51 protein-coding genes (1 of these 51 running past the window's edge) are annotated in these 57671 nt (G+C 42.0%); 14 read left to right on the top strand and 37 right to left on the bottom strand.

Features of this window, described 5'->3' with window-relative positions; all coding sequences use genetic code 11:
- Window positions 1-68: the 3' portion of a TIGR00645 family protein gene (locus PROVALCAL_RS18265; protein WP_006660833.1), read on the top strand. 430 nt of this gene lie to the left of the window's left edge; only the last 68 of its 498 coding nucleotides appear in the window; its start codon lies beyond the left edge, outside the window; its stop codon occupies window positions 66-68.
- Window positions 69-141: 73 nt separating this feature from the next.
- On the opposite strand, the gene PROVALCAL_RS18260 is transcribed toward PROVALCAL_RS18265, so the two are convergent.
- The gene (locus PROVALCAL_RS18260) at window positions 142-1119 is read right to left on the bottom strand and encodes an alpha/beta fold hydrolase (RefSeq protein ID WP_039862433.1); all 978 of its coding nucleotides are present in this window, start codon (window positions 1117-1119) and stop codon (window positions 142-144) included.
- 187 nt (window positions 1120-1306) lie between these two features.
- Here PROVALCAL_RS18260 and PROVALCAL_RS18255 point away from each other — a divergent pair, with 187 nt between their 5' ends.
- The 3 genes from PROVALCAL_RS18255 to PROVALCAL_RS18245 all read left to right on the top strand — a co-directional run bounded on the left by PROVALCAL_RS18255 (window position 1307) and on the right by PROVALCAL_RS18245 (window position 3808).
- Window positions 1307-1912 carry a TetR/AcrR family transcriptional regulator gene (locus tag PROVALCAL_RS18255; RefSeq protein WP_036961329.1) on the top strand — a complete coding sequence of 202 codons (606 nt, stop codon included), beginning with the start codon at window positions 1307-1309 and terminating at the stop codon, window positions 1910-1912.
- 30 nt (window positions 1913-1942) lie between these two features.
- Window positions 1943-3124 (top strand): SGNH/GDSL hydrolase family protein, encoded by a 1182-nt coding sequence (locus PROVALCAL_RS18250; RefSeq protein WP_039862409.1) that lies wholly within the window; start codon window positions 1943-1945, stop codon window positions 3122-3124.
- A 132-nt stretch (window positions 3125-3256) separates the two neighbouring features.
- Window positions 3257-3808, top strand: coding sequence for a class IV adenylate cyclase (locus tag PROVALCAL_RS18245; protein WP_006660829.1), 552 nt, complete (start codon window positions 3257-3259; stop codon window positions 3806-3808).
- A 39-nt stretch (window positions 3809-3847) separates the two neighbouring features.
- Here the strand turns inward: PROVALCAL_RS18245 and lolE are convergent, their stop codons facing one another.
- From lolE to lolC, 3 genes are read right to left on the bottom strand one after another with little or no spacing between them, the layout of a single operon-like run.
- Window positions 3848-5095, bottom strand: a complete 1248-nt coding sequence (gene lolE / locus PROVALCAL_RS18240) for a lipoprotein-releasing ABC transporter permease subunit LolE (RefSeq protein WP_006660828.1) — start codon at window positions 5093-5095, stop codon at window positions 3848-3850.
- Window positions 5095-5796 carry a lipoprotein-releasing ABC transporter ATP-binding protein LolD gene (gene lolD / locus PROVALCAL_RS18235; RefSeq protein ID WP_006660827.1) on the bottom strand — a complete coding sequence of 234 codons (702 nt, stop codon included), beginning with the start codon at window positions 5794-5796 and terminating at the stop codon, window positions 5095-5097. Before lolD ends, lolE begins: the two co-directional genes overlap by 1 nt.
- Window positions 5789-6991 (bottom strand): lipoprotein-releasing ABC transporter permease subunit LolC, encoded by a 1203-nt coding sequence (lolC, locus tag PROVALCAL_RS18230; protein ID WP_036975479.1) that lies wholly within the window; start codon window positions 6989-6991, stop codon window positions 5789-5791. The genes lolD and lolC overlap by 8 nt, the downstream gene beginning before the upstream one ends.
- A gap of 227 nt (window positions 6992-7218) precedes the next feature.
- Between lolC and mfd the strand changes: the two genes are divergently transcribed.
- The gene (mfd, locus tag PROVALCAL_RS18225; protein WP_006660825.1) at window positions 7219-10665 is read left to right on the top strand and encodes a transcription-repair coupling factor; all 3447 of its coding nucleotides are present in this window, start codon (window positions 7219-7221) and stop codon (window positions 10663-10665) included.
- A gap of 88 nt (window positions 10666-10753) precedes the next feature.
- On the opposite strand, the gene PROVALCAL_RS18220 is transcribed toward mfd, so the two are convergent.
- The 23 genes from PROVALCAL_RS18220 to yceD form a co-directional block, all read right to left on the bottom strand.
- Window positions 10754-11119 carry a tetratricopeptide repeat protein gene (locus tag PROVALCAL_RS18220; protein WP_006660824.1) on the bottom strand — a complete coding sequence of 122 codons (366 nt, stop codon included), beginning with the start codon at window positions 11117-11119 and terminating at the stop codon, window positions 10754-10756.
- 4 nt (window positions 11120-11123) lie between these two features.
- The gene (gene umoD, locus PROVALCAL_RS18215) at window positions 11124-11726 is read right to left on the bottom strand and encodes a UmoD family flagellar biogenesis regulator (protein WP_006660823.1); all 603 of its coding nucleotides are present in this window, start codon (window positions 11724-11726) and stop codon (window positions 11124-11126) included.
- A gap of 518 nt (window positions 11727-12244) precedes the next feature.
- Window positions 12245-13549 (bottom strand): NAD(P)/FAD-dependent oxidoreductase, encoded by a 1305-nt coding sequence (locus PROVALCAL_RS18210; protein ID WP_006660822.1) that lies wholly within the window; start codon window positions 13547-13549, stop codon window positions 12245-12247.
- Between the two features lie 296 nt (window positions 13550-13845).
- Window positions 13846-15465 (bottom strand): bifunctional metallophosphatase/5'-nucleotidase, encoded by a 1620-nt coding sequence (locus PROVALCAL_RS18205; RefSeq protein WP_006660820.1) that lies wholly within the window; start codon window positions 15463-15465, stop codon window positions 13846-13848.
- A gap of 17 nt (window positions 15466-15482) precedes the next feature.
- On the bottom strand, window positions 15483-16832 hold the full coding sequence (locus PROVALCAL_RS18200; protein ID WP_006660819.1) for an OprD family outer membrane porin: 1350 nt from the start codon (window positions 16830-16832) through the stop codon (window positions 15483-15485).
- 928 nt (window positions 16833-17760) lie between these two features.
- Complete coding sequence (gene nagZ, locus PROVALCAL_RS18195; RefSeq protein WP_392397801.1) at window positions 17761-18798, bottom strand: beta-N-acetylhexosaminidase; 1038 nt, start codon at window positions 18796-18798, stop codon at window positions 17761-17763.
- A 54-nt stretch (window positions 18799-18852) separates the two neighbouring features.
- Window positions 18853-19737 carry a protein kinase family protein gene (locus tag PROVALCAL_RS18190; protein WP_006660817.1) on the bottom strand — a complete coding sequence of 295 codons (885 nt, stop codon included), beginning with the start codon at window positions 19735-19737 and terminating at the stop codon, window positions 18853-18855.
- Window positions 19730-20323 (bottom strand): penicillin-binding protein activator LpoB, encoded by a 594-nt coding sequence (gene lpoB, locus PROVALCAL_RS18185; RefSeq protein ID WP_006660816.1) that lies wholly within the window; start codon window positions 20321-20323, stop codon window positions 19730-19732. The genes PROVALCAL_RS18190 and lpoB overlap by 8 nt, the downstream gene beginning before the upstream one ends.
- On the bottom strand, window positions 20320-20739 hold the full coding sequence (locus PROVALCAL_RS18180) for a YcfL family putative periplasmic lipoprotein (RefSeq protein ID WP_006660815.1): 420 nt from the start codon (window positions 20737-20739) through the stop codon (window positions 20320-20322). The genes lpoB and PROVALCAL_RS18180 overlap by 4 nt, the downstream gene beginning before the upstream one ends.
- A gap of 6 nt (window positions 20740-20745) precedes the next feature.
- The gene (gene hinT, locus PROVALCAL_RS18175; RefSeq protein WP_006660814.1) at window positions 20746-21096 is read right to left on the bottom strand and encodes a purine nucleoside phosphoramidase; all 351 of its coding nucleotides are present in this window, start codon (window positions 21094-21096) and stop codon (window positions 20746-20748) included.
- A 33-nt stretch (window positions 21097-21129) separates the two neighbouring features.
- On the bottom strand, window positions 21130-21912 hold the full coding sequence (locus PROVALCAL_RS18170; protein ID WP_006660813.1) for a metal-dependent hydrolase: 783 nt from the start codon (window positions 21910-21912) through the stop codon (window positions 21130-21132).
- Window positions 21913-21924: 12 nt separating this feature from the next.
- Window positions 21925-22917: a DNA polymerase III subunit delta' gene (gene holB, locus PROVALCAL_RS18165; protein ID WP_006660812.1), complete on the bottom strand. Its 993-nt coding sequence runs from the start codon at window positions 22915-22917 to the stop codon at window positions 21925-21927.
- Between the two features lie 10 nt (window positions 22918-22927).
- A complete protein-coding gene (tmk, locus tag PROVALCAL_RS18160) occupies window positions 22928-23554 on the bottom strand; it encodes a dTMP kinase (RefSeq protein WP_006660811.1) in 627 nt (208 codons plus the stop codon).
- A gap of 8 nt (window positions 23555-23562) precedes the next feature.
- A complete protein-coding gene (gene mltG / locus PROVALCAL_RS18155) occupies window positions 23563-24585 on the bottom strand; it encodes an endolytic transglycosylase MltG (protein WP_006660810.1) in 1023 nt (340 codons plus the stop codon).
- Between the two features lie 60 nt (window positions 24586-24645).
- Window positions 24646-25473: an aminodeoxychorismate lyase gene (pabC, locus tag PROVALCAL_RS18150; protein WP_006660809.1), complete on the bottom strand. Its 828-nt coding sequence runs from the start codon at window positions 25471-25473 to the stop codon at window positions 24646-24648.
- 147 nt (window positions 25474-25620) lie between these two features.
- Window positions 25621-26871 carry a beta-ketoacyl-ACP synthase II gene (gene fabF / locus PROVALCAL_RS18145; RefSeq protein WP_006661431.1) on the bottom strand — a complete coding sequence of 417 codons (1251 nt, stop codon included), beginning with the start codon at window positions 26869-26871 and terminating at the stop codon, window positions 25621-25623.
- Between the two features lie 78 nt (window positions 26872-26949).
- Window positions 26950-27183: an acyl carrier protein gene (gene acpP, locus PROVALCAL_RS18140; RefSeq protein WP_006660807.1), complete on the bottom strand. Its 234-nt coding sequence runs from the start codon at window positions 27181-27183 to the stop codon at window positions 26950-26952.
- Window positions 27184-27339: 156 nt separating this feature from the next.
- The gene (gene fabG / locus PROVALCAL_RS18135) at window positions 27340-28074 is read right to left on the bottom strand and encodes a 3-oxoacyl-ACP reductase FabG (protein WP_006660806.1); all 735 of its coding nucleotides are present in this window, start codon (window positions 28072-28074) and stop codon (window positions 27340-27342) included.
- An 8-nt stretch (window positions 28075-28082) separates the two neighbouring features.
- Window positions 28083-29015: an ACP S-malonyltransferase gene (fabD, locus tag PROVALCAL_RS18130; RefSeq protein WP_006660805.1), complete on the bottom strand. Its 933-nt coding sequence runs from the start codon at window positions 29013-29015 to the stop codon at window positions 28083-28085.
- A gap of 18 nt (window positions 29016-29033) precedes the next feature.
- Window positions 29034-29984: a beta-ketoacyl-ACP synthase III gene (locus PROVALCAL_RS18125; protein WP_006660804.1), complete on the bottom strand. Its 951-nt coding sequence runs from the start codon at window positions 29982-29984 to the stop codon at window positions 29034-29036.
- 3 nt (window positions 29985-29987) lie between these two features.
- Window positions 29988-31028 carry a phosphate acyltransferase PlsX gene (gene plsX / locus PROVALCAL_RS18120; RefSeq protein ID WP_006661428.1) on the bottom strand — a complete coding sequence of 347 codons (1041 nt, stop codon included), beginning with the start codon at window positions 31026-31028 and terminating at the stop codon, window positions 29988-29990.
- Window positions 31029-31039: 11 nt separating this feature from the next.
- Window positions 31040-31210, bottom strand: coding sequence for a 50S ribosomal protein L32 (rpmF, locus tag PROVALCAL_RS18115; RefSeq protein ID WP_006660802.1), 171 nt, complete (start codon window positions 31208-31210; stop codon window positions 31040-31042).
- A gap of 12 nt (window positions 31211-31222) precedes the next feature.
- Window positions 31223-31747, bottom strand: coding sequence for a 23S rRNA accumulation protein YceD (yceD, locus tag PROVALCAL_RS18110; protein WP_006660801.1), 525 nt, complete (start codon window positions 31745-31747; stop codon window positions 31223-31225).
- A 142-nt stretch (window positions 31748-31889) separates the two neighbouring features.
- Here yceD and PROVALCAL_RS18105 point away from each other — a divergent pair, with 142 nt between their 5' ends.
- Window positions 31890-32474, top strand: coding sequence for a Maf family protein (locus PROVALCAL_RS18105; protein WP_006660800.1), 585 nt, complete (start codon window positions 31890-31892; stop codon window positions 32472-32474).
- Between the two features lie 48 nt (window positions 32475-32522).
- On the opposite strand, the gene rluC is transcribed toward PROVALCAL_RS18105, so the two are convergent.
- Entirely contained in the window at window positions 32523-33479 is a 957-nt protein-coding gene (gene rluC / locus PROVALCAL_RS18100) for a 23S rRNA pseudouridine(955/2504/2580) synthase RluC (protein ID WP_006660799.1), read from the bottom strand.
- A gap of 617 nt (window positions 33480-34096) precedes the next feature.
- Here rluC and rne point away from each other — a divergent pair.
- Window positions 34097-37288 carry a ribonuclease E gene (gene rne / locus PROVALCAL_RS18095; RefSeq protein ID WP_006660798.1) on the top strand — a complete coding sequence of 1064 codons (3192 nt, stop codon included), beginning with the start codon at window positions 34097-34099 and terminating at the stop codon, window positions 37286-37288.
- A 148-nt stretch (window positions 37289-37436) separates the two neighbouring features.
- On the opposite strand, the gene tmaR is transcribed toward rne, so the two are convergent.
- The gene (gene tmaR / locus PROVALCAL_RS18090; RefSeq protein ID WP_006660797.1) at window positions 37437-37769 is read right to left on the bottom strand and encodes a PTS system regulator TmaR; all 333 of its coding nucleotides are present in this window, start codon (window positions 37767-37769) and stop codon (window positions 37437-37439) included.
- Window positions 37770-38187: 418 nt separating this feature from the next.
- Between tmaR and sbcB the strand changes: the two genes are divergently transcribed.
- On the top strand, window positions 38188-39627 hold the full coding sequence (gene sbcB, locus PROVALCAL_RS18085; protein WP_006660796.1) for an exodeoxyribonuclease I: 1440 nt from the start codon (window positions 38188-38190) through the stop codon (window positions 39625-39627).
- Window positions 39628-39687: 60 nt separating this feature from the next.
- Here sbcB and dld read toward each other — a convergent pair whose 3' ends face one another.
- From dld to yieE, 6 genes are all read right to left on the bottom strand, one after another.
- Window positions 39688-41415, bottom strand: a complete 1728-nt coding sequence (gene dld / locus PROVALCAL_RS18080) for a D-lactate dehydrogenase (protein ID WP_006660795.1) — start codon at window positions 41413-41415, stop codon at window positions 39688-39690.
- 414 nt (window positions 41416-41829) lie between these two features.
- Window positions 41830-43212 carry an APC family permease gene (locus tag PROVALCAL_RS18075; RefSeq protein WP_006660794.1) on the bottom strand — a complete coding sequence of 461 codons (1383 nt, stop codon included), beginning with the start codon at window positions 43210-43212 and terminating at the stop codon, window positions 41830-41832.
- A 524-nt stretch (window positions 43213-43736) separates the two neighbouring features.
- On the bottom strand, window positions 43737-44294 hold the full coding sequence (locus PROVALCAL_RS18065; RefSeq protein ID WP_006660792.1) for a hypothetical protein: 558 nt from the start codon (window positions 44292-44294) through the stop codon (window positions 43737-43739).
- A gap of 166 nt (window positions 44295-44460) precedes the next feature.
- Window positions 44461-46440, bottom strand: coding sequence for a ligand-gated channel protein (locus PROVALCAL_RS18060; protein WP_006660791.1), 1980 nt, complete (start codon window positions 46438-46440; stop codon window positions 44461-44463).
- A gap of 383 nt (window positions 46441-46823) precedes the next feature.
- Complete coding sequence (locus PROVALCAL_RS18055) at window positions 46824-48311, bottom strand: amino acid permease (protein WP_006660790.1); 1488 nt, start codon at window positions 48309-48311, stop codon at window positions 46824-46826.
- 142 nt (window positions 48312-48453) lie between these two features.
- The gene (gene yieE / locus PROVALCAL_RS18050) at window positions 48454-49317 is read right to left on the bottom strand and encodes a DNA-binding transcriptional regulator YeiE (RefSeq protein WP_006660789.1); all 864 of its coding nucleotides are present in this window, start codon (window positions 49315-49317) and stop codon (window positions 48454-48456) included.
- Between the two features lie 191 nt (window positions 49318-49508).
- Between yieE and PROVALCAL_RS18045 the strand changes: the two genes are divergently transcribed.
- Complete coding sequence (locus PROVALCAL_RS18045) at window positions 49509-50588, top strand: YeiH family protein (protein WP_006660788.1); 1080 nt, start codon at window positions 49509-49511, stop codon at window positions 50586-50588.
- Between the two features lie 287 nt (window positions 50589-50875).
- Window positions 50876-51721, top strand: coding sequence for a deoxyribonuclease IV (gene nfo, locus PROVALCAL_RS18040; RefSeq protein ID WP_006660786.1), 846 nt, complete (start codon window positions 50876-50878; stop codon window positions 51719-51721).
- Window positions 51722-51795: 74 nt separating this feature from the next.
- On the opposite strand, the gene fruK is transcribed toward nfo, so the two are convergent.
- Window positions 51796-52731, bottom strand: a complete 936-nt coding sequence (gene fruK / locus PROVALCAL_RS18035) for a 1-phosphofructokinase (protein ID WP_006660785.1) — start codon at window positions 52729-52731, stop codon at window positions 51796-51798.
- A gap of 167 nt (window positions 52732-52898) precedes the next feature.
- Here fruK and PROVALCAL_RS18030 point away from each other — a divergent pair, with 167 nt between their 5' ends.
- From PROVALCAL_RS18030 to yeiP, 3 genes are all read left to right on the top strand, one after another.
- Complete coding sequence (locus tag PROVALCAL_RS18030) at window positions 52899-53339, top strand: nucleotide triphosphate diphosphatase NUDT15 (protein ID WP_006661421.1); 441 nt, start codon at window positions 52899-52901, stop codon at window positions 53337-53339.
- A 150-nt stretch (window positions 53340-53489) separates the two neighbouring features.
- A complete protein-coding gene (gene mtr / locus PROVALCAL_RS18025) occupies window positions 53490-54734 on the top strand; it encodes a tryptophan permease (RefSeq protein ID WP_006660783.1) in 1245 nt (414 codons plus the stop codon).
- 141 nt (window positions 54735-54875) lie between these two features.
- Complete coding sequence (gene yeiP, locus PROVALCAL_RS18020; protein ID WP_006660782.1) at window positions 54876-55448, top strand: elongation factor P-like protein YeiP; 573 nt, start codon at window positions 54876-54878, stop codon at window positions 55446-55448.
- A 154-nt stretch (window positions 55449-55602) separates the two neighbouring features.
- Here the strand turns inward: yeiP and PROVALCAL_RS18015 are convergent, their stop codons facing one another.
- A complete protein-coding gene (locus tag PROVALCAL_RS18015; protein ID WP_226890312.1) occupies window positions 55603-55935 on the bottom strand; it encodes a fimbrial protein in 333 nt (110 codons plus the stop codon).
- Window positions 55936-57002: 1067 nt separating this feature from the next.
- Here PROVALCAL_RS18015 and mepS point away from each other — a divergent pair.
- Window positions 57003-57590 (top strand): bifunctional murein DD-endopeptidase/murein LD-carboxypeptidase, encoded by a 588-nt coding sequence (gene mepS, locus PROVALCAL_RS18010; RefSeq protein ID WP_039862397.1) that lies wholly within the window; start codon window positions 57003-57005, stop codon window positions 57588-57590.
- Window positions 57591-57671: the final 81 nt, after the last annotated feature.

Genomic DNA, 57671 nt, shown 5'->3' with positions numbered 1-57671 from the left:
TAACCTTCGTGCTATCAGCGTTTGTGATGGGTTATTTGGATAAAATGACCAAGAAAGCCAAGTATTAATCATTCTCAATACACGCGGTTCGTCATCAATCTGAAGGGAAGCTCACTGTAGCTTCCCTTTTTGTTTCAGATATTATTTTTTCAAAAACGGTAAAATGTGGCTCATTAACTGCTCAGGACACTCTTCCGTCACAAAGTGACCACACTCCCCAAGCATCGCCCCTTGTAATTGGATTGCCCGCCCCTGTAATGTCAATTGCGGTGCATCTCGGGTTGCCTGATCTGCCCCTATCGCCAACACCGGCATAGTGAGCTTTTTTTGTGCTCGCAGTTTATTTTGCTCGATCGTCTGTGGAATAGCGCGGTAATAGGCAAAACCAGCCCGCAGCCCACCCGGTGAAGCATACGCATCAATATACGTCTGCGCGGCAACGCGATCACGGCGATAAGCCCAATTATCAAAAATAAAGTTAAGATACTCGCGCTCTCTACCTGCCGTCAGCGTTTCAGGTAAATCTCGCACTTGGTTAAACATAAAATGCCAGAGGAAAATATTCTCCTCAGGATCCACAAAAATCGTTGGTGCTGGCGCTAATCCTGGAATAACCGCTTCTGTTAAGGCTATCTTTTTCACGTCGGCGGGATAATCACTCGCCAGCGCATACCCCACCCACATGCCAATATCATGCCCTATTACCGAATAGTGAGTATGACCCAATTGTTTCATCATTTCGTGCAATGTGGTTGCGGCAGCGCCCGTATCATAGCCATTGTCTGGCTTATCAGAATACCCTGTTCCCAGTGGATCGACAGCAATAGCGGTATAACCATTAGCAGCGAGCTCCGTCATCACATAGCGCCATGTATACCACGTTTGTGGCCAGCCGGGGATCAATAAGACCGGCTCCCCTTCCCCTGCGGTAACATAGTGAAGGCGATGCCCGTTCACTTTCACATAGTGATGTTGAAAGCTGGCTTCATTCGCCTCAATGGTTGGAAGCGCAGCACTTTTGACTGTTTGAGTTAGATTTCCTGCTGCTAACGTAGCTGTTGCTTGCAAAGAGAGCGTCATCAGGGAGACGAGCAACACCTTTTTAAATACCGAATTCATATTTGTTCCATACACTTTTATGTGAGTAAAAAGCCACTCATTCACGAGTCGCATCAATTGTTTGTCGATCAACAATAAATAGGTTAAAGGTTTTTTTAATTCTTTGTCAATCGATAAACAATAATTATTTGTCATTCGACAAAGAAGTGATAGTATGAATGCATTATCACTTAGAGGAGTAATTGTTATGGCAGGAAGACCGAGAGAGTTCGACCGTGACGCGGCATTGAATAAAGCTAAGCTTGTCTTTTGGCAGCGGGGCTATGAAGGCACGTCGATGTCTGATTTAGTGTCTGCACTGGGAATTGCATCTGCACGTATTTATGCCGCATTTGGCTCAAAAGAGAATCTTTTTCGTGAAGCTATTGACCTTTATCTTAATCAAGAAGGTGCTTTTGCAGATACTGCCCTGCAAGAACCCAATACCCGTTTCGCTATAGAGCAATTGTTAACCCAAGCCGTAGAAACCTATACCCAGAAAGAACATCCTCAAGGCTGTATGGTGGTACTCTCACTCACTAACTATGCCAGTGAAAATGAAAATATCATGTCTTGGTTAGCCAGTTATCGACAAGCTCGTACTACGGCTATCATGCAGCGCCTAAAAGATGGCGTGATCGCGGGTGATTTACCCTCTAATACCGACACTCAAGCGTTAGGTCATTATATTGCAACACTATTTCATGGCATTTCCATTCAAGCGCGCGATGGAGTGAGTCAAACACATTTACTGGCCATGGTGAATGTTGCAATGCGTGGTTTTGATTCATTTACAGCAACATCAACACGCTAATTTTAAGCGTGATTTCTAGGATAAAGCACAATGTCACCATTAAATGCATCCACCCATCATTCATGGGTATGTACATGGCTTTCTACCTCACAACCCACAACGGACGAAGCATTTCCATTTTCTCTGGAAATACCAACATCATTGTGCGAACAAACCTTATACCAAACATTACGTATCACGTTAGGGGGTAACAAACTGCGTTTTGTTTTCTCAAACCGCTATGGCTCTCAACCTTTAGTTCTAGGAGATAACGCCATTACCGTGACGCCCCCTTTAGGAGAATCATGGACGGCCCCTATTCAGTTTAATGGTCAAGCTCAGGTCACTATCCCTGCGGGGCAAGTGATATACAGTGATGAAATAGCGCATCCCATCGCCAATTTATCCGAGATAATATTGCTCAGCTACTTTCCTGAGCTCACTCCCGTGGAAACCTTCCATTGGGATGCTCGTCACTACTCTCAATTAGCATCAGGCAACTGTGTTCATAAAGCCTATCCCAATAACAGTATGCCAATCAGTTCGCGTTTATTATTAGAACGCGTTGATACTCAATCCGATACACATAATCAAACGGTTGTCGTGATTGGCGATTCGATGGTAGATGGTAACGGCGTCGAGATGAATCGTTATCATCGCTGGGTTGATTTCCTTGCCGAACGTGCCATTTCTCATAAAACCGCCGTAGTCAATGCAGGGCAATCGGGGTCCCGTTTGCTAAAAGATGGCATTGGGATCAGTACATTATCTCGCTTTCATCGCGATGTTATTGACCTGGAGGGCGTCACCACGTGTATCGTTCAAGTCGGCTTAAATGATATTGGGCTCGCGCAAACAGCCCTCGCCCCAATAAACTGTATACCGACTGCCTATGAATTAATTGAGGGGTATCGGCAATTAATTCGCCAAGCTCATGAACATCATATTCGCGTAGTGGGTGTCACGCTCGTTCCATTACGTTCTACAGAAGAATATGGATTAGAAAATTTCTATACTCCCGAGAAAGAAGTCATTCGCCAAGAAGTTAATCAATGGATGCGTAACAGCGGTGAATTTGATGCTGTGATTGATAATGAACAATGGGTTCGCGACCCTCAAAAACCTCAACAATTGGCTTTAGTCTATGATTCTGGTGACCATCTCCACCTTAATTATGCTGGGCATATACTCATTGCCAACGCGATTTCCCTTGATGACATTATTGGTATTTAAAACAGCAAGGCGCGAACACTTCTTCGCGCCTCATTAACTAGCCATTCTTTGATATGGATTAACATAATCTTCAGTCTCATTATCACCCTTTATGTTACTATGCTCCCACCCTAAATCATCTTGGATAGCGGAATGAGTGAACATTTCGTCGGTAAGTATGAAGCCGAAATTAAATTCATATTGCCCAATTCAGACACATTTCTGGCGCAACTTACCCAGGATAACGTCGAAGTATTTACAGTGAATAATCATGAAGTTGATGATTTTTTTGATTACCCTGATAACCCGTTAGCTACACAAAACATCAGTATGTCGGTCAGAGAGATGACCCCATCAGGAATTAAACTGTGGATTGTCAAAGGACCCAGTTCATCTGAATGTAAAGCGATAGATATCGCAGACTGCCAGCATGTCAAAAATATGCTGACCACATTAGGTTATCAGTGTTACCTCACCCTCGCTAAGCAACGGAGTATCTACTTTTTAGATGATATCCATATCACCATTGACTACTTAGAGGGCATTGGCTGGTTTGCTGAATTTGCGATTATGACTGATGATGAGAGTGAGTTAAACAACTTGTACATAAAGTTACTGTCCACCGCCGAAAAGTACGGTTTTAATGAGGACTTAATTGAAACGCGTAGCTACAAGCAGGTCTATCTCGAGTGTATGGCTAAATAATGAAAGGCGGCGCGAATATCATCATCCGCGCCGAATAGATTACTGCCCGCTTAAAATACGGGCTGGGTCTAATTTACTGGCACGTCGTGCTGGATACCAACTTGCCAATAAACTCAAAATCACTGTCGTGAAGAGAACATAAACCACATCCATCACATGCAGCTCAGAAGGCAAGAAATCAATAAAATAGACATCTCCGGATAAAATAGGATGACCGATAATCACTTCCAATCCTTTAATCAGCGTCGTCAAATTTAACGAAACTAGCACTCCCAACACCACACCGATTAATGAGCCAATCAATCCACCAATCAACCCATACCACAGGAAGATCGCACGAATTTGCCTATCTTTTGCCCCTAATGTCCGTAATACAGCGATGTCGCTACTTTTGTCTTTCACTGCCATCACCAACGTGGAAACAATGTTAAAGCACGCTACACCGATGACTAAAATCATCGCTAAGTACATGACGCTACGTACGACTTGAATGTCATTGTACATATAGCCGTAATCGCCAATCCAGCTTTTCACCACAACGTGATGCATGGTTTTAAGACCCGCGTCATACACCACTTTATCGGCTTCAAAAGGATCTTTAGCTTTAATTTCAAAGCCACTGATACCATTACCATAACCTAAATATTCCTGAGCATCCGCCAGCGGAACGAGAGCAAGTTGATGGTCAAGCAAACCACTTAAGCGAAAAATACCCGTGACTTGAACACGAATGCGTCTAGGTTGTTGAATTTTCATGCTGTCATCAGTATTAGGGATCATGATAGTCACCCAATCCCCTACTTTCACATTCAACGAGTTAGCAACCCCTTGCCCCAAAATAATTGATTGTTTCCCCGCCTCAAAGTGTTGCCAAGCATCATTCAAAATAAACTCAGGTAACGCACTCACTTGCGATTCTGTTTCATGGGATACGCCCATAATCTGAATTGCTTTAAGATTGGCACCACGCTCAAGTAACCCCGTAAAATTCACATAAGGGCTAACCGCTTGTACACCGGGCGTTTTACGAATGACATTTTGAGCAAATTCCCAATCTTGATAAGGCGCTTCTACTGCATAAATTTGCCCATGCGGTACCACGGAGAGAACTCGGTTATTTAGCTCTCGCTCGAAGCCATTCATGGCACTTAAACCAATAATTAATACCGCAACACCCAATACAATGCCCAGTGTCGACACAATCGACACCAAAGACACCATCCCTGTCCTGCGGCGTCCTCGGCTAAATCGCAATGCCGCTAAAAGCGTCAGTGGCATGTTAATCATTACATTGCCCCCAACGTAATTTCCTGTTGCAGATGGCCATCACGCATTTCTAAACGACGGGATAAACGATTTGCGAGTTTCATATCGTGGGTAACCACCAAAAACGCCGTTTTTTGCTTGCGGTTTAATTCCCCTAGCAATTCAAAAATTGCATCCGCATTACGTAAGTCGAGGTTACCCGTAGGCTCATCTGCCAAAACTAATGCAGGGTCATTTACGAGCGCTCGGGCGATGGCCACTCGTTGACGTTCCCCGCCCGATAGCTCTGATGGGCGATGATTTGCGCGATGCTCAAGCCCTACTGCCGTCAACATTTCAGTCGCTTTCGCTAACGCAGTCGCTTTTGCCACACCACCAATTAACAGCGGCATTGCCACATTTTCTAATGCAGTAAAATCAGGTAATAAGTGATGAAACTGATAAATAAAGCCTAAGTCTTTATTTCGAATAGCCGCACGCGCATCCGATGAAAGCTGGTTAATATGCTGCCCGCGAAAAATAACATTACCTTGAGACGGTGTATCTAGCCCACCCAGTAAATGTAATAAGGTACTTTTCCCTGAACCTGAACTCCCAACGATAGCCATTGTTTCGCCTTCGTTCATCGTGAAGCTGACATTTTTTAACACTTCTGTGGAGAGTGTGCCTTCTTGATAAATTTTGCTTAAATGTTCACAGACCAGAAGTGGTTGGTTATTCATATCGTAAAGCCTCAGCAGGTTGAACCGCTGCCGCACGCCAAGAAGGATAAAGCGTCGCCAGCAATGAAATCAGCATCGCGCAAAGCGCAATAATTAGAATACCCGGATAATCGAGTACAATCGGGAGTGTAACTCCACGTGGTAATAAGCCAATTAACGGCATAATGACATTTAATTGGCTCGATAGTAGCGTGCCCAGAACAGTACCAATTAAAGTACCAATAATGCCCGCACCTGCGCCTTGGATCATAAAGATAGTCAGAATTTTACTACGCTTTAGCCCTAAGGTTTTCAAAATCGCGACTTCGCCTTGTTTTTCCATCACTAATAACGATAACGACGTAATAATATTAAACGCTGCAACGGCAATAATCAGGCTCAGTAATAGCCCCATCATGTTTTTTTCCATTCTGACAGCTTGGAAAAACTCACCTTTGCGCTCACGCCAATCTGTCCAAACTAAGCCTTCTGGCAGCGTCTGCTTACTTGCCACATCCACTTGTAATGGTTCATCTAGGTATAAGCGCCAGCCTGTAATATTCCCCGCAGGATAACGCAACATACGCGCCGCATCCGGTTGAGCGACGATCAGCTCACTGGTATCTGCTTCCCCATTCGTTTGGAAAATGCCCGCAACCGTGAATAAGCGTTGGCTTGGTATGCGTCCCATTGGCGTGAGTTGACTGACACCAGGAATGATTAAACGGATTTGGTCACCACGTTTCACACCGAGTGTTTCTGCCAGTCGATTCCCGAGAAAAACGTTATATTCGCCATCAATTAAATCGTGGCGATCGCCGCTGATCAGCTTATCCAGAAGCAATGAGGATTCATCAGAACGAATTCCGCTCATCATCCCCACCCCGACGTTCGTTCGGCTTTGCAAAACCACTTCCGATTGAACAATCGGCTCGATTTTTTTCACGCCGTGTAAATTTTTCAAGTCCGTAATAGGATGTTGATTAGGATCGATATTTCCGGTACTTGAAGTCAATATAGCCTGTGGCATATAAGCAAGTATGCTATCTTGTAACGAACGTTCGAAACCATTCATCACGGACGTTACGGTAATCAATGCCGCAACACCAAGCGTAATGCCAATCGCCGACAAACTGGACACAAAACGTCCAAATTTATCGACCGCACGCCCACGCATATAGCGTAGACCTATAAAGAGTGAGACAGATTGATGCATGAAAACGTAATGTCCCTGTTGCCAAAGCGAAGTGTTCAGGGATAATAAAGGGTACGATAGATGAATGGAACCACCCAACCGCGCTTTTGTGGTTTTTTTTGTTATTAATACTATTTGTTTAGATCACTTTCAGACTACTCAATGAGTTCTGTGGGTCGTTTAATTAATTTTTAATTGCCTAACTAATCATTAATTAACTAGTTAGCTATGAGAAGCTGAATATTTCTATGTCGTCAAATTATCGTTATGAACTTCCAAGTCGTGCTGGAGATGTCCGCCATTTAGGCTGTTTAATCGGTGCTGCGGGTCCTTTAGAATGTGCAGAGATGATCGAGCGCCATCAAGGACCTGTCGTCATTGTCACCCGTGATATGCAAAATGCATTGCGTGTTCATGATGAACTTCAACAGTTTACCCAATATCCGATCGAAACCCTCTCTGATTGGGAAACGCTACCCTACGATAATTTTTCGCCGCATCAAGAAATCATTTCTCACCGTTTATCCACGCTATACCGCTTACCAACCTTGCAAAAAGGGGCGTTGATTCTGCCGGTCAATACCTTGATGCAGAAAGTCTGCCCTGTCGATTTCCTTGCTGGGCATGCCTTAGTGATGGCAAAAGGTGATAAGCTCTCGCGTGATAACCTTCGCGAAGAGCTGGATAAAGCGGGATACCGCCATGTAGAACAAGTGCTCGAGCATGGTGAATATGCGATTCGCGGGGCTTTGCTTGACCTTTTCCCGATGGGAAGCGATTTCCCCTTTCGTATCGACTTTTTTGATGACGAGATTGACAGCCTGCGCACCTTTGACGTGGATACCCAGCGTACCTTAGAAGAAGTTAATGCCATCAATTTACTTCCAGCGCACGAATTTCCGACAGATAAAGACGCTATCGAGCGCTTTCGTAGTCAATGGCGTGAACGCTTTGAAGTTCGCCGTGACCCAGAACATATTTATCAGCAAGTCAGCAAACAAACACTACCAAGCGGTATTGAATATTGGCAACCCTTGTTCTTTGCCGAGCCATTACCGTCTTTGTTTGAATATCTACCTGCCAATACTCTGTTTGTTTCACAAAACTTACAAGAACCCGCTGAACGCTTCCAACAAGATGCTCAGCAACGTTATGAAAGCCGTGGTGTTGACCCAATGCGCCCATTACTTCCGCCAAGCGAATTATGGTTAACCGTTGAACAACTGAATCAAAACTTAAAAAATTGGCCTCGTGTTCAGCTTTCTACGGAAAAACTGCCTAAAAAAGCCGCTAATACCAATTTAGATTATCAGCCACTTCCTGATATTAGCACGCAAGGACAAGGTAAAAATCCGCTAGAAAAGTTGCGACAATTCACCGAACAATTTGATGGCACTATCGTGTTTTCTGTTGAGAGTGAAGGTCGTCGTGAAACGGTCAGTGAACTACTTGGACGCCTAAAAATTCGTCCTGACATCATCAGCAATTACTTCAGCCAAACTCAAGGTCGATTTGCCATCACCATTGGCGCAGCAGAACATGGCTTCATCCAGCCCGAAAGTCACCGCGCTTTAATTTGTGAAAGTGACTTACTGGGTGAACGCGTGGTGCGTCGCCGCAGTGATCAACGTCGAACTATCAATACCGATACACTGATTCGCAACCTTGCGGAATTACGTCCTGGTCAGCCCGTGGTACATATTGAGCATGGGGTTGGTCGTTACCAAGGTTTAATCACCCTAGAAGCTGGGGGTATTCCTGCAGAATATTTAATTCTTACCTATGCTGGTGAAGATAAACTGTATGTACCCGTCTCTTCATTGCATTTGATTAGCCGCTATGCAGGAGGTGCCGATGAAAATGCACCGCTGCATAAACTGGGTAGCGATAGTTGGGGACGTGCGCGCCAAAAAGCAGCGGAAAAAGTGCGTGATGTGGCCGCTGAACTTCTGGATATTTACGCTCAACGTGCCGCCAAAGCCGGCTTTGCATTTAAACATGATAAAGAGCAATACCAAGAATTTTGCCAAGGCTTCCCATTTGAGACCACCCCAGACCAAGAGATGGCAATTAACGCGGTATTAAGTGATATGTGCCAACCGTTGGCGATGGATCGCTTAGTCTGTGGCGACGTTGGTTTTGGTAAAACAGAAGTGGCGATGCGCGCAGCATTCTTGGCTATCAATAATAATAAGCAAGTTGCGGTACTGGTTCCCACCACATTATTAGCGCAGCAGCATTACGATAATTTCCGTGACCGATTTGCCAATTGGCCTGTGCGTATAGAAATGTTATCGCGCTTTAAAACGGCGAAAGAACAACAACAAATTATTGCTGAAGCCGCAGAAGGTAAAGTTGATATTTTGATTGGCACTCATAAATTGCTACAAAGCGATATTCAATGGAAAGATCTCGGTTTGCTGGTTGTGGACGAAGAGCACCGATTTGGCGTTCGCCACAAAGAGCGTATTAAAGCGATGCGAGCCGATGTCGATATTCTCACCTTAACCGCAACGCCAATTCCACGAACCTTGAATATGGCAATGAGTGGCATGCGTGATTTATCGATTATCGCCACCCCACCAGCTCGCCGTTTAGCCGTGAAAACCTTTGTACGCCAATATGATGATTTAGTCGTGCGCGAAGCCATTCTACGTGAAACTCTGCGTGGGGGTCAGGTTTACTATTTATATAACGATGTCGAAAATATCGAAAAAGCCAAAGCACGCCTTGAAACACTAGTGCCTGAAGCACGATTCGTTGTCGGTCATGGGCAAATGCGTGAACGTGAGCTTGAGCGTGTGATGACAGATTTTCACCATCAACGCTTTAACGTTTTGATCTGCACAACAATTATTGAAACAGGTATTGATATCCCAACCGCCAATACGATTATTATTGAGCGAGCCGACCACTTTGGTTTGGCGCAGTTACACCAATTACGCGGTCGTGTGGGTCGTTCCCACCACCAAGCTTACGCCTACCTGCTCACACCACATCCAAAAGCTATGACAACCGATGCGCAAAAACGTCTCGAAGCAATATCCTCTCTTGAAGATTTAGGTGCTGGATTTGCATTGGCAACTCATGATCTGGAAATTCGTGGTGCAGGTGAGTTATTAGGTGAAGATCAAAGCGGACAAATGACCACGATCGGTTTCACTCTATACATGGAGTTATTGGAAAGTGCGGTCGACGCCCTGAAAGAAGGACGAGAGCCGTCACTTGAAGATCTGACTCATCAGCAAACAGAGGTGGAATTGCGTATGCCAGTGCTACTTCCTGATGAGTATATCCATGATGTAAATATTCGCCTTTCATTCTATAAACGGATTGCTAGCGCTAAAGATCACGCTGAGCTGGATGAACTCCGGACTGAATTAATTGACCGTTTTGGGACATTACCGGATGCGGGTAAATTCTTGCTATCTACAGCAGGCATTCGTTTACAAGCTCAAAAGCTGGGTATGAAGCGTATTGAAGCCCACGAAAAAGGCGGCTTTATTGAATTCAATGAGCGCAATAAAGTTGACCCAATGTTCCTGATTAGCTTACTGCAAAATCAACCTAAAACCTTCCGTATGGAAGGTCCTGTTCGATTAAAATTCTTCCATGATTTATCGGACAGAGCCACTCGCTTAGCATTTATAAAACAGCTTGTTGCTGATTTTGATGAACATCAGCTAGCTTCATAGGCTCAATATTGAACAACAAAAAAGCCATCAATTCATGTTGAATCTGATGGCTTTTTTATACTGTCTGAATGTAATTTAGGTGAGATGATTACTTTTTATTGGAGTATCCTATTGCCTCTAAATGACCGAGCGCATCACTGTTACCTTGCGCCGCCGATTTTAGAAACCATTCCAAAGCTCGATGAGACTCAATCGATAAATGCTCGCTGGTTTCACACATCATCCCCATCATGTATTGCGCTTGTGAGTGCCCTTGCGTAGCCGCTTTCAAATACCATTCAATCGCTTTTGCCTCATCTTCTTCAACCCCTTCGCCTACATCATATAGGGTGGCAATTTGGTATTGTGCTTGCGCATCTCCACTTTTAGCGTTCAGCATTAATTCATTTAACGGTAGCAAGTCCGGTGAGGTAACACCCAAGAACCTCTGTAATTTTTTGAATAGGCTCGTCATTACGTTACTCAAATAACCCAAAGGTATTTTTACCTGTTTTCACTTCAAGTATGGTGGACGGTTGATAGGATTTGGGTAGATCGTTAGGCTTCATACAATAGAATGGCAAAATATCTTTTGTACCTTCACGCAACGTTTCACACGCAGCGTTGCTGGAGATGGTTAAATCTAACTGCCCATTTTCATTTAAAGGAATAAACACCGTTGGTTCATACGGCATTCTCACTTTACCAATCGTATCGCCAATACGGTAGATAACATCATAGCCGACTATAATTTGTTCCAAACTTTTGGTGATGACGCAAGTTCTCGGTTCATGACTGGAAAATGGGGGGAATGATTTACCTTGTAAGGATTGAATCATTAAGATGGTTCTACATTCTCGCTGAGCTGGGTGCCAACGGGATAACGACTCTTGCGTAAATGAACCCAAAATCCCCGTCACTGAACAATTTTCATGTTCAATCATTCGCGTCGCACGAATAGGCTCAGTAGATAATACCGTCGCAATTTTCAGTTCATCACTGCGAACAAAAGAGAAATAACCGACAACAATTAAGCAAACGGCAACAAATGCGGCTAGTAACAACTTAATTTTTAGCTTCATTCTTTGCCCTTTGATTGAAAAGTGAATGTGATAGCTATTGTAGCCTATCTATTATCAACTACATTAATAACATACAATAAATATGGTTTTTTAGATTTGTCTGAATAGAAGACTTACATCTTATTTACTTGCGCGTAATAAGTTTACCGTGAATAAGCGTAAATAATTAACCAAATCAGTTTCAATATATTACATAATTAGGGGGAAATTACCTACCCATTTGTTTTTAATAAATAAAATTAATTTTATCTATGAATGAGTACAGTGACATTATCCTAATTAATAATATGCTGTTTTTTTGTATTAAATCACACTTAACTCAAACTCATTGAGTTAATTAGCGACGTTTATAGTGTGTGTTTAATGGATAGTAATTAAAATATATGTGTCGTTTTTGATAAACCGCAATAACATATTTTAATATATGTTCATTCAGATTAGATAATGCACACAATTATTCACCAATAATCGTGTGCATTCTTATGATGACGGTACTGAAAATAATCAATAATCGCCGATTAATGTAATTTCAGTTTTGGTCGAATAATGCGGTTAATACTACCGACAAGCATCATTAGGCCTGTTTTGATATAGCCATGCAGTGCGATCTGGTGCATACGATACAGTGAAATGTAGACAAAACGCGCAATACGCCCTTCTACCATCATATCGCCACGCATTAAGTTCCCCATCAAGCTACCCACGGTACTGAAACGAGATAATGAAACTAATGAACCGTGGTCTTTATAGATATAATTTTTTAATGGCTTATCTTTCATTAATGCCACGATATTGTCATAGCACAGGCTCGCCATTTGATGAGCAGATTGTGCTCTCGGTGGAACAAATCCGCCTTCCGGTTTTGCACAAGATGCGCAATCACCAATCGCAAAAATGTGCTCATCCAACGTAGTTTGTAGTGTCGGTTTAACCACTAATTGGTTAATGCGGTTAGTTTCTAACCCAGCAATATCTTTCATAAAGTCTGGCGCTTTGATCCCCGCTGCCCATACCATTAAGTCCGCATAAATTTTTCCATCTTCTTTGGTATTTAAACCATCCGCATCGGCACTGGTTACCATGGTTTTTGTTAATACTTTCACGCCAAGTTTGTTCAGTTCTTGATGGGCTGCACTGGAAATACGTGGAGGCAATGCGGGCAAAATACGCTCCCCTGCTTCTACTAAAGTCACATTCAACGCATCTGTATCTAACCCTTTGAAACCATAGCTGGTGAGTTGCTCTACAGCGTTATATAACTCGGCAGAGAGCTCTACACCTGTTGCCCCGCCGCCTACAATCGCGATATTCACTTTCTCTTCAGCATTATCGCGTACTGAATAACGCAAGAACAGGTTCAACATTTCATCATGGAAACGATGTGCTTGGGTTGGGCTATCAAGGAAAATACAGTTGTCTTTGACGCCCGGCGTACCAAAATCATTGGAGGCACTACCCAACGCCATCACTAAAATATCGTAATCAATTTCACGTAGCGGGACTAATAGTTCTCCGTCTTTATCACGCAATTCACCGAGAACGACTTTTTTATTTTCTCTGTCAATATTCGTGAGAGAACCTAATTGAAAATGAAATGCATTATGTCTTGCATGCGCTAAATAGCTAATAGCATCAACACCATCATCGAGCGAACCCGTTGCGACTTCATGTAGCAGTGGTTTCCATAAATGGCTTGGATTACGGTCAATTAGCGTGATATCCGCACGTTTTTTGCGTCCTAATTTACGCCCCAAACGAGTTGCCAGTTCTAAGCCACCAGCACCACCGCCAACAACAACGATTTTAGGTTGAGTTAAGGTCATATGCCCCTCATATAAAATATATTAATGTTATTTAAGGTTTCTAATAACAAAAAACTTAAATAACGCTAATTCACCCTTTTTTATGTTGCTTAGTCGTGAAGAATATCATGCATGGACATTTGGTCATACCAAATGTTGATGCAAATCAATTTAGTTGATTATTATGACAACGATCACAATCGTCAAATCATTTTTTGAAAAAAAAGAAACGAGTCAGCGGAATGTCGATTTAAAACAAAAAAGCCCGAGAATGGCGTTATTCTCGGGCTTGAAACCTAGTATTTTGTGAGGGTATTTTACTTCAGTTTTTTAATACGCTCGTCCGTTGGTAACTGAACTGGCGAGTTATCTTTGAAGTATTTCATCAATGCTTCGTTGTCTGGCAAGCTATAAATACGATCTTTACCTTGTTTAAAGGCTGAGAAGCGGCTACCGCCTGTGGCTAAAAATTCATTTGCTGCAACACGATAGCTTTTCTTCATATCAATTGGCTTGCCATTTAATTTCATCGAGCCTGCAATCACTTTATCGCCTACCGCACGGCTGTCATCCCATTCGTAATAAAAACCGTGGGAAACCGGCATGACTTGTGGGCGTTCACGCTCCCACTGTTGCTCTAACGCCTGTTTAATTTGCTCACCTGTTAGAGATTGCGTCACCACGACATTTGAGAATGGCTGCACCGTAAAGATATCACCGTAGGTCAGCTCCCCTGCTTTGAGATCAGCACGAATACCACCGCTGTTCATAAAGGCAATTTGGGCGCCGCCCGCATCTGGGGTGGCTGCGACATATAACTGAGCATCCGCGATAATTTTACCCAAAGTGGAATCACCACCAGCGGCTAATTTTTTATCTGCGGGAGCACTTAAGGTGCCCATCACCTGCTCTGCAATCGGTTTTGAGATGCGCTCGTAGTTCTGAATAAAACGGCTTAGTTTCGGGTCTTTACCATAACGGCTGGTTTCAACCGGAATGTTTTTCGCATTAATGCTGACAATGTCTTTGGTTTTTCTATCAATTTCAATATTCAATTGAGACAGCAACGTCCCGTTCGATTGCGCTGAAATGACTTTTTTACCATTGATGTCACAGTTATAGGCTTGGTGTGTATGTCCACTCACGACAAAATCCACATCGGCATCAAGCTGTTTAACAATCTCAACAATTGGCCCTTTGATATTATCGCAACGGTTAATGTCTTTCACTTTGGTATCCACTTGTTGAGTTGCCCCTTCGTGGATCAAGACACCAATACTACGAATACCCTGCGCTTTTAGTAGTTTAACTTGTTGGTTAATGGTCTCAGCTTCATTTTTAAATTCTAAGCCCGCAGTACCACTCGGCGTAACAATGGCTGGTGTTCCTTCCAGCGTTAAGCCAATGAATGCCATTGGCACACCATCAAACTGTTTCACGTAATAAGATGGGAATAATGTTTCACCTGTCTCTTTTACAATCACGTTAGCGGCTAAATAGTTAAAATCAGCCCCCGCAAAGGATTCTTTTCCTACACAGCCCGCCGTAGGATGACATCCTCCATTTTGCTTTCTCAGTAATTCAACTTTACCTTTGTCGAATTCGTGGTTACCCACGGCACTGGTCTCAAGGCCAATTGCGCTCAAAGCCTCAATGGTTGGTTCATCGTAGAACATGGAAGAAAGTAATGGGCTTGCGCCCACTAAATCGCCAGCACCCACAATAATCGTGTTGTCATTTTCTGCTTTTAACTGCTTCACTAATGTCGCAATCGACTCAATACCGCCAAGTTTGCCATCTCCAGGCGCTTGCAATGCGCCATGGAAATCATTAATACCAATGACTTGAACTTTAACCGTATCAGTCTGTTTCGTGGCACAACCTGCTAACAGGGCACCTGAAACCAGCAATGTCACTAAACTTATTTTATGATTCATTTATTAATTGCCTCTAATTACATTTTGAAGCGATAGGTCGTTGTCATCGAACCCGATAAAGAGTGTGCACGACGTGAGTCACCGTCATACAGTTTTGGTGTCGAGTTATCCGATTCTTGCTGATGGTGCCAGCCCATACCGCCACTTAATGAAACAGACAGATTTTCAGTCGGTTTCCAGTAAGTGAATACGCCCACTTGTCCTTGTTTTAAACGTTCGCCAGAATAAGAGAATTCACTGTAGTTGCTGTTCGCACCGACCGACCAAGTAGGGTTAACTTGATATTCGGCTTTTAATGCCAGCATAGTTTCGCCATCACGCACATAGTCGATATCCGCATATGCTGGTGAGTTAAAACGACCACGTGTGTTACCGATTGGGTTACGGGCAAACTGACCTACACCATTTGTTTTATGTGCAGTCGTATGTGTGATACCCGTCATCAAAGTCCACGGTGTTTCCGGAACGCGCCATTCAATTTCACCTGCATAGTGCCATGCACGTTTATCAAAGTTTTGTTTACCGCGTTTGGTGTCTGTCGATGTCCGTTTGCCATCGCTACCATACTCATGACCATAAATCTGAGAAGATAATGTGATATCCGAGTTTAGCTTATATTTGATTTCTAAGCCTTGTTGACGGAAAACATCATCGGCTTGACCAATGAAGTAAGACACTTTAAGTGGTTTCGTATTGTAATTAATCCCACCAGTCACGACATGATTGATGTCGTGACTGACGCCATTTCCGTCACGGAAATACATTCTGTCAATATTTGGACTATCTCGACGCATCACTTTGCCATCAAGATACAGTAAATCTAAGTTCCAATCACTAATGGCGGTATTGGTGTAGTAACCATTATAAGTGTTTAATGACAAACGTTGGGAGTTAGTAAAAATACCCTTGTTTTTCAACGTAAACCAACCTGCTTTACCGTTAAAATTAACAGGCTCTAAATCCAATTTAAATTTTGCATAACGCTGACCTATCTTGTTATAGCCTTTAGCCTCACCGTCATCGTTATATAAAATGGCTCGGGATGCGAAGTCTTTACTTGCCGCCAGTTTGATCGCGCCGTAATAGGATGCATCAAAGCCAATAAAGTCGGCAAAATATCCAGATTGGTAATCTAGTTGAATATTTTGCCCCCAAGCTTGAGCCACTTGCTTTCTGTAACGTTTTTCGTTGGCATCGTAACGATTTTCTGATTTTAGATATTTCCACATATTTCGAGTAGAAAGCTCTAATTCAGAGTCTGCAACAAATGAGTTTTCCTTGATGGCATTTTCCCAATCGCCTGCATTAGCCCCAAATGCAACAAAACAAGATGGAAACAATATTAACGCTATTTTTTTGACTTTCATTTGAATTAAACCTAGTCGTGATTATTAGAATATAACTATCCGCATCCAATATTCATTGGATGTTATGACGCCTTACTACTTTCAATACGTAATAATTTATTTAGCTTTAATTACTGCAAGAATTTTTTTAATTATTTAATTTAAGTTTCACCTTCTATTCTTTAAGCAAACTTAATTTTTCGCCATGTAAGAATAAGTTTTAATTATTTTATAAGTCGAAATAATTCATCCAACCACACTTATTTAATTTAAGTTTTCACATGAATTCAAATTTATTTGGACGATATTTAGCCACACCCATCAAAGCGTGTTTGACATTAAATTTCATAATGAAAAGTATGCTAACGTAATTTTGTGTCAATTAATACGATCGATGTCACAACAAACTAGATGCCTTGCAAATCAGCTATCATCTGATGTGATATTAATCACTTTATTGCTTATCTGTAATTAACTAACACGCCATATTTAAACAATTTTTTTGCTAATTTAATCATTCTATATTTAATAGAATCTTCCACAAAAAAGTGAGAAATTCGGCACAGTTAGATCAACAATATTTACCCATTATTAAAACAATTAATTTAAATACCTACATCGGTCAATCATTCTGTTCTTAAGCAATATACTCGTCTTAACAGCATAAAAATGTTTATCATTCCCTATACTTTAATATAATTCAATGCTTGGAAAACATTATTTCTAGGAAATATTCCTATAGGTAAAGTTATATTACGTGATATTAATGTATGATTTTCGTACATATCATTAATGCTACTGCAATATTTCTAATCAAATATCGCAACCTATTTTTTTACTTGCTTTATTTTCTCAAAATAAGGTTACCCGTAACTTATTCAGCCTATTTAAGATAAAAAAAAAACCGATGAGATAATCCTCTCATCGGTCTATTTTCAGTGAAATTTAATTAGCGATTACGATGCTCTTGCCATTTTTCATGTAAATCGACTAATTGATGATGACTCTGTTTCCAACGCTCCACTGATTGCAGCTCACTTAATGTATATTGGCGACCACTGTGGTAAAGCTTAGATGCTCGGCTGTCATCTTGTTTTGGCAAATTATCCAGTACGCTCACTGCACCTTCACGATTGTTGCAAACCAAGATCATGTCACAACCTGCATTTAATGACGCTTTTGCTCGCTCTGGGTAACTTCCCATAATAGCAGCCCCTTCCATGGATAAGTCATCCGAGAAAATAACCCCGTTGAAACCAAGTTGTTCACGTAACACGGATTTCAACCAGAACGGAGAGCCACTTGCAGGACGGTCATCCGCTTGAGTGTAAATCACATGTGCTGGCATGATAGCGTCCAATAATTCACGTTGAATAAAGTCTTTAAAAATAGACATATCTTTGCCACGAATTTGCTCTAATGAGCGATCATCTCGAGGTGTTTCTTTGTGTGAATCCGCTTTAACCGCGCCATGTCCCGGGAAATGCTTACCGGTGGTTTTCATGCCTGCACTGCGCATTCCTCGAATAAAACGCTCTGCCATCGTCATGGCGATTTCAGGATCTGCATGGAATGAACGTTCACCAATGGCAATACTTTCATGCCCTAAATCCAACACAGGGGCAAAGCTAATATCAATATCCATGGCAATCATTTCTGCTGCCATTAACCAGCCAGCTTCTTGTGCTAATTTAGCACCATCCATTTGATTATTCAGTGCGGCAAACGCCTGCGCGGACGGTAATGCAGTAAAGCCGTCACGAAAACGCTGTACGCGACCACCTTCTTGATCCACCGCAATCAATAAACGGTGTCTTGATGCATCGCGGATTTGGCGAACTAATTCCCGCAGCTGCGCCGCATCATGGAAGTTACGGGTAAATAAAATTAACCCGCCTACCAGTGGATGAGCTAAAATTTCACGCTCTTCGTTGTCCAGCTCATAACCCTGAACATCCAGCATTATCGGACCCATAACATGCCTCACTTGATTAATTTTTAACAAATTCTTGTGTATTCACTGATGTTTTCTATTGCCCGATTACAGACCAAAATAGTCTCGTAATGGGGCTGAATCATTTAAAAACTGCGCGTGCTGACGCTGGCACCACTGCACTTCATACCACATTAGCGTCATGTATTTAACCCATGGCTCCCATTGCTGGCAATGACGAGCCAAATGATGTTTATCTTTATACGCACCAAACGTTTGGCAATAATGCGTCAAGAAATAATCACGTTGCTCTAGCGTCAGACTATTGAATTGAAAATAAGTTTCTAATGATAAGCCAATATCCGTATTCGCCGCATATTCCCAATCCACTAACATCGTCGGCACTTTTTGCTGACAAAGTACGTTCCCTGAATGAATGTCCATATGTGCAGGTGCAAGTTTGATAACGTTTGGCATCGGGGCGTATAGGAAATGATGATGCACTCGTTTCCATCGTGAAGATATTCTTTTTTTATCAATTAGATAGCCGTAATGCGCAATCTCATTACGTAACGGTAATCGGTAGCTTAATAGCGTCTGACAATGAAGCTTGGCGACTATCTCTGCCAGTTGGTATTGAAATTTAGAGGAAAGAAATTGTGCGTGGCAAGGGTGATCGCCTGCAACCCATTCGAGTAACAACCAATCAGAGTTTCGCCCTATCACATCAGGCGAGTAAGCAAAATGCTTGAGTTGTTTTAAAATACGCGCTTCTTTGCGCCGATTAACAAACAAAGCACTCTGTGCTTGCCCTTCTGCTCGGGCAATTAATTTGATCGTCGAAAACGTTTTCTCGGTTCTAGAAACGGGCTGACTTTCAAGTAAATAACTACCACCGGATAAACCCGCTAATGACGAAACTTCCCAGCATGATGGTAAAATAGCTGGGAAGCATTCACCGAGTAATGCAAACAGAGAGGAACGATTACTCAATACTCTGTTTTCCAGACCAAACAATCTCACCGGTTTGCACTTCCATTAACTGCATTTCAATGCTGCGTTCTTTCGTTGAGCCGGACATCACACTGTAAATCACATATTGTGCTTGAACATAGCGTCCTAACCCAATTGCTTTACTACGCGTCACCAGACTATCATCCTGCGATAATCCTAACGTTTTACGCGCGGCAGCGACAACACCTTGAGGGACGACCTTGAATTTATTAGTTTTCGTTACTTCATTAGTTAATGCCGCTGTCACAGCCTGTGAAGGTAGACTTCCACTGGTATTATTTTTCACGGAATCGACTAACAATACTTTGCCACTTTCAACACCATCATCCGCAACCATTTTATTCACCAATGGTTGTAATGCACTTGCCCAGTCCGTTGTTTGCTGCTTAGGCGGCATAGGTACCGTGTCGGTTGGTGGCGGTGTTAAATCAGGTTGTTTTTCAGGTTGTGTTCCTGGGGTGACGTCCGGTTGTACAGGGACAATAGGCGGTTTAGGTCCTTGCGGGACTGATGGACAACCAGCCAAAATAAATGCTGCCGCTGCGACCAATAAGATCCGTTTCATTGTGACTCTCCAGCCGTTGAAGGTAAGAAAACATAGATACGAGCATTGCGGGCAAGTGGAGATATTGTCACCTCTTTCAGCATTACTGACGAATTCGCAGGAATCATCTGAGGCTGACTTTTCGTGGAGTCCACTCTTAAACCTTGCTCGTCGTACCAAAAAATACGATACAGCACAGTTACCGGTGTTTTTTCAATATTGCTCATATTAATGGTCGTCGTAGCCGTTACGTTTCCCACCTTGATCACCGGTTTTTCTACAATCACTCCTGCCGCTAGCACGGAGGGTTCCATCACCACACGCTGCTGCTCATTAAACGATAACCCTGTTTTTTTGTTCCAAACACAGCCACTTAAAAAAGCGGTAAGTAAGCTGAGTATCGTGGCATATTTTAAGACTAATGCAGCGCGTTTCATGATGAGTTACTTAGCTAATAATGGACCTAATGGACGTCCACCCACTAAGTGCATATGAATATGAAAAACTTCTTGTCCTGAATGTTTATTACAGTTCATGATTAAACGGTAACCATCTTCGGCAATGCCTTCTTCTTTCGCAATTTTTGCGGCAACAGTAAATAAGCGCCCTAATGCTAGCTCGTCATCCACCGTCACATCATTCACTGTTGGGATCAGCTTGTTTGGGATGATTAAAATGTGAGTGGGTGCCTGAGCAGCAATATCACGAAATGCGGTGACGAGTTCGTCTTGATAAACAATCTCAGACGGAATTTCACGTCGAATAATTTTACTGAAAATAGTCTCTTCTGCCATGACAAGTTCCTTAATAATTCTATAGTTATCTATTTATTGTCCAACGTGTAAATGAAATAAACGGTTGAAGTTTTGTGTCGTAATTTCCGCCATTTCCTCGACGCTCACTCCTTTGAGCACAGCCATATACTCAACGACATCACGCACATAGGCAGGTTGGTTTTCTTTGCCGCGATGCGGGACTGGTGCTAAATAAGGCGAGTCCGTTTCCACTAAAATTCTATCTAACGGTACAACTCGTGCAGCTTCACGGATCTGTTCCGCATTACGGAACGTAACAATACCGGAGAAAGAGATATACATCCCTAAGTCGAGTAAGTCTATCGCGGTTTGTTGGTCTTCCGTAAAGCAATGCAATACGCCACCACACTCATCCACTTTTTCTTCGCGTAAAATGGTAAGAGTGTCTTCCCGTGCCGAACGAGTATGCACAATAACCGGCTTATTCACTTGGCGACCAATGCGAATATGCTGGCGAAATGACTCTTGCTGCAACGCTGCATTTTCCTGCTGATAATAATAATCTAAACCCGTTTCGCCGAGCGCGACAACTTCTTGACCTGCCGCTAGCTGTGCTAATTTTTCAAAATCATAACCTTCATCCAAATTGAGTGGATGAATGCCACAAGAAAATGCCACATTGTCGCGTTTGCCAATTAGCTGTTTCATGCTTTCAAAGCCCGGTAACGTGGTTGCTACCGCTAACATAAAGCCGACATCTCGTGTGGATGCTTTTGCGATAACATCATCGACGTTAGTATGCAATTTTTCATAATCTAAACAGTCGAGATGGCAGTGTGAATCAACAACAAACATAATCTACTCTTTTTATCTTGAGGGTGAAGCGAATAACGCTTCCCAATGTAATAACTGATTAGCCAGAATCAATTCCTGATTTAATGCAGGTACTGTTAATAATTGGTGACGACAGCCCTGCCACTGGCTATAAACATCTAATAATTGTGAGCTACTCATCGATGTGGCAAGCGCGGTAACACAAGCAATTTTATCTTGGTTAACAAGGAACTGACCTGCTTTTTGTTGCAATTTTATCCCATCCGAAAGCAACCCTAATAACCAACTAATGCATTCTGGTGCATTGTCTGTGTTCAATGCAGGTAAAAGCCTTAAAAAATCCTTGTTCTGCAAGCTGCTCTCTAGCTCACTACACAATAGTTGACGTCGTTGCCATTGCGCCGGCTCAAGTAATTGCAATGCAGCAATCGGTGCGCCTTGGCATAGTCGTAATGCAGTGATTGCATCATCCACAGATAAACCAGTCAGCTGTTTTTGCAGCCAGTATAACGCAACTTGCTGATCGGGAGAGGGTAAAAAGTGGGTCAAGCAGCGACTTCTTAAGGTCGCTAACATGCTTTCAATTTTTTCACAGCCCAACAGGAAATAGGTTTGACTTGATGGTTCTTCCAACGTCTTTAACAATGCGTTAGCGGCGGCATCTGTTAATGCTTGGGCATTTGGAATAGAAACCACTTTTGCACCACTTTGTTGTGCATGACCGCTTAAGGTTTCAGTGAGTTTACGAACGGCATCAACGCTGATTGTCGCTTTACCTTTTTCTACTTCTAAAACATGGTAGTCAGGATGCGTGCCTGCCAGCATTAAACGGCAACTATGGCATTCGCCACAGCTTTTCAGTCCATCTCTATTTTGACAAATAAGCCAACGACTAATGCCATAACTTAAAGCGTCTGCACCATTTCCTTTCATGGAATGGATTAATAATGCATGGTGCCCACGCCCCGCTTGGTAAGCGCTAATTAATTGACGATAAGCCTCATTCAGCCATGGATACCAATTCATTATCAATGCCTTATTTTGCTAACCATGCAAGTAACGTCTTGCGGATATCAGCTTGCACTTGTTCAATATTTTGACTCGCATCGATGGTTAAGATAGATTCATCTGCCGCCGCCAATTCTAAATAGCGGGCCCGTGTGCGTTCAAAAAATGCCAATGATTCTTTCTCAATACGGTCTAACTCACCACGGGAACGTGCTCGTTGTAAGCCTAATTCGGGTGGTAGGTCTAAATAGAGCGTCAATGCAGGTTTAAACCCACCTAACACTAAATCTCTGAGTGACGCCATTAATTGGCGGTCAATTTCCCGCCCGCCACCTTGATAAGCTTGAGAGGATAAATCGTGCCTATCGCCAATAACCCATTTTCCCTCCGCGAGAGCAGGTTTAATAACGGTATCGACCAACTGGACTCGTGCAGCGTACAGCATCAGCAATTCAGCTTTGTCTGTAACTTTATCACCTTCAATACCTTGCTTAATTAGCTCACGCAGTTTTTCAGCGAGTGGTGTGCCACCAGGTTCACGCGTGAATACCATATCGTGAACACCCGCTTGGGTTAATGTTTCAACAACTGTGTTGATTGCTGTTGTCTTTCCAGCCCCTTCTAAACCTTCAATAACAATAAATTGGTTTTTCATTTCGTTTATCAATTCTTTTGCTCAATTTGTCGGTAAACCTTAACGGCACGGTTATGATCATTAAGATTACGACTAAAAGTATGTCCGCCAGTACCGTCGGCGACAAAATATAAGTAATCTGTTTTCGCTGGGTGTGCAGCCGCTTTAATCGAAGCAAGCCCCGGCATGGCAATGGGTGTTGGTGGTAAACCATCAATTTTATAAGTGTTATACGGAGTATAGTTATCTAAATCGCTGCGATAAATTTTACCACGATAATTCTCACCTAACCCATAGATTACCGTTGGATCAGTCTGTAAGCGCATATTTTTCTTTAAGCGATTGACAAAGACAGAAGCCACTTGCGCTCGTTCATTATCCACCCCTGTCTCTTTTTCAACAATCGATGCCATGATCAACATTTCATAGGCATTCTTATAGGGTAGATCTTTATCACGACCTTTCCACTCGTCTTCAACGGTCGATTTCATACGCTTATAGGCACGCTTTAATATCTCAACATCGCTAGTACCCGCAGTGTATAAATAGGTGTCTGGATAGAGCCATCCTTCAAGGTTGTCTCCCTCTTTAAAATCCAACATAGCGTATAGCTCTGTCGGTGTTGCATCTTGCGTTTTGTGCTCCAGATAAGGCGCATCTCGCAAAATGTTGCTCCAATCAGACAGCTTATTCCCTTCGATAAAACGAATATTAAATTGCGCTTCTTTACCACTTGAGATCAGCGCTAATAATTGCTCTACCGTCATGTTTGGCTGTAGCCGGTAAGTCCCTGCTTTGAACTGCGCCAATTCTGGGCGCGCTTTGAGCAGAAGCTGAAAATGATGACCTTCTTCAATGAATTTTTCTTTGATTAATAACCCTTCTAAAGCAACTCGTCCTGTACCAGCAGGTACTGTAAAAATAGTTTCTTGTACGATGTTGATTGGCTTTTTAGCATAATCAAGGATTTGGCGATATTGCAGGTACACAACAACCGCGCCGATAATCGCAAGGACAAAAACAATCAGTGTTATTTTTTTGGCTAATTTCATTATTGGTCACTTAAATGCATTGTTCGTCGATAAACGATAAGAGTGAAATTGTTATCGGATTTAAATTTGTCGCTGTAATAATAAATATTCAAACAGCTCTCTTGATTGGTATCTCACTGTTTTATTTTCTGAAAGTTGAATGCTTTTCACCGGTAATATAGGCATTAACGCATTGCAAATAATGACTTCTTCACACTGTGTCAAAATTGCTGGAAACCGTTCAACTTCGGCCAAATGGTACTGGCTATCTTTAAGTTTCGCTATGATCTTTTGTCTCATTAATCCATTCACACCAGACTGCTCTAGAATGGGTGTATAAACATCTCGACCGATGCGCCAAAAGATATTCGCGCTACAGCATTCAACCATCACGCCATGGGTATCTAACACGACCGCTTCATCTAGCTTAGCATCATCTATTTCTTGGCGGATCAATACTTGTTCTAAGCGATTCAAATGTTTCATACCCGCTAAGATTGGATTGCGACTTAATGGAATTCGGCTAAGCATTAAAGCTGCACCTTGGCACTGTAATGTGGCATAGTGCTTAGGAAAAGGGGAAACCATTACCATAATGGTTGGCTGTTTGAAGCCTTGAGAACTGTAGCCGCGGCCGCCAGCGCCACGACTAATCATAACCTTCACCACAAATTCATCATCAGTTTGTTGTTCACAAACCTGCTCAATATGCTGTGTCAATTGCTTCCAATCTACTGAAGGCAATTTGAGTCGCGTTGAATCTTGCTGTAGACGAAGAATATGCTGTTCTAGCATCTTAGCTTGTTGATTCATACCATGGATAGTCGTAAAGCACCCATCACCAAAGGCGATAGCGCGATCGGTAATATCAATTTGCTGACAAGAAATGCCGTTAACCCAATAAGTCATGATTGTTTCTTATAATAAAGACTGATAAATCAGACAGTAACATAGTGTTAATATCATAAACCAAAGCAAGGAGTACTGCAAAAAGAAGGCAAAAATAAAGCCCCAGTACCAAAGATACTGGAGCTTAGGAACTCAACGAATAATTGATTATTCTGCGTGATAGCGGCGGAAAATCAATGAACCGTTAGTACCACCGAAGCCAAATGAGTTACACAGAGCATATTCCATGTTCTCGACTTTACGTGCTTCTCCCGGTACGAAATCAAGATTACAACCTTCATCAGGATTGTCTAAGTTGATCGTTGGTGGAATGATCTGATCACATAAAGACAGAATAGTGAAGATAGATTCAACCGCGCCTGCAGCACCTAACAGGTGGCCCGTCATCGATTTTGTCGAACTCACTAACACTTTAGTGTCTTCACCAAAGACAGACATAACCGCTTGTGCTTCGGCTAAGTCTCCTGCAGGTGTTGATGTACCATGAGCATTAATATAACCAATATCAGTTGGTTCTATGCCTGCATCGTTTAGCGCATTTTTCATTGCTAATGCAGCGCCTTCACCATTTTCTGGTGGTGACGTCATATGGTAAGCATCGCTGCTCATACCAAAGCCTGCAATTTCCGCGTAAATTTTCGCGCCGCGTGCTTTAGCGTGCTCGTATTCTTCGAGAATAATGATGCCCGCACCATCACCCAGAACAAAACCATCACGGTCTTTATCCCAAGGACGACTTGCAGCTTGTGGGTTATCATTACGCGTTGACAATGCGCGCGCTGCACCAAAACCAGCCACACCTAATGGTGTCGTTGCTTTTTCAGTACCACCCGCTAGCATAACATCCGCATCACCATAGGCTATCATCCGTGCTGCATGTCCAATATTATGAACGCCTGATGTACAAGCTGTCGCAATTGAAATGCTTGGACCACGGAGACCATACATGATGCTTAAGTGACCAGCAGCCATGTTGATGATTGTCGATGGTACGAAGAATGGGCTAACTTTACGAGGACCACCGTGCATCATAGATTCACAGTTATCTTGAATTAATCCCAACCCGCCAATACCAGAACCAATCGCTAAACCGATACGAGTAGCATTGGCTTCTGTTACTTCCAATCCAGAATCTTTGATGGCTTGATAGCCAGCTGCGATACCATACTGAATAAATGGGTCCATCTTCTTCGCATCTTTGCGAGAGATGTCAAAATCTTCGTAATTGAAATCTTTTACTAAGCCTGCAAATTTAGTTGCGTGGTTAGTAGTATCAAAATGATCAATTAGGCTGATACCACTCTGTCCGCCACAAACAGCTTTCCATGATGAATCAACTGTATTGCCGACAGGAGATAACATGCCAAGTCCGGTTACGACTACACGACGCTTAGACACGTATGTCCTCCAAGGAGGGAATTAGTTACATAAGAAACATAGGCGATCGAATGATCGCCTAGATAAGTTTTACTGCTATTACTCAGATGCTTTGACGTAGTCAATTGCAGCCTGTACTGTAGTGATCTTTTCAGCTTCTTCGTCAGGGATTTCGCAATCGAACTCTTCTTCCAGAGCCATAACCAGTTCTACTGTGTCAAGAGAATCAGCGCCCAAGTCATCAACAAATGAAGCTGTATTTACAACTTCTTCCTCTTTAACACCCAGTTGTTCAACGATGATTTTCTTAACGCGTTCTTCGATAGTGCTCATACTATTAAAATTCCTATCAAAACTCGCTTTCGCGATGGTTTTCGTAGTTTATGAAATACAGGAAAAGATACAACCCAATCCCGGCTGTTGAAACCATTATTTTGCATTATTTTGCATTAGATAACACAAAAAAATGCAAATGGTTCCCTCATTTCTTTAGATCATGTACATGCCACCATTGACATGCAATGTTTCACCTGTGATGTAAGCAGCTTCGTCAGAAGCTAAAAATGCTACAGCACTGGCAATTTCTTGTGCATCACCCAGTCTATCCGCAGGAACCTGAGATAAAATGCCTGCACGTTGTTCGTCTGTCAATGCCTTAGTCATATCAGTTTCGATAAAACCAGGCGCTACAACGTTAACAGTGATACCACGAGAAGCGACTTCACGAGCTAATGATTTACTAAAACCGATCAGCCCAGCTTTCGCTGCCGCGTAGTTTGTTTGTCCCGCATTTCCCATCACGCCCACAACAGATGCAATAGAAATAATACGCCCACAACGTTTTTTCATCATGGCACGCAAAACGGATTTAGACAAACGGTAAACGGATGAAAGATTAGTGTCAATAATATCTTGCCACTCATCATCTTTCATGCGCATCAATAAGTTATCACGCGTAATACCAGCATTATTAACTAAAATATCGATTTCGCCAAATTCCGCACGGATCTGGGTCAATGTTTCTTCAATTGATGCTGGATCTGTCACATTTAACGCTAAGCCTTTACCTTTACCTTCTAAATAGGCAGTAATCGCTTCCGCGCCTTTTTCGCTGGTTGCAGTACCGATAACAGTCGCGCCGCGTGACGCTAAGGTTAAAGCAATCGCTTTACCGATTCCACGGCTAGCACCAGTGACTAGTGCAATTTTTCCTTCAAAGCTCATTGTCGTCCTCAGATAGTTTCTAAAGCCGAGTCTAATGATACAGGATCATTGACTGCAACGGCAGTTAAATTAGAGACAATTCGCTTGGTTAGACCAGTCAGAACTTTGCCTGGACCCATTTCAACCAATTGCTCAATGCCTTGTTCTGCCATGAATTCGACTGTTTCAGTCCAGCGCACCGGATTATACAATTGGCGCACTAATGCATCACGGATATTTTTTGCAGACGTCTCCATTTTAACATCAACGTTATTAATAACTGGATAGGTCGGCTCACAAAATTCAATTTTTTCTAATGCATCAGCTAATTTATCTGCGGCTGGCTTCATTAATGCACAATGAGAAGGTACGCTAACAGATAATGGTAACGCACGTTTGGCACCCGCTTCTTTACATGCTGCACCCGCACGTTCAACAGCCGCTTTCTCACCCGCAATAACCACTTGTCCAGGAGAGTTAAAGTTGACAGGGGATACAACCTGCCCTTGCGCTGCGTCTTGGCATGCCTTCTCGATAGATTCGTTATCTAAACCGATAATTGCATACATTGCGCCAGTCCCTTCTGGAACAGCGTCTTGCATCAATCGACCACGCAGCTCTACCAATTTGATAGCCTGTTTGAAATCAATCACGCCAGCGCACACTAATGCAGAATATTCGCCGAGGCTATGACCAGCCATTAAAGCGGGCATTTTGCCATTTTTTTCTTGCCAAACACGGAAGATAGCAACAGACGCTGCTAATAATGCAGGCTGAGTCTGCCATGTTTTATTTAATTCTTCTTCTGGTCCATTTTGGACTAATGTCCAGAGATCGTAACCCAATGCTTCAGAGGCTTCAGCAAATGTATCTTTAACCAGCTGATTTTGTTCAGCTAAGCCAGCTAACATTCCTAAAGACTGGGAACCCTGTCCCGGGAATACCATAGCAAATTGTGTCATGTCTGTTTTCTCAGTAAATTAAAAACGAACGAGTGCAGAGCCCCAAGTAAAACCGCCGCCAAATGCTTCTAATAGCACTAATTGACCACGTTGGATGCGACCATCGCGCACCGCTTCATCTAATGCGGTAGGGACTGATGCTGCAGAAGTATTTCCGTGACGATCCAGCGTAACAACCACTTTATCCATGGTCATATCCAATTTTTTCGCTGTCGCAGAAATAATTCTTAAATTTGCTTGATGTGGCACTAACCAATCAAGTTCTTCTTTTGCAATGTCGTTATTTGCCAATGTTTCATCAACAATGTGGGCTAATTCACGCACTGCAACTTTGAATACTTCGTTACCTGTCATGGACAAGTATGCTTGATCATCTGAACAGCGACTGCGATTTGGTAAAGAGAGCAAATCACCATAACGACCATCTGCATGTAAATGCGTAGAAATAATACCTGGCTCTTCAGATGCACCAATCACCACAGCACCCGCTGCATCACCAAACAGAATAATCGTCCCGCGATCATTCGGGTCTAAGGTTTTTGATAACGCATCAGCGCCAATCACCAGCGCTTTTTTGGTCATGCCCGTTTTAATAAACTGATCAGCAATACTAATAGCATAGGTGAAACCAGCACACGCTGCTGCAACGTCAAATGCCGCACAGTCATTAATTTCCAACATTTGCTGAATCTGACAAGCCGCACTTGGAAATGCGTGTGTCGCGGAAGTGGTTGCAACGATAATTAAACCAATTTCACTGCTGTCGACTTGTGCCATTTCCAATGCATTTTTTGCAGCTTGGAAACCCATTGTAGACACATTCTCATCGTCAGCTGAAATTCGTCTCTCTTTAATACCAGTACGCGTTACAATCCATTCATCAGAAGTATCAACCATTTTTTCCAGATCAGCATTGGTACGAACTTGCGATGGCAAATAGCTGCCTGTTCCTAATATTTTACTGTACATAGGTTATTGATCACTCCTGGGTAAAACAATATTAAGTCGAGCTGTTATTCTTTCAGGAACTTGTCGCTCAATAGCCTGCACGGCACGATCAATTGCGGCTTTAAACGCGCTTTCATTCGCTGCACCATGACTTTTGATGACAATGCCTTTTAATCCTAACAGAGTCGCGCCGTTATACTGGTCGGGGTTCATATCCCCAAAACGCTTCATTAGCCGTTTTTTTAACCATTTCTTAGCGAGTTGCATAAACCAACTGCTTTTTTTGTTCTCTTCACCGGCTGATTTCAACAATGAAAGAATGACTCGAATAACACCTTCCATTGTTTTTAGTGAGACATTACCTGCGAAGCCGTCACACACTAATACATCCGTTTTTCCTGTCAGCAATTCATTGCCTTCAACATAACCAATGTAATTAATTGATGCCGTTTCTTTCAACAAAGCGGCGGCTTCGCGGATATTGTCCAGCCCTTTACTCTCTTCTTCGCCAATATTGAGTAAAGCGACTTTAGGTTGACTGATGTTGGCAACTTCTTCTGCCATCACTGAGCCCATTACTGCAAATTGCACAAGCATTTCACTGCTGCAATTTACGTTAGCCCCTAAATCGAGGACAACGGTTTTACCTTTCTTTTGGTTTGGCAGAATAGTCATTAACGCAGGGCGTTCAATGCCTTCAATTGATTTTAACATCAATTTAGCCAATCCCATCAGAGCACCCGTATTACCTGCGCTCACGCAAGCTTGAGCTTGACCTGTCTTGACTAACTCCAACGCCACTCGCATTGACGTCCCTTTACTTTGGCGAATTGCGTGAGATGGCTTAGCATCGCTTGCAATAACGTTTTCAGCTGGGATAATTTCGATACGCGAAAGTTGCTCCGCACTTTGTTGTGCAAGCAAAGGATGAATGGCTTCGGGTTGACCGACAAGCAGTAATTTTAATGCTGGATTAGATGCCAGTGCCTGCAATGCAGCAGGCACCGTGACGCGGGGACCAACATCCCCGCCCATGGCATCTAACGCGATGGTTAGACTAGCCAAAGTATCAACAATTACTTGCTGATAACCTTACGGCCACGGTAGTAACCATCTGCAGTCACATGGTGACGCAGGTGAGTTTCACCGGAAGTTTTATCTACAGAAACTAGGGTAGCAGTCAGTGCATCATGTGAACGACGCATACCGCGTTTTGAACGAGTTGGTTTATTCTGTTGTACGGCCATTGACCTTACTCCTTAAGTACTTTTCTTTAAACTGGCTAATACGGCAAATGGATTTGGTTTCTCTACCTCAGGAGGTAGTTCACCATACACCATGTCCGCTTCGGACACTTCACAGTGTTCAGAATCATGAACCGGAACCACTGGTAGGGATAGAATTATTTCATCTTCTAACATTCCCAGCAAATTTATTTCACCAAATTCATCTACATAAACTGGTTCATACTGTTCCGGTAATGCTTCGGCCTTTTCGTCATTGACGACAGGACTAAAACAATACGATACGTAGACATGATGTTTGAAATTTTTTCCGCAACGTTGGCATTGTAGGGTGACATCCACTTCAGAATGTCCCTCTATGACCGTCAAGCGCTGATTATCAATTTTAAATGATAATTTGCTTTCAACATCACTATCTACACTGACTACTGATTCGGCAATTCGTGCTACTTGCTCAGGTGTATAACTCCCGACATAGTCGAGGTTTTTCTGAGCTGCACGCTGCGCATCGATAGTCAGGGGTAATTTTACCTTTTGCATAAGGCGCGCATATTAACTTTGTAATGAACTATAGTCAAAGAAAAAGGCGGGATAAACTCGCCTTTTCACCAAAAAATCGCCGGTTAAGCGGATATAGTTTAAAATGAGTTAACCCTTTTGGCTACGAGTTTCGAGAAAAATCATGAAATCGATTATTTTGGCATCAACCTCTGAATACCGACAAGCGTTGCTGAAAAAGCTAGGCATCCCTTTTCTAGCGGCGGCGCCCAATATTGATGAAACCCCTATACTACAGGAATCGGCTCAAGCTTTAGTGATACGTTTATCTCACGAAAAAGCCAAGGCGTTGTCTCAACAATACCCTCAACACCTGATTATCGGCTCTGACCAAGTTTGTGTCATTGACGATAAGATCGTCGGAAAACCGCACAATTTTGAGAATGCGTTTAAGCAGCTCAAAGCTGCGTCAGGTCATCGAGTCACTTTTTATACTGGGCTTTGCTTATTAGATAGCACAACGGGTACATTTAATGTTCAGTGTGAGCCCTTCGATGTCTATTTTAGACAGTTAACGGATGAAGAAATCACCCAGTATTTACATAAAGATGAACCGTACCAATGTGCAGGTAGTTTTAAATCGGAAGGGTTGGGTATTAGCCTATTTGATAAGTTATCAGGACGAGATCCAAACACATTAATTGGCTTACCCACAATTTTATTGCTGGAAATGTTACGCCAGCATGATGTGAATCCACTCCTAGACTAGATGACAAGGCTAGCTGACATGTTGATGTCAGCTAACGCTTACACACCATTATTGTGCTTTTTTAGCTCTCAACACTTTGAGACACTGATTTAAATCATTATGCAGTGGCGCAACAACGCGCATTTCTTCCCCAGATTTTGGGTGAGTAAATTTTAGGGCATACGCATGCAGAAATAGACGTTTTAACCCTGTATCGGCAAGTTGACTGTCAAACTGTTTATCACCATAACGATCATCAAAAGCAATTGGATGCCCCGCATGTAACGTATGGACACGAATTTGATGAGTACGACCAGTCACTGGACTCGCTTTTACCAACGTCGCGTTTTCAAAACGCTCTTCAACTTTAAAACGCGTTTCAGAAGGTTTACCTTCACTGCTTACACGAACAATACGCTCACCACTTTGCAAAATATTTTTTAATAATGGTGCTTGAACAACTTTCGTGTGCGACTGCCAGTTACCACGAACTAACGCTAAATAATCTTTCTGCATCTGTTTTAAACGCAGCTGCTCATGAAGTGCACGTAATGCCGAGCGCTTTTTAGCCACCAATAAAATGCCTGATGTATCTCGGTCTAAGCGATGCACTAACTCCAGAAAACGTGCTTCTGGGCGCAACGCTCGCAATCCTTCAATAACACCAAAGCTTAATCCGCTGCCGCCATGCACTGCGGTTCCGGATGGCTTATTGATCACTAAAATGGATTCGTCTTCATAAAGAATACAATCAGCTAACGCCGCCACTTTATCTAATTTTGCTGAAACTGGTGCTGTTTCACGCTCAGCGACACGCACAGGCGGGACACGAACTTGATCCCCTTCCAGTAATTTGTATTCTGGCTTAATTCGCCCTTTGTTGACACGCACTTCACCTTTACGGATGATGCGATAAATCATGCTCTTAGGAACACCTTTTAACTTGCTCAGCAAGAAATTATCAATGCGCTGCCCTGCTTCGTCATCGCTAATATCAATAAATTGGACTTGGTTTTCTGTTTTCATTCGGGAATGCGTTAACTCTAATTGATGAATAAATAGTCTCACTTACGTGGGTATATCATACCGACTCCACGAATTTTTTTATGTTTTTTTTAAATTGGTCAATTTCTAGATGATCGGCTCAATTTCTTAATAAAATTTCCATATAACTTACGTTGCGCTTGCTATAATGCACTTGGCAATGGAATAATAAGCGCTGCCAAGATGTTTAAAAACGAAAATTGGCTTTGCTATGTTAGCTTTAGGTGTTTTTGCACTTTCAGCTATAATTATTTTTAGCTAGTAGAATACAAGTTAGACGTAATACTGTAGGAATTTATTATTTGATGGCGTAACGATGCTGCAATGGCGTAAGACATCTAACAAGATCAAGTAAATTAGCGAGCAACGAATTTTAGCTTATTGGGTTGGGAGTCTCCGTTTTCTAAGAAATTTACGGCATCCTGATTAAGAACGCTGAATTTTTAATCTAAAAATCAGGTTCACCGAATACTGCGCGTCTCTATACGAACGACTGCCGAGAGGTAGACGGCTTTGTAAAAATCATGAGGCCATCGGTTTACAGTAGCTCTTTCTTTCGCTGCTCTTTATTATTTAAAAAATAATGAGTAAGTAACAACATGAAAAGAATGCTAATCAACGCAACTCAACAGGAAGAGTTGCGTGTTGCCCTTGTTGACGGGCAACGACTCTACGATTTGGATATTGAAAGCCCAGGTCATGAGCAAAAAAAAGCCAACATTTACAAAGGTAAAATTACCCGTATTGAACCAAGCCTTGAAGCTGCTTTTGTTGATTATGGCGCTGAAAGACACGGTTTCCTGCCTATCAAAGAGATCGCTCGCGAATACTTCCCAAGCAATTATCACTCTCAAGGTCGTCCGAACATCAAAGATGTGCTGAAAGAAGGCCAAGAAGTTATTGTTCAAGTTGATAAAGAAGAACGTGGTAACAAAGGTGCTGCCTTAACCACATTTATCAGCTTAGCGGGAAGTTATTTAGTTCTCATGCCTAATAACCCTCGTGCAGGTGGTATTTCCCGCCGCATCGAAGGTGAAGACCGCACAGAATTAAAAGAAGCACTATCTTGCTTAGAAATCCCAGAGGGTATGGGATTAATCGTTCGTACCGCGGGCGTTGGCAAATCAGCAGAATCACTACAACAAGATTTACTGTATCGCTTACGCCATTGGGAAGCGATTCAAAAAGCAGCAGAAAACCGCCCTGCTCCATTCTTAATCCACCAAGAAAGCAACGTTATCGTTCGTGCTTTCCGCGATTACTTACGTCCTGATATCGGTGAAATTCTGATCGACAACCCGAAAGTGGTTGAAATGGCGCGTAACCATATCGAAGCAATTGGTCGTGGCGATTTTGCAAGTAAAATTAAACATTATAGCGGCGATGTTCCACTGTTTAGCCACTATCAAATTGAATCTCAAATCGAGTCAGCGTTCCAACGTGAAGTCCGTTTACCTTCAGGTGGTGCGTTAGTTATCGATACAACGGAAGCCTTAACGGCTATCGATATCAACTCCTCACGTTCAACCCGTGGTGGCGATATCGAAGAAACCGCATTCAATACTAACCTTGAAGCCGCTGATGAGATTGCACGTCAATTACGTTTACGTGACTTAGGTGGTCTAATTGTTATCGACTTTATCGATATGACCCCAGTTCGCCATCAGCGTGAAGTTGAAAACCGTCTACGCGAAGCAGTTCGTCAAGACCGTGCGCGTATTCAAATTGCTCGTATTTCACGTTTTGGTCTGTTAGAGATGTCTCGCCAGCGTCTTAGCCCATCTTTGGGTGAATCTAGCCATCACGTCTGCCCACGCTGTTCGGGTACCGGAACTATCCGTGATAATGAATCGCTGTCGCTGTCTGTACTGCGTTTAATTGAAGAAGAAGCACTGAAAGAAAATACCCATGAAGTGCATGCGATTGTTCCCGTACAAATCGCGTCGTATCTGTTAAACGAAAAACGCCAAGCTGTCACTGAGATTGAACAGCGCCAGCGCAACGTTCGTGTTGTGATAGTCCCTAACGATCAGATGCAAACACCGCATTTCCATGTCATCCGTATTCGTAAAGGTGAAGAAGTTCAGACTCTGAGCTACAACTTAGCGCAATACCATGAAACGGAAACGCTGAATCAAGGCGAAGAGCCAACAAGCGAGCGTAAAGCCCCTGAGCAACCTGCTATTTCAGCATTTGCACTACAAGAACCTGTTGAAGTGCCTGCACTGAAACAAAAAGAGTCTCCATCTAAAGCGCCAGCCCGTCCAAAAACAGACGAGCAACCTAACGTTGGTTTATTCAGTAAAATCGCAGCTTTCTTTAAAGGTCTATTTGCCGAAGAAGAAAAAGTGGTTGAACAACCAGCGCAAAAAGCGCGCCCAAACAATAATGATCGTCGCCGTAATAATGACCGTCGCCGTAATAACGATCGTCGTAATAACAATCGCCGTGACCGCGATGATAATTACGAAAATCGTGATAACCGCGAAAATCGTGATAACCGAGACAATCGTAATAATCGTAATGCGCAATCTGAAGATGCAGCAAATCGCAATAAGGGTCGTAATAACAAAAATACGAACCAAGTTGATGAGCAAACGACAGACACTGCAAACCGCGATAATCAACAACGCCGTGAGCAACGTGCAGAACGCCGTCGCCGTCAAGATGAGAAACGCCAACAACAAACAGCGAAAACTCAGCAAGATAGCCAACAAGCTGCTGTTGACAATACCGTTGTAGAAAAAGATGAAGAAGAGCAACGTCCAGTAGCGCCTCGTCGTCAACGCCGTCAGTTAACACAAAAAATCCGTGTGACTGATAATGAGCAAACGACAGAGACTGCAATTGTTGCAGAGATGCCAGCTACGCCAATGGCGGCACTTCCTTCAACCGTTAATGTTGAGAAAAAACACGATAATGTCACGTTGAACGAAGATGACAATTTGGCGGTTAACTCAGAGCAACAGGATGATGATGAGAAACAAGACACCATTATCCCACGTCGTTCTCGTCGTTCACCACGCCATCTGCGTGTGAGTGGTCAGCGTCGTCGTCGTTACCGAGATGAGCGTCATCTGAATAAATCACCAATGCCTTTAGCGGCGGCTGTAGCCTCCCCTGAATTAGCGTCTGGTAAAGTATTTATTCGTTACCCTGTTGTTCAGCCTCAACAAGAAAGCATGGCTATCATGACCAATGAAGAAATGCTAGAACAACAAAACACGGTTCAGGCTCCAGCTGCAATTCAAGCGCCGGTGGAACAGGTTGAAGTGAAATCAGAACACATTGAGACTCCAGTCGTTACTGAAACTGTCGTTGAGACACCAAAAGTAGAAACTGAGACTCATGTTGTCGCTGAATCTATTGAGACCATTGCCGTAGAAAGCAATACTGTCCTGGAAAGCGTCATTGCTGACGTTACTGAAACAGAAAAAACTGATGTCGTTCAAACGGTTGTTGATACAATTGTTGAAACACCTGTCGTTGAAGAAATCAAAGAGATTTCTGAACCTGCGGTGGCGGATGTCGTCGTTGAAACGAAGGTTGCTACGGCAACAGTAGTTGAAACAACAGTGGTCGATGCTGTTTCAACATCAAACGCGCTTAGCTTACACAAATGTCATGCATACTCACCAATGACGAAAGCCCCAGCCCCTGCGGTGATGGCTTCCGACTTTGAAATTAAAGAGTATCAACGTGAGCCATCAACCTTTGAATCTAAAGGTGCAGGTGGTCATGTGGCAGCGAATGTTGCCACATCAGAAATGGCAAAACCAGCTAGTGTCTAATGAGTTAGACATATAATAAATAGCCTCGATAGTATATCGGGGCTTTTTTTTGCCTCATATTCTTCAATGCTCGTTATAAGAATAAAAAAATACCCCGCTGGTTTTAAAACATCACAACGAGGCATCTTAAAACTGAATTTTTTAGGGTTTATTTCACATCAATACGTGGTAAATCACCCATCTCTTTAAGCTTCTTAGAGATTTCACGGCGTTCTTTAGAAAGCTCCGCATTTTTAATGATGTAATCGTCTACGCGGTCATCATAGTCGCTACGCATATTGGCAATAATAGCTTGGATATCTTCAATAGACATGCCCGGCTTAATATATTCACTAAGGTTATCTAACAGCAAAACACGTTTTTGGTTATCACGAATTTTTTTTTCATTATCCGTGATTTCGCGACGAATTTTATTTTTACGACGAAACATACGCACAAATTCCAGCACATTTTGGAAAGTTGGTTTGTTAGCGTTTTCCATGTTTAAAATCCTCTATTCAATAATCAAAATGTATTGTCTATTAACACAATACCTTCTTCCATGGTCACCTTACAAGTTACATTCACAATTTTATTAATTTGAATTTAATGATTTGCATTACTAATGCGTCTTTAGCCCTTAATTTGCGAGCACACTCAGGGAAGACTGAATTTTATCATCATGAAGATGCTATTGAAGCGTGAATCGGTATCGCACAGTCATCACGCTGACGACGAGAAACGCGCTATCACACTCTATCCCTTGGGATCCAACGTTAAAAACGTGCCGCAGTATGATTCATGCAATAGGAATATCATTTTCTTCACGAGTAACTTCCACATAAGTTTAGATTTTCTGCCAGATGGTTTACCATAGCCTTCAAACGGTTATACGCTTGCATTACTCACCTAAATCGACGATGGACCTCATTTTGAAAAATAATCATAACCAGCCAACCTTCTTTATTCATGACTATGAAACATTTGGTAAGCATCCGGCTCTCGATCGCCCTGCTCAATTTGCTGGTGTGCGAACAGACTTAGATTTCAACATCATCGGTGAACCTGAAGTATTTTACTGTAAACCTACGGATGATTATCTTCCTCAACCGGAAGCTGTAATGATAACGGGGATTACCCCGCAAATCGCCATGGCAAATGGTGTGAATGAAGCCGAGTTTGCCAAGCGTATTCATCAGGCATTTAGCGTGCCGAACACCTGCATTATGGGCTACAACAACATTCGCTTTGATGATGAAGTCACTCGAAATATTTTTTACCGTAATTTTTATGACCCGTATGCCTATAGCTGGCAACAAGGTAATTCTCGCTGGGATTTATTGGATGCATTACGTGCGTGTTTCGCATTGCGCCCTGAAGGAATTAACTGGCCAGAAAACGATGATGGGTTACCTAGCTTACGTTTAGAGCATCTCACCAAAGCCAATGGCGTTTCCCATGAAAATGCTCATGATGCGATGTCCGACGTTTTAGCCACCATCAATATGGCAAAATTGTTGAAACAGGCACAGCCACGCATGTTTGACTATTTCTATCAGCTAAGAAATAAAAATAAAGTTAACCAGCTGATTGATATTGTGGATATGACCCCATTAGTGCATGTGTCGGGGATGTTTGGTGCCTTACGTTCATACGTAAGCTTAGTGACTCCACTAGCATGGCATCCTGAGAATAAAAATGCGGTGATTATGTGTGACCTCTCTGGCGATATGTCACCACTGCTAACATTAAGTGCTGATGAACTTCGTGAACGCTTGTACACCCCTAAAGCTGAACTCGGGGATGACCTGCCGGTTCCAATCAAATTAGTGCATATCAATAAGTGCCCAATCCTTGCGCCAATCAACACATTACGTACCGTTGATGCTGAACGTACTGGGCTGGATCGGGATCTGTGCATGCGTAATTTAGAACTGCTGCGCAAAAATCCGGATGTCCGAAATAAACTGATTGAACTATTTAGCGTAGGTCAACAATTTGAAGAATCAAATGACGTGGATAGCCAAATCTATAATGGCTTTTTCAGTCCTTCAGATCGCTCCACAATGGATATTATTCGCGAAACAGCACCGCAAAATTTACCTGCGTTAGATCTTAGTTTTGAAGATAAACGTATGAAAGAGTTATTCTTCCGCTATAAAGCACGAAACTACCCGTCCACGTTATCCTATGATGAGCAGCAACGTTGGTTGCAGCATCGCCGTGACTATTTTACCGAAGCGCGTTTAACCGACTATTTACAACAGATTCAATTACTTATGGGCGTGCATCATGAAGATGAGAAACGCTGCCAGCAATTAAAAGCATTAGTAAACTATGCCTATGAATTAGCAAGTTAATAACCAGTGATAAAAATAAAAATGGGCAGAAAACCTGCCCATTAAATTGCAATTATTTGATTAGTGGTCGCAACCACAATCCCCTTCCCAATGTTTGCGCTTGGTTGTCTTACCCAACCCTGGATTCATCGTGTTTGTCGGGTCTGACTCTTTGTAGAACGATTTTAGTTGTTCTGGTGCCTTATACAGATGTCCAACATTGTGTTCTGCTGGATACTGAGCGCCACGCGCATCCAGTAATTCCAACATTTTTTGTTTTAACTCTTTTGGATCGACACCTTTTTTCAAGACATAGTCTTGGTGCATTACGTGGCACATAAAGTGCCCGCAATATAGCTTATGCACAATGAGGTTTTCTATCTCTGGCGGTAACTTTTCAAACCAATCACGGTCATTACGTCTCAATGCAATATCTAACGGTAAGACGTCTTCAACATCTTTATTATGTACAGCATGATAGCGTACCGCTGACCCCGCTGCGGCAAATCGATGCAAGAATGCTTTTGCGCCCTCTTCTGGCGTGCATTCAAAATAACCACCATCCGCGGTTGCAAAGAATGATTTCAGCCAAACTTTTGCTTCATCAATCCCATCGCCTGCCATTTTAAGCATCAAATGGTGCTCATATTTATCTCGGAATTGTTTCATTCTAGGCGGTAAATGAGAAGGCCAAAGCTTGCTTAACAGCTGCATAGTTCGGTCAATTAAGTTTGATGGGAGCAATGGAACTTTATTCAGCACAGCGTCCATACGTCCTTTAATTGTGAAGAACGTAGGCATTTTATCTGTGCCAAACTTATCTATCATTAAGAACGTATCTTTGCCGTATATTTCCGCAATATCAAAACAACCGCGATGCATGTATTCACCTGCAACAGGTAAATTTTCAAATTCACTGAGAATATGGCGACGGATATCTTCAAGCACATCGGGGTTGTTCGAGCCAATATAGAAAACTTGTGTTGCTTTATCCGCAGGGAACGTGTCTAAACGTACGGCAAACACAGCTAATTTACCGGCGCAACCTGACGCTTCAAATAGTCGGCGCTCATCCGCATTAAAACGAGAAGGTGTATCGGCATCCACATCACGTACCCGCGTTGCGTATTCATGGTCAGATGCTAATTTTTCACTGCTTTCCACATCTTCGCTACTGTAGCGACGATTTTGTAAGTTGGTCAGGATCTCTTCTGGTGTATCACCCAATGCGATCCCTAAATGGTTGACCAATTCAACAGTACCATCTTCATTCACTCGCCCGTATAACGCAAGCTCAGTATAGGCGGGTCCTCGGCGTACTAATGAACCGCCTGAACTGTTGCAAATACCACCAACAACAGAGGCGCCAATGCAAGAAGAACCAATTAATGAATGGGGTTCACGCCCCAGCGGTTTGAGAATTTTTTCGAGGTCATAGAGGGTACTACCTGGCATCGCAACCACTTGGTTAAATTCAGGCAGGACTTGTATTTGGTTCAAACGCAATGTGCTAATAATCACGATATCACGATCATAATCATAACCACTTGGCGTGGAACCTTCAGTTAACCCTGTATTTGCCGCTTGCATAATGACGACTCTATCGGCTTCGACACAGGCTTTAAACACATACCATTGCTCTAATAACGTGGTTGGAAAAACAACAGCAATGGCATCCCCTACACCGGAGCGAAAGCCTTTACGATAACGTTCTGTTTTATGGGGTTCGGTAAGGATATTTTTTTTGCCAACAATGTTCCTGAGTGTGAGTAATAGTCGTTGGTTCTCAGGATTTTTTACATCATTCATCTCATGCCTTCCTGTCAGGGTATTGCCATTAATATCCTTTCACAATATCACATAAGATTAATATGTTAAGAAATTATTAATCCCCTTCAGAAATAAAAACAGCACCCAATGGTGCTGTTTTTATTAGTCTTCAATTTCAGTTCGTAGTTCGTAGTTTGCCGTTTGCCGTTTGCCGTTTGCCGTTTGCCGTTTGCCGTTTGCCGTTAAATTATTTTGATACTTACATGCATTCAAAATAATTCGTGTTGTAGCTAGGCGGCAAGCAAGCTAGCCCCTAGGAGCATACATAAGTATGTGACTAGGGCTAGCGCGTGCAGCCAACAACGCTACAGCGCGAAGTATGAAGAATTGCTTTCCCTAAATATTTCAGTGCTGTAGCCAACAACGCTACAGCACGAAGTATGAAGAATATATCTAAACGTCGCTCATCTGCGGCATAGGCCTACGGAACATCCGAGTCAACACCGCCATATACACCAAACCAACCGCCGTCCAAATCAAACCATAAACCATTGAATCTTCTTCGATATTCAACCACAGCACACAGACTGTGAGGGTACCGATGATCGGTAATATCAAATAGTTCATGATGTTCTTAAAGCCTTTAATACGGCGTTCACGAATAAAGAACTGGCTGATCACTGAGATGTTCACGAAAGTAAATGCAATCAGTGCACCAAAGTTAATTAACGCGGTGGCGAAATCCATCTCAAACCAGATAGCGCCAAGAGCTAAGAAACCAACTAACAGAACGTTATACGCTGGTGTACGCCATGTTGGGCTCACGTAACCAAAGATTTTCTCTGGGAATACGCCATCACGCCCCATAACATACATCAAACGCGCACTCCCCGCATGGGCAGCCATGCCCGATGCTAATACAGTAACGCAGGAGAACACGAGAATAATCGCTTGGAAGAACGATCCTGCGACAAACCGCATGATGTCTGGCTGTGTTTCGTTAATATTCGCAAAACGTGAAACATCTGGGAAAAATTGTTGTAAGAAGAATGAAACGGTAATAAAGATCACACCACCAATCAGCGCTGTTAGGAAAATAGCACGAGGGATGACTTTACCTGCGTTTGGCGTTTCTTCTGACAGTGAACTTAACCCATCAAAGCCTAAGAATGAGAAACAGAGTATCGTCGCCCCTGCAATCAGTGGGATCAATTCCGTTTTTTCATTCGCAAATGGATTAAATGTCCATATCTCCCCTGAACCTTCACCATTTGAAACGCCGTGGATCACTAAACCAGTAAAGACGGCCATTACCCCTATTTGGATAATCGCAATAACCGTACTTAGGTTTGCAATTACGTTGATACCCCGTAAGTTAGCAGCCGTCATTAAAATAACTAAGCCAATCACAAAGAACGCAGGTTCAACATTCGGGAAAATATCTTGTAAATAGATTTTCGCCAATAAAATGTTAATCATTGGCATGAAAATGTAGGACAGCAAAGATGTCCAACCCACAAGGAAACCAATATGTGGACTCATTGATTTCTGGGCATAAGTATACGCTGAACCAGCGGATGGGAAGCGTTTTACCAGCTTACCGTAGCTCAGTGCAGTAAACAGTATCGCAGCCAGTGCAATAATGTATGAAGTCGGGACGTGACCACCAGTCTTATCTGATACCATTCCGAAAGTATCAAAAATAGTCATTGGCTGAATATACGCAATACCGATCATGACGACTTGCACAAGTGTTAATGTTTTCGCAAGTTGAACTCGGTTATTGGCGCCAGTTTGGTTGTGGCCGATATCTAAAGGTACGGAATTATTTTGCATGATAAAGCCCTCCCATAACTTTCGATTGAGTACTTCGACTCAATCGACAGTTACTGGGAAGACTTTGCATCTGTCTATAAGCAGAGAAGAACGATGAGAAGTGAAAAAGCGTCTGTGCGAAGCCGGTGTTTGCTCCGTAGTCATCAATGCGGCAACGACGACCGCTCGGCCCTGCTGCCAGTGCAAAAAAGTAAGCCATAAAAGCATTCCTCAAAGCTGTAGCATGAAATATTCGCTACACGTAAATATTTATTTATCTATCCGGCCTGATATCCGGCCCCGTTAAAATGAAAGAACCCTAAAAAGCAAAAAAACCGATGCCGGTTTTTATCAGGCATCAGTCATTTTTTAGTCCGCGCATTTTGCACGTCATACCTGTAAATAGCAAGCCAATTTGTTAACAAAGTGCCCTCTTTTCTATGAGAAATTTTGATAATTTTGGACTTTTTGTTCCACTAACTAATATGACAAGTTTTTATGGGGATTATCGCAATTTAAACCTCTCGGTTAGCCCATACAAAATACTAAACCGGTCTATCTAATTTTGCTGCACTCTTTTCCAAAAGCATATCTAAGCTTGAATGCAATAATTTACTTTTTACCGCCTTCGTTTCAGATTGAAGCTCGCTACCCACTTTATTGTCCATAGTATAAACAGTGACTTTGCCTTCTTGATGGTTATAAATCAGTAAACCATCCACGCCATAATCATACTGATCCTTAAAATTACCTAATACAAGCTGCATACTGTTTCTCGCAGCAACATCACCATTTACCGCTTTACGTAACGTTTCAATCGATAACCCGACAGGAACCGAATAGACATACAACACTTCCACATCAGAATCACCATCATCACTGCCATTACACATAAAACAGGCTTCTCGCTGCACTGATGAGAGTCGTTCCATTTTGCGTAATTCGATTAATAACTTTTGACCATCTTGATACGGTGATTGTGAGATATCGAGGAACACTAATCGGTATGGTCCGGGATCCCCTGCAAGTGCGTAAGAAACGCTACCAATGAATAATAAAACACTCAAACAGCAAGCACTAAAATAGCGGGTAAGTTTGGGCATAATCTGTTCCTACTAGACTCCATAACGGTATGGTAGATTCACTCTATTACGCTCGAATGACTATATCTTTATTTCTGAATTACTTATTTTCTTTTTGAATAATAGTACAAAAAAACCCTTTGGCGACAAACCAAAGGGCTTATAGGCATAAAAATTAGTGGTCTAATTAGAAGTTGTAGTTGATACCGATATTATAACGACGACCTTCTAATTCAGCACCATATGTCCCTTTATCGACACGACGATCCAATACGTTATAAACACCACCAACTATATTGGCATTTTTACTCAATTTATAACTCGTACCAAGGTCAAACAGGGCATAAGATGGTGTACCTTTACTCATTTGCTGGCCACGACCTTGATAGTCTGAAGTTTCACTACGGAAATTCATACGACCCCACGTTTGTAAATCTTCCGTTGTATCCCAAGTCAAGGTGGTATTTACCATGTGTTTAGGCTGTTTACTCAACGGTTTACCTTTATTCACCCCACTTTTTTGTTCTGTGTGGGTATAGGTATAGTTCGCTGCAAACTCGAGGTTATCAAGAATTCCCCAGTTGAAGGTCACTTCAACACCTTGCATTCTTGCTTTGTCGACGTTGGCTTTATCGCTAACAAAACGGTAAGGTTTGCCTGGAGTATCCCCTTCACCATCCGCTAAAGTACAATCTCTAATCGTGTCAATGCTGTTATCACAACGTCTGATTTCCGTAATCTTATCTTTGAAATCAGTATTATAAATAGTAACTCCAGCAGTTAGGTTATCTTGGTTATTCCAGATAACGCCAATTTCTTCTGTAATACTTTTTTCTGGTTTTAAGTCAGGATTACCATAAATAATCGCATTCCCTTTATTGCCACCAGTTGCTTGTCCCCAATTTGCAGATGATTCACGTAAGCTTGGTGCTTTATAGCCAGTAGAGACACCACCTTTAATTGTCCACTGCTCATCTGCATGCCAAACACCATATAAACGAGGAGTCCAATGCGCACCGTAGTTTTCATCATTATCCATTCGCAGACCACCAGTTAATGCAAAATCATTTGTCATTAACCATTCATCTTCTGCAAATAATGCCCAGCTGTATCTATCTAGCTCACTATTTCCCGGTAGTTTGTTACTCTGATCTTTTAGCTTTTCTTTACGGTACTGACCACCAATACTGACACTGTGATCACCCAGTAAAAAAACACTTTGATTACGGAAGACTAAATCTTCTGCCGTCATTTTACGACCTGGGTTTTTCGCTTCATCGTACTGAACATACGTGTCCGTCGATGCAATATCATAAGTACCAGTGTGGGTTAAAGCCATATGAGTCATATCATACTTGCTAAATCCGCTACCATCACCACGAGCTGCGGTATAACCTTCACGATAGTCACGATGCTGATTATCTTTTTTAAAGTCTAAATCAAACGCATTTTGCTCATTTGGGGTCAGTGATAATGTACCACCGCCACTTGTCATAATTTGGCGACCAAATCCATCGATAATTTTATCTTCACTACGGTGTGAATATTGACCTTGTAACTTTACTCCCAATAAACCATCAACTAATGGTCCGGATGTATAGAAGCTACCTTGCCCGGTATTACCCGAATTTTTGCGCTCTGTAATTGTGGTATCGGCACGTAAACTCGTTGTCCACTCTTGTTGAACACGACGAGTAATAATATTGATAACCCCACCCATAGCATCAGAACCATACAGTGAGGACATAGGACCACGCACGACTTCAATACGCTCAATAGCAGGTAATGGTGGTAACCAGCCTTGTTCGATACCTGCACCATCACTATTTGGTCGAATGCTACGTGTATCCACACGTTTTCCATCGATAAGGATCATGGTGTACTTCGCATCCATCCCGCGGATACTAATATCGGAGCTACTACCCCCTCCTGTGACTAATACACCTGGAACATCTTTCAGCGCATCCGTGACATCGCGGTAAGCTTTAGTCTCTAATTGCTCGCGCGTTACCACTGAAATTGATGCTGGGGCATCTTCAATTTTTTGCTGGTAACCTGATGCAGTCGTTACAAAAATTTTGTCGCTGCTATCATCCGCAAACGCAGGTACTGTAGTCATAGCCGCAATAATGCTAACTGCGATTTTTCTTTTAGTAAAAACAACCATTCCCGACTCTCCAAGAGATTTCTTTTCTTAACAATGAATTTTTATGCTCAGCACTAGGGTTATGCGCCCTATAGGATTATTATTTTTGTCATGATACTTTCTGAGGTTTACCACTTTTGAAGCAAAATCAAATAAGTAATTAGCTCTCATTCGCAGGCGGTAACAATAATGCAAATGGTAATACTTATCAATAGCATCATTAAATAATTAATGAGTTCCAATGACCGATTGTGTGACTTGATTCAAAACTTGAATCTTTTGAAGGGGAATTGGTGGATGTTCAAGCATCTGTAGATAAAAAAAAGGGTAATGCTGTCAGCGAATTAACTGACTCACATTACCCTATGACGATACTGTTCTTTTAATTATCTTTAGCGCAAAAATTACTTCTCTAAGTTTTCTCTATAAGACGGAAAACTCATCTCTTTATAACGCACAATCGACGTTTTTCTCACTATCTTGTACCCAAACCAGATAGCTAAAAACAGTGGAATACCGATATAGGTCGCAGTCACACCTACCCAGTCAATCTTATCTTCTAAGAAAGCTTGATAGTTCTGTCCTAACGTGATGACTAAGCACAGAATAAAGGCAAAAATCGGTCCTACTGGGAAGAAGCCTGAACGATATGGCAGGTCATTTAAATCTTTACCTTGGGCGATATAGCCTCTTCTGAAACGATAATGGCTAATAGCGATCCCTAACCACGCAATGAAACCTGTCATCCCCGATGTATTTAATAACCACAGATAAACGGTTTGATTACCAAACATTGAGCTTAAGAAACATAAGCCAGCAACAACGGTTGTCGCTAATAATGCATAGCGCGGTACGCCACCTTTAGACAGCTGAGCAAAAATCTTCGGGGCTTTACCTTCGCGGGCTAAGGTATACAGCATACGGGTTGACGCATACATACCCGAGTTACCCGCCGAAAGTACTGCGGTTAAAATAACAGCGTTCATCACAGCAGCTGCTGATAATAACCCTGCGTTCTCAAACACTAGGGTAAATGGGCTTACGCTAATATCTTTGACATCATTACGTAATAAGCTTGGGTCAGTGTAAGGAATGATCAGGCTAATAATTAAAATCGCGAAGATATAGAATAAGAGGATACGCCAGAATACTTTACGTACAGCACGAGGAATATTTTTCGCAGGATCTTTTGATTCACCTGCAGCAATACCAATTAGCTCAGTACCTTGGAACGAGAACCCAACAATCATTGCCACACCAATCATTGCAGAGAAACCACCTGCAAATGGCGCATCACCAATTTCCCAGTTATGCCAACCTGCATTTTCCGCCCCGTTCATGATGCCAAAAATCATCAATACGCCGACGATAATAAAAATAACCACCGTGGTGACTTTAATCAGGGAGAACCAGTATTCTGCTTCACCAAATCCTTTAACGGAGATGTAATTCAGTAAGAAAATGATCGCTAAGAAGATAGCACTCCAGATCCAGCCTGGGGTATCTGGGAACCAGTAAGTCATAACCAGTTGTGCCGCGACAAGGTCGACAGCAATAGTCACTGCCCAGTTGTACCAGTAGTTCCAACCTAATGCGAAACCAAAGCCTTCATCGACATACTTTGCACCGTAGGTTGCAAAAGAGCCGGAGACTGGCATATAAGCTGCCAATTCACCTAAACTGGTCATTAAGAAATACACCATTAATCCAATAATGGCATAAGAGAGGAGAGCTCCACCTGGTCCGGCTTGTGCTACTGTGGCACCGGATGCCACAAATAAACCTGTTCCGATGGAGCCGCCAATTGCGATCATTGCGAGGTGACGGGCTTTTAGCTCACGACGTAATTTTTGTCCGCCGCCCATAGATGTCGTGGTATGTTGTTCTGCCATCTGTTCCCTGTATTTTATTTTCAGTCAATAACGCGGGGATTCTAACAAACTCAAACGGCAGAACTAAGCAACTCTTTGCTGTTATAAGATACCTTCATAATCCAACGATAATTATTAGCAAAACACGTTATGATGGTTTCATTTAGTTACAGTAAGCCAGCAAATTAGTAATCGCATTAGAAAGATGCTTCTGACGGTGATAAATCAGATATAACGTACGCTCAAGTTGCAGTTCTTCAACTTCAAGCTCCACCAGCGTGCCATTTTCTAATTGTTCTGCAATCACTCGTCGAGATAAACAGCTAATCCCCATCCCAAAACGTACTGCATGTTTGATCGCTTCTGAATTGCCAAGCTCCATTAAAATCTGGAAACCAGGAAGATGAGCAAATAGCAGTTGATCCAAGACATCTCGCGTACCCGAACCGCGTTCACGTAAAATCCATGGCGCGTCTTTCAGATCTCTCACGGTGACTTTTTTCTTCGCTAATGGGTTACTTGGCGCTGAAAACACCACTAATTCATCTTTTAGCCACGGTTTTGATATTAATTCAGGGCTATGACATACCCCTTCAATCAATCCCACATCGGCTCTAAACTCCATGACGCCTTTAATGACTTCTTCAGTATTACCAATAAATAATTCCAGTGGAATTTCAGGATTATCATGGCGATATCCAGCTAAAATCTCTGGCAACATATAGTTCCCAATGGTAGTACTCGCCGCCAAGCGAACGGCGCCCATCTCTTTTTTAAACAGTTGCTCAACTTCAAACGCCTGTTCTAATAGCGCTAATGCTTTTGGATAAAGAAGACGCCCATGTTCATTCGTAACAAGCCGTTTACCTACTCGGTCAAAAAGTTGTACCCCTAATTGCCCTTCCAAATCAGTGAGTGATGCACTCACTGCGGACTGAGATAACGCCAATAATTGCGATGCTTGCGTCGTGGAGCCACTTTTTAATACTTCCGTGAAAACCTCAAGTTGCCTCAGTGTAATACGCATACAGAAAGCTCCAGCTTGATTATCTAGTTGTAATAATATTGTTAATATTAATCATTTATTAGCAATATACCAGAAGAAACTGTTAACCTGTTTATTAGATAAATAATACAAAAACAATCAATTTAGATTATTACATTTTTTGTTATATGCTTATTCCAACTTAATCTAAGTCGTCATTAAAGAGTGTAGTCATGGATAAAACAGGAACCAAAGCAATAACACAAAATCATTCGTTTCCTATTCTCAAACTTATCCCAGGGATCATTTTAGCGGGAATTTTAACTGCCGTTGCAATCTACCTTGGTGAACAGTCTTGGTTTATGGATATCGGATTAGGTGCACTCACCCTCGCTATCCTTCTTGGTATTTGCGTGGGCAATACCATTTACCCTGCGATCAGCACAAGTAGTGATGCTGGGATCAAATTCGCAAAACACTATTTTCTCCGTGCCGGTATTATCCTGTATGGGTTCCGTTTAACATTTCAGCAAATTACTGATGTAGGTGCCACAGGGCTCATTATTGATGCACTCACCTTAATCACCACTTTTTTATTGGCTTACTGGTTAGGTAAAAAAGTGTTTAAACTTGATGATGAAACAACAATGTTAATTGGTGCTGGTAGCAGCATTTGTGGTGCTGCCGCGGTCATGGCAACAGAACCTGTCGTGAAAGCATCCGCAAGTAAAGTCGCTGTGGCGGTATCAACGGTTGTTATCTTCGGTACCATTGGTATTTTCGTCTATCCGTGGTTATATCAGCTAAATGCTCACTTCGGATGGATCCCTGCGACTCAAGAAAGCTTTGGGATTTATATTGGTTCAACCGTTCATGAAGTCGCACAAGTGGTTGCCGCAGGGCACACAATTGGTCCCGATGCTGAAAATGCGTCAGTGATTGCAAAAATGTTACGTGTCATGATGTTAGCACCATTTTTAATCATTTTGTCTGCATTTATTAGCCGTAAAAGTGCTGCAAATACCCAAGATGGTGCACAAAAAAGTAAAATCACCATTCCTTGGTTTGCTGTGATTTTTATTCTGGTAGCTGCATTTAACTCATTCAATTTACTACCAGAGCAGCTGGTTAAACACATTATTACCTTAGATACCATTTTATTAGCGATGGCAATGGTGGCTTTAGGGTTAACGACCCACGTTAGCGCTATTCGCCAAGCCGGTATCAAACCATTGCTGATGGCTGCTATTTTATTTGCTTGGTTAATTTTTGGTGGCATTGTGATTAACGTCGCTATTCAGTCTCTATTTTAACCCGCATTTTTTACTGGCTAAGTTTAGCGCCTTTGAACACCTCCGATTGCCGCTTTTATAAGCGGCTTGAGGTTGCTGACAAAGAGGGATAAAACAGGGTTTTTCCCTCTTTGTGTTATCGGGCGAAAATCAATAAATTGATTTTCCTTGTCAATTTTACAACTCAAAAGCACCATTTTCAGGACCCTAGGGTTGAAAATGGTCTATTGCCGCTTTTATAAGCGGCTTTTTTATTGGTTTCATTTCTTTAGTTATTAATGGCATACTCCTGAAAAAAGGAGTCAATCATGAAATATGTTGGAGCACACGTCAGCGCCTCTGGCGGCGTTGACCAAGCAGTTATTCGCGCCCATGAAATTGGTGCCACCGCATTTGCTTTATTTACGAAAAATCAACGTCAATGGAAAGCCGCCCCACTTAGCGACGAAATGATCAAAAGCTTCAAGCAAAATTGCGTTAAGTATGGCTATGGTAAACACCAAATTTTGCCCCATGATAGCTACCTCATTAATTTAGGGCACCCAGAATTTGAAGCTTTGGAGAAATCCCGTACCGCTTTCATTGATGAAATGCAGCGCTGTATGCAATTAGGTATTGACTTGCTCAACTTTCACCCAGGTAGTCATCTCAAGCAAATTGAGGTGGATGACTGTTTAGCCCGTATTGCTGAATCTATTAATATCGCCTTAGCCGAAACCGAAGGTGTGATTGCTGTGATTGAAAATACCGCAGGTCAAGGCACTAATCTGGGCTTTGATTTTACGCATTTAGCCAAAATCATTGAACGCGTTAAAGACCAAAGCCGTGTCGGCGTATGTATTGATACTTGCCATGCTTTTGCTGCAGGCTATGATCTGCGTACAGAAGAAGATTGCGAGAAAACCTTCCAGCAATTTTCCGATATCGTCGGCTTTGAGTTTTTGAAAGGTATGCATCTTAATGATGCAAAAAGTGAATTTGCTAGTCGTGTTGACCGCCACCATAGCTTAGGAGAAGGTAATATTGGTTACGCGCCTTTTCGCTATATCATGAAAGATGCACGCTTTGATGGTATTCCCCTGATTTTAGAAACGATTAACCCCGATATTTGGCCACAAGAAATTGCATGGTTAAAATCGCAACAAAATAGTTAACTGAGTGACGCAACAAAAAGGCAGCCTTCTCTGAGCTGCCTTTTTATGGAATACCTGCAATATTAATTCAATAATTACAGTGATTTCATCTCAATTTTCGCCATCATATCCGCCAGTTTATTTCGGTTTTTCAAGCCTACATCAGGCTGTGAAACAGACAATGCAGAAATTGCCGTTGCCATACGTAATGTATGTTCGCTAGTTTCACCATTCAATAAACCATAAGCGAGCCCAGCCACCATCGAGTCTCCAGCGCCAACGGTACTGACCACTTCACATTGAGGCGGTTTTGCTAACCAAGAACCTGATGCATTTACCCAAAGCGCCCCTTCTTCTCCAAGGGAAATCACCACGTGGGAAATGCCTTTATCACGCAGTTCATGAGCCGCCGCAATCACCTCTTTTAAGTCTGGTAATTTACGTCCGACCCATGTTTCTAACTCTTGGCGATTCGGTTTAACTAACCATGGGGATGCTTTAAGCCCTGCTTTTAAAGCTTCACGGCTACTGTCAAAGATAATGCAAGGACATAATTGGCGCAGACGGGTCATCCAACGAGTAAATTCTTCTGGCTCAATCCCGTTAGGTAGGCTGCCGCTTACCACGACCATGTCGAAATGACCTAACCAATTTAGAGATTCCGTTGAAAAACGGTTCCAATCTTCTTTGCTGACATCAAAACCGGAGAAATTGAAGTCTGTAGACTCACCGTTATTCTCTGTAAGTTTAACATTAATGCGTGTTCGACCAGGCACCATACTAAAACGGTTAGCCATGCCATTTTCGCTAAAGAAGTGTTGGAACTCTTCTTGGTTATCTTTACCCATAAAACCACTAACGGTGATATCAATACCAAGGTCACGCAGGACTTTTCCTACGTTGACGCCTTTGCCTCCGGCATTAAGACTAGCGGTCTTAACTAAATTGACTTCACCGACTTCGATTGAAGGGCATAACCCCACAAGGTCATAAGCAGGATTTAATGTAATTGTAGCAACCCGGCGAGTCATAACCACTTATCTCCCTTATCATTATTGTCTTATCACACGATTTTCAGGGCATAGTTATAACATTAATAACGCTTGATTTCAGTGATATTTGTATTTTTTGCTGATTGTAATTTAAACCCAACGTGGCAAAATTCTTTCCCGTAAAAAGACAAGAAGAAGGAAAAATAATGTCGAATCCTCAATATGTTGTTGTTGGTGTCGGGGTGCTTATCACTAACAGGCAAGGACAAATCCTAGTCGGTAAACGTAGCAGCAAACATGCGCCTTATTGGTCCATTTTTGGTGGTCATGTTGATCCAGGGGAATCTTTTGAAGCTTGTGCAATCCGCGAAATAAAAGAAGAAATTGGGATCGATATCACATCCCCTACTGTATTTGGTATCAGTAATAACGTTGAAACTTTCCGACAAGAAGGCAAACACACAGTATCTATCTGTATGCATGTGGAATATAACGGAACTGTTGCACCGCAAATTATGGAAACCGATAAATGTGAAAACCTGTTATGGATTTCCCCTACAGACCCCTTACCTGAGCCCCATTTTGAAGCTAGCCGTAATGCAATTGACCTCTGGCTAACTCAACGCTTTTATCACCAACCTATATAAACCACGCCATATGCACAAATATCACCCCATTTGTGCATATAACAATCACATCAGATTATTTTTTATTTTATTATCTTTTATATGTTTACATTATTTCACACCTAATGTATCGTTCAGCTAGTACAGTGAAACAATCATTCAGGAGTCATCATGGAAGCTGATGTTATAAAACCACCAAAACGCCCCTCTATTTTAGGCGGCTCAATGATCATCGCAGGTACCGCTGTTGGTGCCGGTATGTTTTCTATTCCAATGGTGACTTCAGGTGTGTGGTTTTCCGGCTCAGTCGTGTTATTAATCTACACATTTATCTGTATGTTATTGTCAGGATTAATGATTCTAGAAGCAAATATGAATTATCCGGCAGGTGCCAGTTTTCATACGATGGTCAAAGATCTATTAGGCTCAAGCTGGAATACCATTAACTCTTTATCTATTACCTTTGTTTTGTATATTTTAACGTATGCATACATTTCAGCAGGTAGTTCTATCATTACTGAAAACGTGTCGAAATATGCTCAAGTTCCACAAGCAATTTCAGGTCTCGTTTTTGCCTTAGTGATTGCATTTTTTGTTTGGTTATCAACTCGAGCGGTTGATAGGCTAAGCACCATTCTCATTGGTGGGATGGTTATCACATTTGTGATGTCAATTGGTGGAATGGTGACAACAGCATCACCGATGGTTCTCTTCGACCAATACGACAATAATAACAGTGAATATTTACCATATGCATTAGCGGCTCTCCCTTACTTACTCACCTCTTTTGGTTACCACGGTAACGTACCTGGGTTAGTGAAGTACTATAATAAAGACAGCCGCAGTGTCATGCTGAGTTTGGTATATGGCGCAGGGATCACTGTCACTATCTATATATTATGGCAGTATGCTATCCAAGGTAATATTCCTCGTTCATCCTTTATTGAAATAAGAGAAAACGGTAACAATATTGGTGCACTGCTGAACCAAATGAATATTTCCGCCCAGAGCAGCTTTATTTCACAATTTTTAACACTGTTCTCGTATATGGCGCTAGCAAGTTCATTTTTGGGCGTTTCCCTTGGCTTATTTGATTTTATTGCGGACTTCTTTAAGTTTAATGATAGCCATCAAGGGCGTTTCAAATCCGTTATCATCACCTTTTTACCACCCACAATTTTAGGCTTGGTGTTCCCTAACGGCTTTATTTATGCCATTGGATTTGCGGGTCTCGCAGCAACCATTTGGGCGGTGATTATTCCAGCCTTGATGGCAAGAGCAAGCCGTAAACGTTTTCCAAATAATAGCTATCGAACACCGGGTGGAAGCTTTGTCATTGGATTTGTGATCTTATTTGGTTTGATTAACGCAACCGCACATATTCTCTCTCTGTTGGGGCTTCTCCCCGTCTACTAAGTTACCCGCAAGCTAACATTGATTAAAAAGAGATCCCTAGTGTGAAAACTAGGGATTTTTTTGATGTTAACATCTTGCCTAATCCCTTATCTGCGAGTAATTTTGTCGAACTCTTTTTGACAATAACAAAGAAGGTTATTTATGGCCAAGGCCAACGAAATCAAACGTGGTTTTGCAATAAACTACAATGGGAAATTACTGCTGGTTAAAGACATTGATATCCAATCGCCAAGCGCTCGTGGAGCAAGCACACTCTACAAAATGCGTTTTACCGATGTCAAAACTGGCCAAAAAGTTGAAGAACGCTTTAAAGGCGACGATATTTTAGACACTATCTCATTAACACGTCGTGCGGTAAGTTTCTCTTATATCGATGGTGATGAATATGTGTTCATGGATAATGAAGACTATACGCCTTACATCTTTAAAAAATCAGATATTGAAGAAGAATTGTTATTTATTCCTGAAGAAGGTTTACCAGGAATGCAGGTGTTAACAATGGATGGGCAAGTTCTTGCTCTCGAATTACCGCAAACTGTTGATATGGTCATTGTTGAAACCACTCCTGCGATTAAGGGAGCTTCTGCAAGCGCACGAACTAAACCTGCCACACTGCCGACTGGATTGACAGTTCAAGTTCCTGAATATTTAACGACAGGCGAAAAAATCCGTATTCATATTCCAGAACGTCGTTATATGGGTCGTTGCGATTAATTATCCTGCACTATTTTCTTGTCTTGAAAATAAGCTTACATTACCTATGGGCACTTCGCCCATAGGCGTCATTATAAATAAACATCACTAATTCATCCTAGAAAAGCATTCCATTTAACATTCAAAATTTAATATAAAAATGACAATTTAGTTATTAATCATAGATAACCGTGTAAACTCCTATTTTATTTTCCTTATTAATCCATTTAAATGTTTGAGTTCCTTTGTGATTTGGAAGCACAGTCCCTTTTTCAGTCAATTTATTAATTTTCATTGATGTTGTTTTTACTTTTCCATCATCATTCCAACATTTTGTATCAATATTCTGCTCAATACTCGTGATAACGCAAGGTGATGCGACAATTGCGCCGACAAAGTGGATAGTACCTGATGCAACGGGTTTTGCTTCGCTATGTGTAGAGGCTTTAGCATGCATACCGAATGTTAATGCCATTAAAGAAAACACTGCTAATGTTATTTTTTTCACTGAGTGATCCACAAGAATTTCTCCGCTTAAAATTAAGATATCGTCAATTATCAAAATTTATTTACATCTAATTGATGCGTTATTTAATAAATTTCGGCTGAGAGCTTAATTTGCGTGGAAAAATAGTTATTTCACTTATAGTCGCTATTTTTTATTTTCATCAATCAAAACATAATTTCTTCTATTAGCACTTGAGATTTAACTTAAAACCAATAACTTCCTTTGGATTTTATTTCATCTATATAACAAATTGCCGCTTATTTTATTCATTTTAGCCATTAAGCCTATTGATGAGATTTCATCTTATTCATTAGGCTTGAAGAATCAAGTCAGCCTTTCAAACTCATTTCTCGTGTATTTTTTTAATATCAAACCAATCTACGTAATTCAACTAACGCATATTTAGAGTAATATGAATTGATTTATAATACGTACGGTTATTTCATTACATTCAATTACGCACCAATGTGTAAAAAATACACGATAGAGAGTTCGATGAATTCACAACATATTCCACTCAAATACACACTATTTGTTTTTACATACACGTGACAAACAATATAAATTTAAACTTCTTTACAAACCATGTTGAAATTTAAAAAATAACTGCTGTTTTTATAAAGATATTGGATAGTAAATGTGACCATGATCATGTTTTGTATGCAAACGGTCTCAGTAAAAGCGTGAAAACACTGGATTATTCGTATTCTGAAGGCAAGTTAATGATGGATCTCTCGTTTTATATAATGTTTTGTAAATTATGTCCCCATTAACTCGCCATTTCAGCTTTGTTTATGTATATTCTTTATGTTTGGTTAAAGAACCAATATTTATCAGCCAAATATATAAAATAAGTACGATTTTTAGCAGCTTCTGATTATCTATTTATAATCACAGGTGTTAGAGCACATGCGAGCTGCTAATTTAGAGCATATTTTGTTCGATACATAAACACTTTCTGCGAAAAATACACTCAGTCGGCATAATGCGTTTTTCACAGGGATCAGTTTAAGTGTGTTGTGTAGTTTCCACACAGCAATAAATAAATGGCAAGGGATATTCTATTAATGTTAACTTCTGAAAAATTTAAGCGCTATATCTGGCGCATTGTTCCGGCAGTGGCAATTGCCGTAACACTTTCAGCATGTACGGCACCGAAAACGTCAAAAAATGGTCAAACTACCGCAAGATCCTCTGATGCTCGTATGTTAAATGCAACATCAAATGACTCCCTTGCAATGGCTTCTCAAGATGAATTCGAAGATTTAGTCAGAAGTGTTGATACAAAATCCAAGATTATGAACCAATACGCAAGCTGGAAAGGTGTTAGCTACCGTTTAGGTGGAACCACTAAAAGTGGTATTGATTGTTCTAGCTTCGTGCAACGTACTTTCCTCGAACAGTTCGGCGTTCAACTACCCCGTACTACCTCTGAACAAGAATCTTCAGGTAAAAGTGTAAAACGTAATAATTTAAGAGCGGGTGACTTAGTATTATTCAAAACTGGTCGCACGATGAAACATGTAGGGATTTATATCGGTGACAATAAATTTGTCCACGCCTCTACAAGTAATGGCGTTATTGTTTCTGAAATGACTAACGATTATTGGAGTAAGCGTTATTACGCAAGTCGCCGTGTCGTGAATGGTTCATAAAATCCAGAAACATTAATGCAGTAAGTTATATAGATACCTTGCCAATAAAAAAAGCTTCCAGGCTCTAAACTGGAAGCTTTT

Origin of the sequence: Providencia alcalifaciens DSM 30120, assembly GCF_000173415.1 — a bacterium.
GTDB lineage: Bacteria > Pseudomonadota > Gammaproteobacteria > Enterobacterales > Enterobacteriaceae > Providencia > Providencia alcalifaciens.
The sequence above is the reverse complement of the archived record's forward strand: the minus strand, read 5'-3'. Positions and strand labels throughout refer to the sequence as shown.

Coding starts and splice junctions, on each gene's coding strand:
- PROVALCAL_RS18220 (WP_006660824.1), bottom strand. CDS start 11,119: ATGACGAGCCTATTCAAAAAATTACAGAGGTTCTTGGGTGTTACCTCA.
- PROVALCAL_RS18065 (WP_006660792.1), bottom strand. CDS start 44,294: ATGCCCAAACTTACCCGCTATTTTAGTGCTTGCTGTTTGAGTGTTTTA.
- PROVALCAL_RS18075 (WP_006660794.1), bottom strand. CDS start 43,212: ATGCAAAATAATTCCGTACCTTTAGATATCGGCCACAACCAAACTGGC.
- PROVALCAL_RS18030 (WP_006661421.1), top strand. CDS start 52,899: ATGTCGAATCCTCAATATGTTGTTGTTGGTGTCGGGGTGCTTATCACT.
- PROVALCAL_RS18170 (WP_006660813.1), bottom strand. CDS start 21,912: ATGTTTGTTGTTGATTCACACTGCCATCTCGACTGTTTAGATTATGAA.
- PROVALCAL_RS18205 (WP_006660820.1), bottom strand. CDS start 15,465: ATGAATCATAAAATAAGTTTAGTGACATTGCTGGTTTCAGGTGCCCTG.
- holB (WP_006660812.1), bottom strand. CDS start 22,917: ATGAATTGGTATCCATGGCTGAATGAGGCTTATCGTCAATTAATTAGC.
- mtr (WP_006660783.1), top strand. CDS start 53,490: ATGGAAGCTGATGTTATAAAACCACCAAAACGCCCCTCTATTTTAGGC.
- PROVALCAL_RS18210 (WP_006660822.1), bottom strand. CDS start 13,549: ATGACCTTAACTCAACCTAAAATCGTTGTTGTTGGCGGTGGTGCTGGT.
- PROVALCAL_RS18060 (WP_006660791.1), bottom strand. CDS start 46,440: ATGGTTGTTTTTACTAAAAGAAAAATCGCAGTTAGCATTATTGCGGCT.
- PROVALCAL_RS18200 (WP_006660819.1), bottom strand. CDS start 16,832: ATGAAAGTCAAAAAAATAGCGTTAATATTGTTTCCATCTTGTTTTGTT.
- nfo (WP_006660786.1), top strand. CDS start 50,876: ATGAAATATGTTGGAGCACACGTCAGCGCCTCTGGCGGCGTTGACCAA.
- lpoB (WP_006660816.1), bottom strand. CDS start 20,323: ATGAAACGGATCTTATTGGTCGCAGCGGCAGCATTTATTTTGGCTGGT.
- pabC (WP_006660809.1), bottom strand. CDS start 25,473: ATGACTTATTGGGTTAACGGCATTTCTTGTCAGCAAATTGATATTACC.
- fabD (WP_006660805.1), bottom strand. CDS start 29,015: ATGACACAATTTGCTATGGTATTCCCGGGACAGGGTTCCCAGTCTTTA.
- sbcB (WP_006660796.1), top strand. CDS start 38,188: ATGGACCTCATTTTGAAAAATAATCATAACCAGCCAACCTTCTTTATT.
- rne (WP_006660798.1), top strand. CDS start 34,097: ATGAAAAGAATGCTAATCAACGCAACTCAACAGGAAGAGTTGCGTGTT.
- PROVALCAL_RS18105 (WP_006660800.1), top strand. CDS start 31,890: ATGAAATCGATTATTTTGGCATCAACCTCTGAATACCGACAAGCGTTG.
- lolE (WP_006660828.1), bottom strand. CDS start 5,095: ATGATTAACATGCCACTGACGCTTTTAGCGGCATTGCGATTTAGCCGA.
- PROVALCAL_RS18245 (WP_006660829.1), top strand. CDS start 3,257: ATGAGTGAACATTTCGTCGGTAAGTATGAAGCCGAAATTAAATTCATA.
- PROVALCAL_RS18180 (WP_006660815.1), bottom strand. CDS start 20,739: ATGAAACGCGCTGCATTAGTCTTAAAATATGCCACGATACTCAGCTTA.
- mepS (WP_039862397.1), top strand. CDS start 57,003: ATGTTAACTTCTGAAAAATTTAAGCGCTATATCTGGCGCATTGTTCCG.
- PROVALCAL_RS18125 (WP_006660804.1), bottom strand. CDS start 29,984: ATGTACAGTAAAATATTAGGAACAGGCAGCTATTTGCCATCGCAAGTT.
- lolC (WP_036975479.1), bottom strand. CDS start 6,991: ATGCATCAATCTGTCTCACTCTTTATAGGTCTACGCTATATGCGTGGG.
- mltG (WP_006660810.1), bottom strand. CDS start 24,585: ATGAAATTAGCCAAAAAAATAACACTGATTGTTTTTGTCCTTGCGATT.
- lolD (WP_006660827.1), bottom strand. CDS start 5,796: ATGAATAACCAACCACTTCTGGTCTGTGAACATTTAAGCAAAATTTAT.
- yeiP (WP_006660782.1), top strand. CDS start 54,876: ATGGCCAAGGCCAACGAAATCAAACGTGGTTTTGCAATAAACTACAAT.
- yceD (WP_006660801.1), bottom strand. CDS start 31,747: ATGCAAAAGGTAAAATTACCCCTGACTATCGATGCGCAGCGTGCAGCT.
- acpP (WP_006660807.1), bottom strand. CDS start 27,183: ATGAGCACTATCGAAGAACGCGTTAAGAAAATCATCGTTGAACAACTG.
- mfd (WP_006660825.1), top strand. CDS start 7,219: ATGTCGTCAAATTATCGTTATGAACTTCCAAGTCGTGCTGGAGATGTC.
- yieE (WP_006660789.1), bottom strand. CDS start 49,317: ATGCGTATTACACTGAGGCAACTTGAGGTTTTCACGGAAGTATTAAAA.
- rluC (WP_006660799.1), bottom strand. CDS start 33,479: ATGAAAACAGAAAACCAAGTCCAATTTATTGATATTAGCGATGACGAA.
- PROVALCAL_RS18055 (WP_006660790.1), bottom strand. CDS start 48,311: ATGGCAGAACAACATACCACGACATCTATGGGCGGCGGACAAAAATTA.
- fabG (WP_006660806.1), bottom strand. CDS start 28,074: ATGAGCTTTGAAGGAAAAATTGCACTAGTCACTGGTGCTAGCCGTGGA.
- fruK (WP_006660785.1), bottom strand. CDS start 52,731: ATGACTCGCCGGGTTGCTACAATTACATTAAATCCTGCTTATGACCTT.
- tmaR (WP_006660797.1), bottom strand. CDS start 37,769: ATGGAAAACGCTAACAAACCAACTTTCCAAAATGTGCTGGAATTTGTG.
- rpmF (WP_006660802.1), bottom strand. CDS start 31,210: ATGGCCGTACAACAGAATAAACCAACTCGTTCAAAACGCGGTATGCGT.
- PROVALCAL_RS18045 (WP_006660788.1), top strand. CDS start 49,509: ATGGATAAAACAGGAACCAAAGCAATAACACAAAATCATTCGTTTCCT.
- dld (WP_006660795.1), bottom strand. CDS start 41,415: ATGAATGATGTAAAAAATCCTGAGAACCAACGACTATTACTCACACTC.
- umoD (WP_006660823.1), bottom strand. CDS start 11,726: ATGAAGCTAAAAATTAAGTTGTTACTAGCCGCATTTGTTGCCGTTTGC.
- tmk (WP_006660811.1), bottom strand. CDS start 23,554: ATGAAAAACCAATTTATTGTTATTGAAGGTTTAGAAGGGGCTGGAAAG.
- PROVALCAL_RS18260 (WP_039862433.1), bottom strand. CDS start 1,119: ATGAATTCGGTATTTAAAAAGGTGTTGCTCGTCTCCCTGATGACGCTC.
- PROVALCAL_RS18255 (WP_036961329.1), top strand. CDS start 1,307: ATGGCAGGAAGACCGAGAGAGTTCGACCGTGACGCGGCATTGAATAAA.
- PROVALCAL_RS18250 (WP_039862409.1), top strand. CDS start 1,943: ATGTCACCATTAAATGCATCCACCCATCATTCATGGGTATGTACATGG.
- hinT (WP_006660814.1), bottom strand. CDS start 21,096: ATGGCAGAAGAGACTATTTTCAGTAAAATTATTCGACGTGAAATTCCG.